The 55988-nt window shown below is 49.9% G+C and carries 63 protein-coding genes (1 of these 63 running past the window's edge); 41 read left to right on the top strand and 22 right to left on the bottom strand.

The annotated features are described in order from the left end of the window. A protein-coding gene (locus tag Q7J08_RS03140) for an ADP-ribosylglycohydrolase family protein (protein ID WP_304910237.1) crosses the window boundary here: on the bottom strand, positions 1-390 show its 5' portion. 540 nt of this gene lie to the left of the window's left edge; the window shows 390 of its 930 coding nt (coding positions 1-390); it begins with the start codon at positions 388-390; its stop codon lies off the left edge, out of view. A gap of 101 nt (positions 391-491) precedes the next feature. Between Q7J08_RS03140 and Q7J08_RS03135 the strand changes: the two genes are divergently transcribed. Both Q7J08_RS03135 and Q7J08_RS03130 read left to right on the top strand, forming a co-directional pair. Continuing rightward, positions 492-1325 (top strand): RNA-processing protein, encoded by an 834-nt coding sequence (locus tag Q7J08_RS03135; protein WP_304910236.1) that lies wholly within the window; start codon positions 492-494, stop codon positions 1323-1325. After that, entirely contained in the window at positions 1322-1924 is a 603-nt protein-coding gene (locus tag Q7J08_RS03130; RefSeq protein ID WP_304910235.1) for a fibrillarin-like rRNA/tRNA 2'-O-methyltransferase, read from the top strand. The genes Q7J08_RS03135 and Q7J08_RS03130 overlap by 4 nt, the downstream gene beginning before the upstream one ends. Positions 1925-2324: 400 nt before the next feature. Here the strand turns inward: Q7J08_RS03130 and Q7J08_RS03125 are convergent, their stop codons facing one another. Then, positions 2325-3296 carry a DUF475 domain-containing protein gene (locus tag Q7J08_RS03125; RefSeq protein WP_304910234.1) on the bottom strand — a complete coding sequence of 324 codons (972 nt, stop codon included), beginning with the start codon at positions 3294-3296 and terminating at the stop codon, positions 2325-2327. A gap of 100 nt (positions 3297-3396) precedes the next feature. On the opposite strand from Q7J08_RS03125, the gene Q7J08_RS03120 reads away from it, so the two are divergent. Both Q7J08_RS03120 and Q7J08_RS03115 read left to right on the top strand, forming a co-directional pair. Then, positions 3397-3996: a DUF2115 domain-containing protein gene (locus Q7J08_RS03120; RefSeq protein ID WP_304910233.1), complete on the top strand. Its 600-nt coding sequence runs from the start codon at positions 3397-3399 to the stop codon at positions 3994-3996. A 58-nt stretch (positions 3997-4054) separates the two neighbouring features. After that, complete coding sequence (locus Q7J08_RS03115; protein ID WP_304910232.1) at positions 4055-5320, top strand: cation:proton antiporter; 1266 nt, start codon at positions 4055-4057, stop codon at positions 5318-5320. Here Q7J08_RS03115 and Q7J08_RS03110 read toward each other — a convergent pair. Beyond that, positions 5317-7155 (bottom strand): YgiQ family radical SAM protein, encoded by a 1839-nt coding sequence (locus tag Q7J08_RS03110; RefSeq protein WP_304910231.1) that lies wholly within the window; start codon positions 7153-7155, stop codon positions 5317-5319. The two genes, Q7J08_RS03115 and Q7J08_RS03110, sit on opposite strands and share 4 nt — an antisense overlap. 487 nt (positions 7156-7642) lie before the next feature. Here Q7J08_RS03110 and Q7J08_RS03105 point away from each other — a divergent pair, with 487 nt between their 5' ends. Next, positions 7643-8155, top strand: coding sequence for a DUF2178 domain-containing protein (locus tag Q7J08_RS03105; protein ID WP_304910230.1), 513 nt, complete (start codon positions 7643-7645; stop codon positions 8153-8155). Further along, on the top strand, positions 8145-8336 hold the full coding sequence (locus Q7J08_RS03100; protein WP_304910229.1) for a helix-turn-helix transcriptional regulator: 192 nt from the start codon (positions 8145-8147) through the stop codon (positions 8334-8336). The genes Q7J08_RS03105 and Q7J08_RS03100 overlap by 11 nt, the downstream gene beginning before the upstream one ends. Positions 8337-8410: 74 nt before the next feature. On the opposite strand, the gene Q7J08_RS03095 is transcribed toward Q7J08_RS03100, so the two are convergent. Next, on the bottom strand, positions 8411-9079 hold the full coding sequence (locus Q7J08_RS03095) for a DUF120 domain-containing protein (RefSeq protein WP_304910228.1): 669 nt from the start codon (positions 9077-9079) through the stop codon (positions 8411-8413). 107 nt (positions 9080-9186) lie between these two features. On the opposite strand from Q7J08_RS03095, the gene Q7J08_RS03090 reads away from it, so the two are divergent. The 10 genes from Q7J08_RS03090 to Q7J08_RS03045 all read left to right on the top strand — a co-directional run bounded on the left by Q7J08_RS03090 (position 9187) and on the right by Q7J08_RS03045 (position 17935). Beyond that, positions 9187-9897 carry a helix-turn-helix domain-containing protein gene (locus Q7J08_RS03090; protein ID WP_304910227.1) on the top strand — a complete coding sequence of 237 codons (711 nt, stop codon included), beginning with the start codon at positions 9187-9189 and terminating at the stop codon, positions 9895-9897. After that, a complete protein-coding gene (locus Q7J08_RS03085; protein WP_304910226.1) occupies positions 9891-10934 on the top strand; it encodes a hydroxymethylglutaryl-CoA synthase in 1044 nt (347 codons plus the stop codon). Before Q7J08_RS03090 ends, Q7J08_RS03085 begins: the two co-directional genes overlap by 7 nt. A 9-nt stretch (positions 10935-10943) precedes the next feature. Beyond that, positions 10944-12107, top strand: coding sequence for a thiolase domain-containing protein (locus Q7J08_RS03080; RefSeq protein WP_304910225.1), 1164 nt, complete (start codon positions 10944-10946; stop codon positions 12105-12107). A gap of 1 nt (position 12108) precedes the next feature. Next, the gene (locus tag Q7J08_RS03075) at positions 12109-12501 is read left to right on the top strand and encodes a Zn-ribbon domain-containing OB-fold protein (protein WP_304910224.1); all 393 of its coding nucleotides are present in this window, start codon (positions 12109-12111) and stop codon (positions 12499-12501) included. Positions 12502-12857: 356 nt separating this feature from the next. Further along, on the top strand, positions 12858-14804 hold the full coding sequence (locus Q7J08_RS03070; RefSeq protein WP_304910223.1) for an NADH-quinone oxidoreductase subunit L: 1947 nt from the start codon (positions 12858-12860) through the stop codon (positions 14802-14804). Beyond that, positions 14795-15664, top strand: coding sequence for an NADH-quinone oxidoreductase subunit H (locus Q7J08_RS03065; RefSeq protein WP_304910222.1), 870 nt, complete (start codon positions 14795-14797; stop codon positions 15662-15664). Before Q7J08_RS03070 ends, Q7J08_RS03065 begins: the two co-directional genes overlap by 10 nt. Beyond that, positions 15661-16095 (top strand): NADH-quinone oxidoreductase subunit B family protein, encoded by a 435-nt coding sequence (locus Q7J08_RS03060; protein ID WP_011833986.1) that lies wholly within the window; start codon positions 15661-15663, stop codon positions 16093-16095. Before Q7J08_RS03065 ends, Q7J08_RS03060 begins: the two co-directional genes overlap by 4 nt. Before the next feature lie 2 nt (positions 16096-16097). Next, complete coding sequence (locus Q7J08_RS03055) at positions 16098-16475, top strand: NADH-quinone oxidoreductase subunit C (protein WP_304910221.1); 378 nt, start codon at positions 16098-16100, stop codon at positions 16473-16475. After that, positions 16472-17554, top strand: coding sequence for a nickel-dependent hydrogenase large subunit (locus Q7J08_RS03050; protein ID WP_304910220.1), 1083 nt, complete (start codon positions 16472-16474; stop codon positions 17552-17554). The genes Q7J08_RS03055 and Q7J08_RS03050 overlap by 4 nt, the downstream gene beginning before the upstream one ends. Positions 17555-17560: 6 nt before the next feature. Then, a complete protein-coding gene (locus Q7J08_RS03045) occupies positions 17561-17935 on the top strand; it encodes a 4Fe-4S dicluster domain-containing protein (protein WP_304910219.1) in 375 nt (124 codons plus the stop codon). A 64-nt stretch (positions 17936-17999) separates the two neighbouring features. Here the strand turns inward: Q7J08_RS03045 and queC are convergent, their stop codons facing one another. Genes queC through Q7J08_RS03030 form a run of 3 tightly spaced genes read right to left on the bottom strand, consistent with a single transcriptional unit; the run spans position 18000 to position 19677 of the window. After that, positions 18000-18668, bottom strand: a complete 669-nt coding sequence (gene queC / locus Q7J08_RS03040) for a 7-cyano-7-deazaguanine synthase QueC (RefSeq protein WP_304910218.1) — start codon at positions 18666-18668, stop codon at positions 18000-18002. Continuing rightward, a complete protein-coding gene (locus Q7J08_RS03035; RefSeq protein WP_304910217.1) occupies positions 18665-19273 on the bottom strand; it encodes a radical SAM protein in 609 nt (202 codons plus the stop codon). Before Q7J08_RS03035 ends, queC begins: the two co-directional genes overlap by 4 nt. After that, the gene (locus tag Q7J08_RS03030; RefSeq protein ID WP_304910216.1) at positions 19270-19677 is read right to left on the bottom strand and encodes a 6-carboxytetrahydropterin synthase; all 408 of its coding nucleotides are present in this window, start codon (positions 19675-19677) and stop codon (positions 19270-19272) included. Before Q7J08_RS03030 ends, Q7J08_RS03035 begins: the two co-directional genes overlap by 4 nt. A gap of 418 nt (positions 19678-20095) precedes the next feature. On the opposite strand from Q7J08_RS03030, the gene Q7J08_RS03025 reads away from it, so the two are divergent. The 5 genes from Q7J08_RS03025 to Q7J08_RS03005 all read left to right on the top strand — a co-directional run bounded on the left by Q7J08_RS03025 (position 20096) and on the right by Q7J08_RS03005 (position 24929). After that, entirely contained in the window at positions 20096-20524 is a 429-nt protein-coding gene (locus Q7J08_RS03025) for a 30S ribosomal protein S12 (RefSeq protein ID WP_011833980.1), read from the top strand. A gap of 5 nt (positions 20525-20529) precedes the next feature. Continuing rightward, positions 20530-21114 (top strand): 30S ribosomal protein S7, encoded by a 585-nt coding sequence (locus Q7J08_RS03020; protein ID WP_304910215.1) that lies wholly within the window; start codon positions 20530-20532, stop codon positions 21112-21114. Positions 21115-21149: 35 nt separating this feature from the next. After that, positions 21150-23348, top strand: coding sequence for an elongation factor EF-2 (locus Q7J08_RS03015; protein ID WP_304910214.1), 2199 nt, complete (start codon positions 21150-21152; stop codon positions 23346-23348). 511 nt (positions 23349-23859) lie between these two features. Beyond that, entirely contained in the window at positions 23860-24045 is a 186-nt protein-coding gene (locus Q7J08_RS03010; protein WP_304910213.1) for a hypothetical protein, read from the top strand. A gap of 371 nt (positions 24046-24416) precedes the next feature. Beyond that, on the top strand, positions 24417-24929 hold the full coding sequence (locus Q7J08_RS03005; RefSeq protein ID WP_304910212.1) for a GrpB family protein: 513 nt from the start codon (positions 24417-24419) through the stop codon (positions 24927-24929). A gap of 548 nt (positions 24930-25477) precedes the next feature. Here Q7J08_RS03005 and Q7J08_RS03000 read toward each other — a convergent pair. From Q7J08_RS03000 to Q7J08_RS02990, 3 genes are read right to left on the bottom strand one after another with little or no spacing between them, the layout of a single operon-like run. Beyond that, positions 25478-27100 carry a CotH kinase family protein gene (locus tag Q7J08_RS03000; RefSeq protein WP_304910211.1) on the bottom strand — a complete coding sequence of 541 codons (1623 nt, stop codon included), beginning with the start codon at positions 27098-27100 and terminating at the stop codon, positions 25478-25480. Between the two features lies 1 nt (position 27101). Then, a complete protein-coding gene (locus tag Q7J08_RS02995; protein WP_304910210.1) occupies positions 27102-27779 on the bottom strand; it encodes a DUF4956 domain-containing protein in 678 nt (225 codons plus the stop codon). A gap of 4 nt (positions 27780-27783) precedes the next feature. After that, a complete protein-coding gene (locus tag Q7J08_RS02990) occupies positions 27784-28470 on the bottom strand; it encodes a polyphosphate polymerase domain-containing protein (RefSeq protein ID WP_304910209.1) in 687 nt (228 codons plus the stop codon). Positions 28471-28667: 197 nt separating this feature from the next. Here Q7J08_RS02990 and Q7J08_RS02985 point away from each other — a divergent pair, with 197 nt between their 5' ends. Beyond that, complete coding sequence (locus Q7J08_RS02985) at positions 28668-29429, top strand: PHP-associated domain-containing protein (protein WP_304910208.1); 762 nt, start codon at positions 28668-28670, stop codon at positions 29427-29429. A 30-nt stretch (positions 29430-29459) separates the two neighbouring features. Here the strand turns inward: Q7J08_RS02985 and Q7J08_RS02980 are convergent, their stop codons facing one another. Beyond that, on the bottom strand, positions 29460-30023 hold the full coding sequence (locus Q7J08_RS02980; protein WP_304910207.1) for a hypothetical protein: 564 nt from the start codon (positions 30021-30023) through the stop codon (positions 29460-29462). Between the two features lie 46 nt (positions 30024-30069). Next, positions 30070-31560: a cardiolipin synthase gene (cls, locus tag Q7J08_RS02975; RefSeq protein WP_304910206.1), complete on the bottom strand. Its 1491-nt coding sequence runs from the start codon at positions 31558-31560 to the stop codon at positions 30070-30072. Positions 31561-31633: 73 nt separating this feature from the next. Here cls and Q7J08_RS02970 point away from each other — a divergent pair, with 73 nt between their 5' ends. From Q7J08_RS02970 to rpl12p, 13 genes are all read left to right on the top strand, one after another. Next, positions 31634-31816 (top strand): hypothetical protein, encoded by a 183-nt coding sequence (locus Q7J08_RS02970; protein WP_304910205.1) that lies wholly within the window; start codon positions 31634-31636, stop codon positions 31814-31816. Position 31817: 1 nt separating this feature from the next. Beyond that, positions 31818-32783 (top strand): 7,8-didemethyl-8-hydroxy-5-deazariboflavin synthase subunit CofG, encoded by a 966-nt coding sequence (gene cofG / locus Q7J08_RS02965; protein WP_304910204.1) that lies wholly within the window; start codon positions 31818-31820, stop codon positions 32781-32783. A 76-nt stretch (positions 32784-32859) separates the two neighbouring features. Beyond that, entirely contained in the window at positions 32860-33648 is a 789-nt protein-coding gene (locus Q7J08_RS02960) for a heparan-alpha-glucosaminide N-acetyltransferase (protein ID WP_304910203.1), read from the top strand. Between the two features lie 39 nt (positions 33649-33687). Next, a complete protein-coding gene (locus tag Q7J08_RS02955) occupies positions 33688-34518 on the top strand; it encodes a heparan-alpha-glucosaminide N-acetyltransferase (RefSeq protein ID WP_304910202.1) in 831 nt (276 codons plus the stop codon). Between the two features lie 34 nt (positions 34519-34552). Beyond that, positions 34553-35395, top strand: coding sequence for a heparan-alpha-glucosaminide N-acetyltransferase (locus Q7J08_RS02950; protein WP_304910201.1), 843 nt, complete (start codon positions 34553-34555; stop codon positions 35393-35395). Position 35396: 1 nt separating this feature from the next. Next, positions 35397-36728, top strand: coding sequence for a D-aminoacyl-tRNA deacylase (locus Q7J08_RS02945; protein WP_304910200.1), 1332 nt, complete (start codon positions 35397-35399; stop codon positions 36726-36728). Continuing rightward, the gene (gene ftsZ, locus Q7J08_RS02940) at positions 36725-38041 is read left to right on the top strand and encodes a cell division protein FtsZ (RefSeq protein ID WP_304910199.1); all 1317 of its coding nucleotides are present in this window, start codon (positions 36725-36727) and stop codon (positions 38039-38041) included. Before Q7J08_RS02945 ends, ftsZ begins: the two co-directional genes overlap by 4 nt. Before the next feature lie 4 nt (positions 38042-38045). Continuing rightward, positions 38046-38291, top strand: coding sequence for a protein translocase SEC61 complex subunit gamma (locus tag Q7J08_RS02935; protein ID WP_304910198.1), 246 nt, complete (start codon positions 38046-38048; stop codon positions 38289-38291). 2 nt (positions 38292-38293) lie between these two features. Beyond that, positions 38294-38770 (top strand): transcription elongation factor Spt5, encoded by a 477-nt coding sequence (locus tag Q7J08_RS02930; protein ID WP_304910197.1) that lies wholly within the window; start codon positions 38294-38296, stop codon positions 38768-38770. 157 nt (positions 38771-38927) lie between these two features. Beyond that, the gene (locus tag Q7J08_RS02925) at positions 38928-39401 is read left to right on the top strand and encodes a 50S ribosomal protein L11 (protein WP_304910196.1); all 474 of its coding nucleotides are present in this window, start codon (positions 38928-38930) and stop codon (positions 39399-39401) included. Positions 39402-39531: 130 nt separating this feature from the next. Continuing rightward, complete coding sequence (locus Q7J08_RS02920) at positions 39532-40173, top strand: 50S ribosomal protein L1 (protein ID WP_304910195.1); 642 nt, start codon at positions 39532-39534, stop codon at positions 40171-40173. 2 nt (positions 40174-40175) lie between these two features. Continuing rightward, positions 40176-41024 (top strand): 50S ribosomal protein L10, encoded by an 849-nt coding sequence (locus Q7J08_RS02915; RefSeq protein ID WP_304910194.1) that lies wholly within the window; start codon positions 40176-40178, stop codon positions 41022-41024. A 23-nt stretch (positions 41025-41047) separates the two neighbouring features. Beyond that, positions 41048-41359 carry a 50S ribosomal protein P1 gene (gene rpl12p, locus Q7J08_RS02910; RefSeq protein WP_304910193.1) on the top strand — a complete coding sequence of 104 codons (312 nt, stop codon included), beginning with the start codon at positions 41048-41050 and terminating at the stop codon, positions 41357-41359. 110 nt (positions 41360-41469) lie between these two features. On the opposite strand, the gene Q7J08_RS02905 is transcribed toward rpl12p, so the two are convergent. Both Q7J08_RS02905 and hypF read right to left on the bottom strand, forming a co-directional pair. Continuing rightward, entirely contained in the window at positions 41470-42066 is a 597-nt protein-coding gene (locus Q7J08_RS02905) for a hypothetical protein (protein ID WP_304910192.1), read from the bottom strand. After that, the gene (hypF, locus tag Q7J08_RS02900) at positions 42063-44291 is read right to left on the bottom strand and encodes a carbamoyltransferase HypF (protein ID WP_304910191.1); all 2229 of its coding nucleotides are present in this window, start codon (positions 44289-44291) and stop codon (positions 42063-42065) included. The genes Q7J08_RS02905 and hypF overlap by 4 nt, the downstream gene beginning before the upstream one ends. Before the next feature lie 108 nt (positions 44292-44399). On the opposite strand from hypF, the gene Q7J08_RS02895 reads away from it, so the two are divergent. Continuing rightward, positions 44400-45200, top strand: a complete 801-nt coding sequence (locus tag Q7J08_RS02895) for a winged helix-turn-helix transcriptional regulator (RefSeq protein ID WP_304910190.1) — start codon at positions 44400-44402, stop codon at positions 45198-45200. Between the two features lies 1 nt (position 45201). Beyond that, on the top strand, positions 45202-47910 hold the full coding sequence (locus tag Q7J08_RS02890) for a DEAD/DEAH box helicase (RefSeq protein ID WP_304910189.1): 2709 nt from the start codon (positions 45202-45204) through the stop codon (positions 47908-47910). Positions 47911-48006: 96 nt separating this feature from the next. On the opposite strand, the gene Q7J08_RS02885 is transcribed toward Q7J08_RS02890, so the two are convergent. The 8 genes from Q7J08_RS02885 to trmY are packed head-to-tail and all read right to left on the bottom strand — an operon-like array spanning position 48007 to position 52895. Continuing rightward, on the bottom strand, positions 48007-48351 hold the full coding sequence (locus tag Q7J08_RS02885) for a hypothetical protein (RefSeq protein ID WP_304910188.1): 345 nt from the start codon (positions 48349-48351) through the stop codon (positions 48007-48009). A 29-nt stretch (positions 48352-48380) separates the two neighbouring features. Continuing rightward, on the bottom strand, positions 48381-48962 hold the full coding sequence (locus Q7J08_RS02880) for a HemK2/MTQ2 family protein methyltransferase (RefSeq protein ID WP_304910187.1): 582 nt from the start codon (positions 48960-48962) through the stop codon (positions 48381-48383). Continuing rightward, positions 48962-49738 (bottom strand): 16S rRNA (adenine(1518)-N(6)/adenine(1519)-N(6))-dimethyltransferase RsmA, encoded by a 777-nt coding sequence (gene rsmA, locus Q7J08_RS02875; protein ID WP_304910186.1) that lies wholly within the window; start codon positions 49736-49738, stop codon positions 48962-48964. The genes Q7J08_RS02880 and rsmA overlap by 1 nt, the downstream gene beginning before the upstream one ends. A 9-nt stretch (positions 49739-49747) precedes the next feature. Beyond that, a complete protein-coding gene (locus tag Q7J08_RS02870; RefSeq protein ID WP_304910185.1) occupies positions 49748-50326 on the bottom strand; it encodes a DUF655 domain-containing protein in 579 nt (192 codons plus the stop codon). Positions 50327-50335: 9 nt separating this feature from the next. Then, entirely contained in the window at positions 50336-50704 is a 369-nt protein-coding gene (locus tag Q7J08_RS02865; RefSeq protein WP_304910184.1) for an RNA polymerase Rpb4 family protein, read from the bottom strand. A 38-nt stretch (positions 50705-50742) separates the two neighbouring features. Continuing rightward, positions 50743-51039 (bottom strand): 50S ribosomal protein L21e, encoded by a 297-nt coding sequence (locus Q7J08_RS02860; RefSeq protein ID WP_304910183.1) that lies wholly within the window; start codon positions 51037-51039, stop codon positions 50743-50745. Positions 51040-51041: 2 nt separating this feature from the next. After that, positions 51042-52277 (bottom strand): tRNA pseudouridine(54/55) synthase Pus10, encoded by a 1236-nt coding sequence (locus Q7J08_RS02855; protein ID WP_304910182.1) that lies wholly within the window; start codon positions 52275-52277, stop codon positions 51042-51044. A 30-nt stretch (positions 52278-52307) separates the two neighbouring features. Then, positions 52308-52895 carry a tRNA (pseudouridine(54)-N(1))-methyltransferase TrmY gene (trmY, locus tag Q7J08_RS02850; protein WP_304910181.1) on the bottom strand — a complete coding sequence of 196 codons (588 nt, stop codon included), beginning with the start codon at positions 52893-52895 and terminating at the stop codon, positions 52308-52310. A 488-nt stretch (positions 52896-53383) separates the two neighbouring features. On the opposite strand from trmY, the gene mcrB reads away from it, so the two are divergent. The 4 genes from mcrB to mcrG all read left to right on the top strand — a co-directional run. Further along, positions 53384-54697, top strand: a complete 1314-nt coding sequence (gene mcrB / locus Q7J08_RS02845; RefSeq protein ID WP_304910180.1) for a coenzyme-B sulfoethylthiotransferase subunit beta — start codon at positions 53384-53386, stop codon at positions 54695-54697. Positions 54698-54735: 38 nt separating this feature from the next. Then, entirely contained in the window at positions 54736-55209 is a 474-nt protein-coding gene (mcrD, locus tag Q7J08_RS02840; protein ID WP_304910179.1) for a methyl-coenzyme M reductase operon protein D, read from the top strand. Between the two features lie 2 nt (positions 55210-55211). Next, positions 55212-55835, top strand: a complete 624-nt coding sequence (gene mcrC, locus Q7J08_RS02835; RefSeq protein WP_304910178.1) for a methyl-coenzyme M reductase I operon protein C — start codon at positions 55212-55214, stop codon at positions 55833-55835. A gap of 12 nt (positions 55836-55847) precedes the next feature. Next, the coding region (gene mcrG / locus Q7J08_RS02830; protein ID WP_304910175.1) for a coenzyme-B sulfoethylthiotransferase subunit gamma at positions 55848-55988 on the top strand (141 nt) is incomplete at its 3' end.

Here is a 55988-nt window from a genome sequence, read left to right as displayed (position 1 = left end):
GAGAGCAAAGGGAATCGCGAGGCCTATACACCCCGCACTGTCTGAGTATATTCCCGATCCGGTGAGGTTTTCGGTTTTTTCCATCTTTTTGCATGCGGCAAAAATGGTCCCGTCCGGGTATCTGAATTTCTGTAAGGTATAGGTTTTGAGAAGTTCTTTTGCGTAATCGGTGTTGTTCCAGGCACCTTCTGCGAGGATCCGTGAGGCTATGAGGATCAGCTGTCCGTCGTCGGTGTACTGGCCCGGGAGGAGATTATGATTCGGATGACCTTTGTGTGCCTTTCCAAAGGTCGGTTCTGTTGAAAAATGTGCGGTGGTCGTCTCGTGCGGCATCCCGAGAGCGTCACCAAGGATAGCTCCGATAAGACATCCTTTGTATCTATTGAGCATGATGTATTATTGAGAGGGGTTAATGTTAACTGTTATGGTTGGTTTCCGGTAGTTTCGATCCCTCAGCTATCTATATCCCCGCAAACCTCCCACATTAGTATATGCACTGGTATGGGGAGGCCGGAGAAATATCGATAGATCCGGCGGAATGCGAAGAACGGATACTGAATACTGCCACAATACCGTCCGTCCTTTGTAACTGGGAAGATCTTCGAGATGCCAGACTGATCTCAACCAGGGAAGAATACATCCGGGCAGTCAGGGAGGTATCCATTTTCCTCGCAATGAAAGGGATCGCCGCGGATCTTGATAAAAAAGACGCCGCTCTTCTCCAGATGGTCCGGACCCTCGACGAGATGGATGATGTGATCAACCTCCTCACGGAACGGGTGACCGACTGGCATGCGGCGATAACGCCCGGAACGTCCCATAAATATACTCGGGCAAATGGTCCCCGCCTTGTTCAGAAAATTGCAAAGTCCGGCAGTCCCTCTTTAAAGCGTGTGGCACGGGAGATCCTCTCTCTTTCCGGAGTCAGGACCGATCTGATGAAGGAGGTTTCCCGGGAGGCAATGACCGTTATCCCGAACATGAGTGCTCTTGTCGGCGGCCTTGTTGCCGCACGGCTTATCTCCCGTGCAGGCGGTCTTGAGTCAACAGCAAAAATGCCGGGTTCATCCATACAGGTGATCGGTGCCGAGTCGGCCCTCTTCTCTCACATCAGGACGGGTTCGTCTTCGCCAAAACACGGCATCATCTTTCAGCATCGTCGGGTCCACAATGCACAAAAGGAAGTTCGCGGAAAGGTTGCCCGTCAGCTTGCGGCGAAACTTGCCATCGCCGCCCGTCTGGATCTGTATCGGGGCGAACTGGATGCTGAATTTGTTGATCAGGCGAATGCAAAGATCGACAAAATTTTTGGAGGAGAGTTATGATCGACATAAAAGGCACACTCGTATCTGAAGGCTCAGGAGGAGTGTATAATGAGCGCATGCTTGGGAACTTCCGCGTTTGGGACCCGTACCGGAGTAAACTTGCCGCCCTCTGGTATCTGGACAAAACGACCTCCCTTGGCAAGGATGAGGTCGTCCTTTATCTAGGAGCCGCGAACGGCACGACCGTTTCCCATGTCGCGGATTATGTGGAGTCAGTTTACGCAGTAGAGTTTGCCCCCCGCCCGATGGAGGATCTCCTCGCGGTCGCAAAGAAACGTAAGAATATCGTTCCGATCTACGCGGATGCGACCCGTCCTGTTCGATACGCCGCTCTCCTCGAACCAGCGGATATGCTCTATCAGGATGTTGCCCAGCCGAATCAGGCGGGCATCGCGGTGAAGCATCTGCCGTTTATAAAATCCGGCGGCCGTCTCGTTCTCATGCTGAAAACGCGGAGTGTGGATATCAGAAAGTCTGCCGATGAGGTGTTTGCCGACACGTGTGCGGAGCTGAAGGAAGGCGGATACGTGGTGGAGAAAAGCGTATGGCTCGATCCCTATCACAAAGATCACGCGGCTATCCTCTGCAGAAAGCTCTGAGCTGCCGTGAGGGGAGGGGTGGTTACGGGCTGGGCGTGAACAATTCCCGGTCTTCTTTTTTGATTTGGAGGGAGATATGAGGCTGGATTTTTGATGTTTACGTGTTTACGCGATTTTGGGAAATGCAGAGGGTTTTGGGGTTCAGAAAGTCTGCTGGGCGTTTTCCTCTCTTACGTAAATTTCGTTTTAATTATATTTGTATTTTTATTATATTGGGTATTTTTTGAAAAAGAGGGAGATCCACAGGTTTTTAATGTTTACGCGGTCTGCGTAAACTTCACGTAAAGTATGTGAAGTATGAGTATATAATATTCAAAATGGGACTTACTCGGTGTAGTGTCAATCTCCCTTCCGAATTGGATTGAGGATAACACCGCGGAAATCCTCTCTAAAAAAATAGTTACTCTTTTCTCGGCGCCGGACAGGTTCCGTAATCATGCTTCTTGATTTTTCTCAGAGAGAGTCCGAAGAAGACTGCAACGATGGACACTGTAAGGATGGGAGCGATCCAGATCGGCAACTCCAGACCGAATCCTTCCGAGCACATGATGATACCCAGACAGAATATAGAGTACATCGCTCCGTTTTTGAGATAGGCATATTTCCGGATACTGTCAATGTTTCGAATCGTCAGTTCACGGACCACTAATGCCCCGAGGCCGTTACCAATCAGGATCAGAGGGACCGACATGGTGAATGCAAATGCGCCGACGACTCCATCTATGGAAAATGTCGCGTCGATCACTTCGAGAAGCATCAGTTTACTGATCTGGGATTTGTGTCCCGCTTCATCCGGATTTTCCGTCCCCTTCTCAAGCTCCAGAGTTTTGGCATCAGCAAACAGACGGAATCCCTGCATGATGAAAAAGATCGCCGAACCCGCGACTGCTGCGACGGCGAGGAACGGGTTTATCTGGACAGTAAAGTAAACTATTGCCAGAAGAATGATCGCGGCCGCCGCATAAAACCAGGGTCCGGTTTTCGAGAAAGCGAGTTCTCCAGGAACTATGCAGTTCTTCTGCTCTGCCATGAACCAGTGCAGAAACAGAAAAACCATAAACACTCCTCCTGCGAGAAGGAGAAACGGAGCGCTCTGCTCGATCGCGAGAGCCGCCGTCTCGTCGCCGGAGAAGGTCGCGGTAAGCGCTCCGATCGGACCTAGCGAGGGGGCTGACGCCCAAATAATTGCCCAGGGCAGAAGACCGCGGACGCCGAACACCGCGATGATAAGACCCCATGTAAGGAACCAGCGGCGGGCCCAGGCCTTCATCGTCGATAAAATATCCGCATTGATTATGGCATTATCTATGCTGGCAACGGTCTCGAAGGCAACAAGACCGATGATGACGACTACAGCGTAGAGAATGTCCATGAAAACTACACTGTATTCGACCTGTCGGAATATAAACATGTACTGTTTTCCGGGACACAGATATTATAGGCTCCGGGTCCAATGGTATAATCATCAATCAATGGACATCTTTTCACGTTCCGCTTCATCCTCCCGCAAATTCATTGATGAGACGGTGACGGCTCTTCTTTCTGCAGAGTCGAATCAGGCGGCGGCAGAAATTATCGGCAGGGCATTGTCCGCCTACACGGTTTTTGATCTGCAGTACATCGGCGGGCATCTAAAGTGTGAGGTTGACCGACTCCCGAATCCGTACCGCCGGATGTACAAACCGTTCTGTATGGATTTGCTCGATCAGTACCATGAGTTCATGCAGGATTACCGACCCGGTATCGTTTGTTCCGGTCCGCTCTCCGATCTTGATCTTTGGAAAAAATACTGGGTCGATGTTCCAGAATATTGTTTTCAGAATGTCGGTCCTTCGGAGAACTCCCTCCCTACCCAGAATCATCCCTTGTCAAAATTTTTCTACCGTCTGGTGTTTGCCTATGTCATGTTCGTGAAGGGGGGCTGCGGTCATCCTGTCGGCATGCCGTTTCCGGGAGGACTTCGGATCCGGCAGGTGGGAGACATTGTTTACTGCCCGATCCGTGACCGGGAAAAGGATCTACCTCAGGCGTTATGTAATTTCTGCCCGGCAAAACAGGATCCGGATTACTAGAATTCAAAGTGTTTAAGAGAAATTCTTTTTACTAGCACAACCTAAATTCAAGATACTTATGTTGGAAGAACTCATATCCACCATCGAATTCCAGATGAGTCTTCTGTTATTCGTGGCATTGGGAGGTTATCTTCTCGCGACACGGATCCACCAGTCCGCGGTTATCGGCGAGATCCTGGTAGGTCTTATCGTTGGTCCGAGTGTCCTCGGACTTATTACCTATACGGACTTCGTTCAGAGTCTCGCCGGACTTGGCGCAATTATTCTGCTGTTTGTGATAGGATTCGAGTTTGAACTGCGTGATATCACCAACTGGCGATATATCTTAATTGCTTTCATAGGAGTTGTTGTTCCATGGGTCGGCGGGTATATCACCGCGGTCTTTTTCGGCATGGACTTTTACAGTGCCATTTTCATTGGTACCGCGTTGACCGCCACCAGTATCGCGATCACGGCAAATGTTCTGCGGGAGATGGGCAAACTCCATCAGCCGTTCGCGAAAGCGATCATCGGGGCTGCGGTCATCGATGATATCTTAAGTTTGATCGTGCTTTCGATTTGTACTGATCTTGCCTCGACCGGTGAACTTGTTCCCCTCGGAATCGGTCTCACCGTTATCAAAGCATTCGGTTTCGTAATCATTGCGGCAGGAGTGGGTGTCAAAGTTATTCCTCTCCTGATCACCAAGATGGATGAAACAAAGATCGCCCGACAGTTCCCGGAATTTGTGTTCATCTTTGCGATGATGATCGCATTTTTCTATGCAATGATGGCTGAAATGGTGGGGATATCCGCTATCGTCGGGGCATTCCTTGCAGGTGTCTGTGTGAACAGAGTCAGTCTGAAGCATAGTATGGATATCAAACTCGGCGCCGAGTATCTGTATATCATCTTCGCGGCGATATTCTTCGTGTCACTCGGTATCATCGCAGATTTACGATATCTGACTCAGGATATGATATTGTTCATCGCGATCCTGACGATCGTTGCTGTTATCACGAAAGTTTTCGGCTGCGGTATCCCGGCCAAATTAACAGGGATGAGTTGGCGAGACTCGGCGCTCATCGGGTTTGGGATGACCCCTCGCGGGGAGGTGGCCATGATCGTTGGCCTTATTGCACTGAATCGGTTTGAGGAGATGGCGGCCGCAGCTATAGACCCCCTAGAGGCGGAGCATCTTCTCCAGTTAGGAAACGAGCTGTTTATCGCGATCGTGGTGGTCTCCCTTGTGACGACGGTGATCGTCCCGATGATTTACAGAGGATTCTTCTTCAAGGGAGAAAAGCCCAAAGCTCTCGCCTGTGAGCAGGATTCAAAGACTTAAACTCTTCTTTTTTTCGAGCTGCCTGATTTTTTTACCGGGGGCAGACCTTTGTTAGGCACCAGGTCCCCGATCAGGTCACTTCTTCCTGCCTTCAAAAGTCCGGAGATGACATAATCATACTGTTTCGGATCTTTCCACTGAAGAAGGGCTCTCTGGATCCTTTTCTCATCTCCGAGGGGGACATGGACTTTTTTCCCGGTCATAGGGTCGAGTCCGGTGTAATACATCGCCGTTGAAAGGGTCATCGGAACCGGAGTAAAGTCCTGGACCTGTTCGGTGTACATCCCCTTTTCTCTGAGATAGAGGGCAAGGGTGACCATGTCATCTATCCGGCATCCGGGATGAGATGACATCAGATACGGCACGAGATACTGTTTCTTCGTTTTGTCCTTTTGGAGGGCATCGAACCTTTTGCAGAAGGCATCAAAGACCGCTTTTCCCGGTTTGTTCATCAGCTGCGTTACCCGGTCGCTGATATGTTCGGGTGCAACTTTCAGGTGGCCGGAGATGTGGCGTTCGGTCAGCTCTTTCAGGTATTTGTCCCCGTCTTCTGTTTCGGGAATGAGATCGTATCTGATTCCCGAGCTGATGAAAACATGTTTGACTTTTCTGATCGCCGATACGTGTCTGAGCAGGGAAATCTGTTCGGTTGTGCCCAGCTTCAGCGAAGGGCATGCCGCACAGTTTTTGTCGAGACAGGCCCCGTTTTCCTCCCAGTTTGCACAGCTGCAGGCATACATATTCGCGGACGGTCCGCCGAGATCCGAGATCGTTCCCCGAAACTCCGGCATTTTCGCGATCCGCTCAGCCTCTTTCAGAACGGATTCCTCACTTCGTGAGACGATCTCTTTTCCCTGATGATGGGTGATGGCGCAAAATGAACAGGCGCCAAAACACCCGCGGTGGGTGGTGATGGAAAATTGGATCGGGGTGAGTGCCGGGATCGGTTCTTTGTATGCCGGGTGCTGTTTTCTTGTGTACGGCAGTTCGTAGATGATATCGAGTTCCTCGCTTGTAAGGGGACGTGCCGGAGGATTCTGGACGACGACGGTCTTCGGGTGGGGCTGGATCAGCGTATCTTTAGAAAGATGCTGGATCTTAAACGCTTCCGCATAGGTTTCCTTGTTTACTACTGCCGGGTATGCGGGAAGTATGGTCCCGGCCGGAGGATTTTCCCGGAACGCTGCTATGCTCATCGTGTAGCAGGTGCCTCTGATATCCGTGAGGTCTTTGACGCTTTCGCCGGTTTTCAGGCGTTCGGCGATCTCGATCATCTGGAGCTCACCCATTCCGTAGACGAGAAGCGAGGCGGGAGCATCCGCAAGGATCCCCTGTTTGACCGAGTCGCTCCAGTAATCGTAATGAGCGAGGCGTCTGAGACTTGCTTCGATCCCTCCAATGATTATCGGGGTGTCTTTGAACAGACGATGAAGTATATTTGTGTAAACAAGGGTCGTTTTTTCCGGGCGGGTGGGTTTTCCACCGGGTGAGTATGCATCGTCATGCCGGCGCCGGAGTGCAGGGGTATAGGCACTTACCATCGGATCGACGGCTCCGGGAAGTACGGCGAAGAAGAGGTTTGGTTTTCCAAACTGTGTGAAGTCTGTTCCTTCTCTGTCTTTCCAGTCGGGCTGGCTTATAATGGCAACGGAGAATCCTGCGTTTATCAGTGTTCGTCCAAGGAGTGCGGCGGCAAATGACGGATGATCAACATAGGCATCGGCCGATACAAGGATGATGTCAGGTTTAGTCCTGCCGGTATTTTTCAGCTCTTCTGCGGTTATTGGGAGATAGCGCGGCTGGTCGGTGAGGTTTCCGGTGGTGATTGAAGGCATTCTTATCCGTATGATGTGTGCTGTACGGTGATTAAGGTTCACGAAAAAAAGGTCCCCGTTCAGAATGTATATATGGTTAAATGAATTATATACGTGTTAATGAAGAGTCGGTTTTATTGATTCTTCAGGACACAGACAACACAGATTTTCCCATATAGAACCATACACACACCAGCGAACCCCGAATCAGGTCCACACCACCATAAATGATCCGGGGATTTTTTTCTTCCTGTCCGGCACCAGGTAGATTTTGCTCAAAAACGGAAACTATATATTACATTATGTAAAATACATTATACGCTGAAGTATGGGCTGGACGGGGATCGCCCTCTCATACTTCAGTACACACAACAGGAAAAGCAGAATCAGATTTTTTCTCATACCACCATACAAAAAAAACGCCCGCCCCATCCCACACACAACGGGGCGGGTTTTTATATTTTGCAAATCCTTATAGTGTTCAATTAACATAAAGTAGGACTAACTGATGAAGAAAAATACGTTCTATATTATATACGGTCTTATTGCCGTCTCTCTGCTTCTTTTATTCTGGCTGTCGATAGAACTTTCGAGTCCGCTGATCATTGCGGCTTCTGTTATTCTCGCAGCGGTGCTTTTCTTCGTTCTGAAAAAACGTGTTACCGACATCGTTCAGGATGAACGGACCATTTTGATCGATATGAAAACCGCGTCTGCGACGATAAGAGCCTCGGTCGTTCTTTTCCTGACCGTGAATCTTGCTACGATCGTGTATGTTTTCAGCGGTCCCCTGGGTTTTCAATCATTTACCTATCACCGTTCAAATGATTCGATGCTCCCCGTCGGGGGGTTTGAATCCGTATCGTATTTTCCCGTCCCGCCTGAGACGATCCCGATTTCACAACTCGGATTATTTGCCGTACTGCAGCTTGTGATGATCATTGCGGCACTCTTCATCTATGTCGGATTCAGGTTCTATTACGCCCGTAAGTTCGGGGTATGGGGCGAAGATGAAGAATAAGATCAAGGTTTACCGGGCTATGCATGATCTGACGCAGGATGCTCTCGCAAAAGAGCTGGGTGTGACCCGCCAGACGATTCTTGCCATAGAAAAGGGTAAGTATGATCCGTCCCTTGAACTGGCGTTTAGGATCTCCAGATATTTTCACACAACAGTCGAAGATGTATTCTCCTTTGACTGATACCTGATTTGGTTCAGGTGCCGATTTTCTTTTCCCGTATGTGAACACGGAATTGTGCTAAAAAAAGTTATGGTTTATCCAACGACCACAACGACTTCACTGTTTTCTTTCAGGTCCAGGGCGTCACGGAGATGTGTTCCGGAAATTACCTCAATAATCTCTTCCGGGTGATGGGTCCGACCGGGCACGACTATTGCGCACGAAATACCGGATATCGTGCATTTGATACAGCGTGCCTCACCAAACATGCGGTGTTCATCTTTGAACCCGGGAACAATCGTCCATTCCAAGGAGTCCATCCGTTTTCTGACCAGAACACTTTGCGGGTTGAGTTTTATATTGAGCGTCCCCGGATACGGAGTAAATCCGCAGAGTTTTTCGAACTGTTCCTGATAGTGGGGGATGGACATATAGTACCTTCCTTCGCCGACGCCTAATATGACGGTACCAGTAAGGATATACTGCTCATCTTTTACATCGAATATTTTACTGTACTCGGAGAATTCCCGCCGGAGATGCTCCTCTCCGGATCGTGTCACGAGAACGAACTGACCGGTCGACTCTGCGGTCCGTGAAATCATCTGTGCTTTTTCGAGTGACTGAAGTCTGCGTGATGCGGTCTGCTGGCTGATCCCGAGCTGGTCTCCCAGAGCCTGTGTGGAAAGGCGTACTGGTCCTTTACACCCTCCAAGCAGGGCAATTCGCCGCAGACAGGCCGCATCTTCAGCATCTATCGTATACATAACCCAGTGTTGGAGTGGTTACTATTTATGAGTTAGTATCGGTTGTATTCGTGTATTGACGAATTCGACAACCAGCTTTTTATGTAAGTAACGAAATACAGATAGGTATGAAGCCGGTACTTCGCCAGCAGCTTGCCGAAAAGATGGCAGGCGAGATCACCCTCTCCGATTCACCCGGAAAAGCCCTGAAAAAATGGCGTACAAGTTTTCAGATAGCTCCGGGAGTACTCGCAGATCATCTTGGAGTTTCTCCATCCGTTATCAGTGATTATGAGAGCGGCAGGAGAAAAAGTCCAGGAACTGGTGTCGTTGGAAAAATCGTAGACTCGCTTCTGAATGTTGACGAAGAAAATGGTGGGACATACATCAAAAAGTATGGCAAACTCCTGTTCTCGGATTATGATGACGAGGTCATTTATGATATTCATGACTTCGCGACCTCTATCCCGATCAGGGAATTATCGGAACAGATTGAATGTACCCTCATCTGCGGCGATCTTGATTCTCAGATTTTTGGCTACACTGTTATTAACAGTACGAATGCCATTCTGAATCTCTCTCCCAATGAGTTCAACCGCATTTATGGATGGAGTACCGAACGCGCTCTGATTTTCACGGATATTTCGACCGGAAAATCTCCAATGATCGCGATCCGTGTCACTCCGTTCAAACCCCCGTATGTAATCCTTCAGGGGATAGATGAGGCACATGTCAGCCCGCTCGTCAAAAAGCTTGCAGAAAAAGATCACATTACCGTTCTCTGTACGCCCCTGGGAGTTCAAGATCTCGTTACACGTTTAAGGAAAACACAATGGTAGGCATAATCACCTACGGGGCATACATCCCCCGTTTCAGAATAAAAGTCGAAGAGATTGCCCGTGTATGGGGAGCGAACGCCGCGGAGATCACCGGCGGTCTTGGCGTTTTAGAAAAAGCCGTACCCGATTACGATGAGAACACAGCCACATTTTCTGTTGAGGCTGCCCGCTCGGCTCTGCGCCGACGTCCAGTGGACCCTGCCGATATCAAGGCAGTCTATGTAGGATCCGAGTCACATCCGTATGCTGTTAAACCGACCGCAGTCACGGTCGGAGAGGCAATCGGTGCAACACCCGTTATGACGGCAGCAGATTACGAGTTCGCCTGTAAGGCAGGAACTGCCGCCATTCAGACCGCGATGGGCCTGGTATCATCAGGAATGATGAAGTATGCCGTCGCGATCGGAGCGGACACTGCTCAGGGAGCACCCGGCGATGCACTAGAATATACGGCTGCTGCCGGAGGAGCGGCATACGTTATCGGTAATGATGATCCGATAGCGGTTATCCATGACACCTGCTCATACTCCTCGGACACGCCGGATTTCTGGCGGCGCGAAGGAGAGGATTATCCCAGACACGGAGGAAGATTCTCCGGGGACCCCGGGTACTTCAAACACACCCTTGGGGCTGCAAAAATGATGATGGAACTTCGCGGAACGAAGCCTTCCGATTATACGCATGCAGTCTTCCACCAGCCGAATGCCAAATTCCCGCAGAAAGCTTCACAAATGCTTGGATTCACGAAGGAACAGATCAAGGCCGGTCTTCTGGCCCCCACACTTGGAAACACCTACAGTGGTGCCGTTCCCCTTGGCCTCGCAGCAATTCTTGATGTGGCAAAACCCGGTGACCGGATCTTTGTTACAAGTTACGGCAGCGGCGCAGGATCCGATGCCTTTGACATTACCGTGACCGACGCGATTTTGAATAAGATCGACCGGTCCCAGGGTCCGACCGTTGAGAAGATGCTTTCCACAAAGAAGTATCTTGACTATGCAGTGTATGCCCGGCATAAGGGCAAGATCCGGATGTGAGGTTGAATCATGAGAGATGTAGCAGTAATAGGTGCAGGAATCACGAAATTCGGAGAAAGATGGGACACATCTTTCCGTGATCTGTGTACAGAAGCAGGAATCGCCGCACTTGAAGATGCAAATGTGGCGGGAGAACAGATCGATGCATTATTCGTCGGTTCGATGTCCGCGGGCAGATTCGTCGGTCAGGAACACGTTGGGGCACTCGTTGCCGATTACGTGGGACTCGGCGGCGAGCTCCACACTCCGGCTACCCGAGTCGAGGCAGCCTGTGCATCCGGAGGTCTTGCATTCCGTCAGGCTGTAGCCGCAGTATCTTCCGGAATGTCCGACGTCGTCATTGCGGCAGGTGTCGAGAAGATGACCGATGTCGGAGATTCGACGGATGTTCTCGCCGGCGCCGCTGACCGTGAATGGGAGAGCTTCGCAGGAGCGACATTCCCAGGTCTCTACGCAATGATCGCATGTGACTACATGCACAAGTATGGACTGACCCGCGAGCAGCTTGCCCAGGTTGCGGTGAAAAACCATTACCACGGAGCAAGAAACCCGTTCGCTCAGTTCCAGAATGAGATCACCCAGTCGACCGTAATGAACTCGACCCTCGTTGCCTCCCCGCTTCGACTCTTCGACTGCTCGCCCGTTTCCGACGGTGCCGCAGTGGTGGTCGTCTGCCCGCTTGAAAAAGCACGGGAGTTCACCGACACGCCGATCAGGGTCCTTGCCTCAGCACAGGCCGGCGACACGATCGCATTACACGACCGTCCAGACTTTTCCACGATGGGTGCCACCGTAGCCGCAGGAAACTCGGCGTTCCGGCAGGCAAAACTCGAACGAAAGGATATCGACTTCGTTGAAGTTCACGACTGTTTCACGATCGCTGAACTTTGTGCGATCGAGGATCTCGGCTTTGTTCCGAAGGGAACTGCCGGAAAGTTCACCGAGCAGGGCGAGACCCAGCTTGGCGGCAAGCTTCCGGTAAATACGTCCGGAGGTCTCAAGGCATGCGGCCATCCGGTTGGTGCCACAGGTATCAAACAGATCTGGGAAGTCGTCCAGCAGCTTCGCGGCGAAGGCGGCAAACGTCAGGTCGAAGGAGCAGAAATAGGTATGACACAGAATGTCGGAGGAACCGGCGCAACCGTTGTATCACACATCTTCAGGAGGGCCTGAAATGACAGTAGCACGATTCTGGAGAGAGATCCCCCAGAGATATAACATGGTGGGAACGAAATGCGATGTCTGCGGCGATGTGTTTTTCCCGCCAAGGGCGATCTGTCCTCACTGCCGCCGGGATGGAAAAATTGTTCCCTGCCAGTTCTCCGGGAAAGGAAAGGTCCTGACCTACTCGGTCCTCTCTGCCGCAAGTGAGCAGTTCTCTGCCCTGAAACCGTATGTTCTCGCGATCATAGAACTCGAAGAAGGAACAAGGGTCACCTCCCATCTCATCTGTGAGCCGGATGAGGTCCATATCGGTATGCCGGTAACATCCGTCTTCCGCGTTCTGGACCGCGAAGGTTCGGACGGTATCATCCATTACGGAACGAAATTCGTTCCCGACCAATAACCTTTTAAAAAAAAAAAACTTAAGCTTTCATTACCGGGCGCGTCTTTTCAGTAGAATGAGGAGTATTTCCTGGTATTTCTCCTGTCTTCATTCATCATTCACCCCATGTGTTCAGGAATAATCCGCTCTAATTTGCAGACCGCAGGATCCTATTCCAGCTCGTATTACTAAGGAAAAGATGTGCGTTCGTTGAAATAATAACAATATATCTAATTATTTTTTGGTTTTTTTTTCTATTTTTCATGAGGTTTTTCTGCAGCATCTTATCTCATAGACTCTGAAAATACAGAATTATCCTGAGTATGATTAGAATGATTAATAATGATGAATGTCCATACTTTCAACAAGTGATATCTATGTACCCGCCGGAACTCATTGCCATACTGATATTGCTGCTTGTTCCTGTTTGTGCCGCTGTTCTTTTAGCGGTCTTCAAACCCGACCTTGTCCGCAATATCCTCGTAGGCATAACCTCGGTCATAATCATCGGGACATCCATCTTTCTTGCATGGAAAGCTTTGCTCGCTCCCGTATCTGTGACTATCGAGAATGCTGAATGGATCGGCATTCTTTTATTTATCGTTGACCTCGCCATAGCCCTCGTGATATTGGGCCTTTCCATAAAATACCGGAAAATCCTACCTCTTATTCTCTCGGTTATTCAGCTGATCCTTATCGTGAGGCTCGAATTGTTTGGCATTGACAACCATGAGGTGATCCAGACATTCATGGTTACCAATCTCTCGGTTGTCATGGTCCTTATCATAGGTATAATCGGGACGCTCATCTGTGTCTATGCTCTTGGTTACATGAAGGATTATCATGAACACCAGATCGGTGTTCCGGTGCGGAAACGCTACTTCTTCGCTGTGATGTTTCTCTTCCTCTCGGCAATGTTCGGGCTCGTCCTCTCAAATAATCTGATGTGGATCCTGTGTGCCTGGGAAATAACAACGCTGTGTTCCTTCCTCCTGATTGGGTATTCCCGGACCCCCGAAGCAGTGAACAATGCGTTTCGTGCAGTGTGGATGAACCTGATCGGCGGGATCTGCTTCACCCTTGCAATAACCTTCCTGATTCGGATAAATTCACCGGTAAGTCTGCTCTCCGTAAATAATCTGCTCCACTTCCCGAATGTATCTGTACTGACGATACCCCTTGCGTTTATCGCCGTCGCCGGTCTAACTAAGGCTGCCCAGATGCCGTTCTCAACCTGGCTCACGGGAGCCATGGTTGCCCCGACCCCGGTATCAGCTTTGCTGCATTCCAGCACTATGGTCAAAGCAGGTGTGTATCTTCTGGTACTCTTCGCTCCCCTCTTCTCGCAGACCTGGGTGGGGATCTTCCTCGCTCTGATCGGTGCCTTCACCTTCCTGGTCACTTCGGCCATGGCGATTTCCCAGAGTAACGCAAAGAAAGTTCTTGCCTACTCCACGATCGCGAATCTCGGTCTGATCACCGCATGTGCCGGTATCGGCACGGCCGAATCAATTATGGCGGCGATTCTCCTGATCATCTTCCACGCTGTCGCCAAGGCGCTTCTCTTCCTCTGTGTCGGCGCAGTCGAGCATAAGATCGGGAGCCGGGACATTGAGGACATGGACGGACTTCTGGTCCGTCTCCCGCTCCTTGCCACGATGATGGTCATCGGTATCTGCGGGATGTATCTTGCGCCGTTTGGTATGCTCATTTCCAAGTGGGTAGCTCTGGAAGCATTCCTTACCGCCCCGCTTGGATTCGTATTCGTTTCAATTCTTGCCTTTGGAAGTGCCTTCACCATCTTCTTCTGGACCAAATGGCTCGGCAAACTGTTCATGAGAATGAACAGACCGCCTGCGGAAAAAATTGCCCTCCACATCTCCGAGAAGATCTCGGTGATCGTCATGGGTGTTCTTGTGGTTGGCTGCTGTCTCGGGTTCCCGGCGATCATAACGGGAGTGATCATACCGTACCTGAACACGATCCGTCCGTACTTCTATCAGAGCAATAACGGATTGTTCTTCAATGATACCCTGGTCATGCTCGGACTTATGGCCGTCATTCTCCTGTTCCTTGTTATTGGGGCATTCCTTGGTTCCAAAGAAGGCAGAACGATCCCGCCGTATCTGGGAGGCCGTGCGGTTGATACCGAAGGCAGGTTCCTTGGTTCTCTCGGCGTCTACAAAGAAGCGAAAACCTCGAACTACTATCTCGAAGAGTACTGCGGTGAGAAGGCCCTTCTCAAACCCTCATGGGTGATCTCGGGGATCCTGATCATCGTGATGCTTGTTCTTGGATTTATGGGGGTGATGATATGGATATAATGTTTATTGTAGGGCCGGTGTTATTTTTGGTCATCGCCCCGATCCTCGGCGGACTCCTTACCGGATGCGACCGGGTATTGACTGCCCGTTTCCAGTCCAGGGTCGGCCCCCCGTTCCTTCAGCCGTTCTATGATGTGGCCAAACTCTGGCATAAAGAGAAGGCGTTCTCGAATCCTGTCGAGATCATCTTCACTACTGCATACCTGGTCCTGATCGCATTTTCCGGAGCAATGCTCGCTACCGGAGGCAATCTCCTGTTTGTGGTCTTCTCTCTGACACTTGCCCACACCTTCCTTATCCTTGCAGCGTATGCGGCAAACGCGCCGTTCTCCCACATCGGTGCAGAACGTGAACTTCTCAGTCTCATGATCCTTGAACCGATCCTGATCCTGCTCGCCGCAGGATGCTACCTGGTCACCGGCAGTTTCGAGACCTATCATATGCTCATTATTAGTATGCCGGGTATCGTTTTCCTGCCTGGTGTGTTCATCGCATTCATCGCCGTTTTGACTCTCATACTCAGAAAGTCTCCGTTCGATATCTCGACCTCGCATCACGCACATCAGGAACTGGTGAAAGGTGTGACCTCCTCCCTTTCAGGCAGAAGTCTTGCCAAAGTCGAGATCGCTCACTGGTATGAGATGATAATCTTCCTCTCCATGTTATTCATCTTCTTTGCCGGGTATCCGGTCCTTTCCGCAGTTGCGATCGTTCTCGTGTTCCTTCTGGAAATTGTCATAGATAATGTCTTCCCGCGTGTGACCTGGAAGATGACGATCAAGAGTCTTTGGATCATCACCCTCGTCTTCGGGGTCGGAAACATTGTCATACTTGGCATCCTTGGAGGTATGTTATTATGAGTTCGGCATCAAAATCCCCCTGGCTCCTTCACTACAATGCGTCCAGCTGTAATGGATGCGATATAGAAATTCTCGCCGCCTTAACACCGGTCTACGATGTCGAGCGGTTTGGCATCATCAACACCGGAAACCCTGCACACGCCGATATTTTTGTGGTAACGGGCGGGGTGAACGAACAGAACAAAGTTGTCCTGAAAAATCTCTACGACCAGATCCCGGAACCGAAGGTAGTAGTCGCGGTGGGAATCTGCGCATCGAGCGGCGGTGTTTTCCGCGATTGCTACAATATTTCCGGCGGCGTCGACACGATCATTCCGGTGGATGTGTATGTCCCCGGATGTTCCGTCCGTCCCGAGGCACTTATTGAGGGAATTGTAAAGGCACTTGGCGTTCTGGAAGAGAAACGTGCAGCTCTGGAGGCAAAAAAATGAATATGAAAATCGATACCATTGAAGTTGCTGATGTACAGAGTATTGCCGGCAATATGAGAAACGGCGGATATCGTCTGGTTGTTGTGACCTGCACGCCCGCTGACGAAGGCTACTATATCACCTACTCATTCGAAAAAGAGACGGATCTCCGGCATTACCGCATTACCGTCTCTGAAGGGACGAAGATCCCGTCGATCGGGTCATCCTACGGCGGGGCATTTGTATATGAAAACGAGATCCATGACCTGTACGGGTTTACGTTTGAAGGCATGTCTCTTGATTTCGGCGGAACGTTCATCAAAACATCCGTTCCTTATCCGTTCAAAAAGAAGGAGCAGCCTGCTCCTACGGTGACTGTTGTCAAGGAGGCGAAAGAATGACCGGCAGACAGACGATCATCCCGTTCGGACCCCAGCATCCTGTGCTTCCCGAGCCGATCCATCTTGATCTGGTCGTGGAAGACGAGCATGTCGTTTCGGCGATTCCGTCGATCGGGTATGTCCACCGCGGTCTCGAGAGCCTGGTGGATCGCCGCGAGTATCAGGACTTTGTGTTTCTCGCCGAACGTATCTGCGGTATCTGCAGTTTCACGCACTCCTCGACATTCTGTCAGGGAATAGAAGGCATGATGGGCGTCCAGGTCCCTCCCAGGGCGACGTATCTTCGAACGATGTGGGGCGAGTACTCGCGTCTCCACAGTCACCTTCTGTGGCTTGGATTGTTTGCCGACTCGCTTGGATTCGAGAGCCTGTTCTATCAGGCATGGAAGATTCGCGAATCGATTCTGGATGAGATGGAGGCAACGACCGGCGGCCGTGTTATTCAGGGTGTCTGTAAAGTCGGCGGTGTCCGACGTGATGTCGCAAACTCCTTCCTTTCGGAGATGGATGACCGGCTCGATGAAATTGAGGATGAGATGAAGGACCTTACGAACGTGTTCCTGAATGATTATACCTTGACCAAACGTCTGATCGGCAAAGGTGTTCTCTCGAAGGAGGATGCCTATTATCTCGGAGCTGTCGGTCCGACGGCCCGCGGCAGCGGCCTTGATCAGGATACCCGGTCTACCGGCTATCTCGCCTACGGCGATATCGGGTTCAAACCGGTCGTTGAAAAAGGCGGCGATGGATATGCACGCTGTGCGGTCAGATGCAGGGAGTTGTTCCAGTCGGTGGAGATCATCCGCCGGGTCATTACTGATATGCCGGACGGCGAAGTTTTCACAGCCGTGAAGGGTAATCCCGACGGAGAATACTTCAGCCGCTCCGAGCAGCCGAGGGGCGAGGTCATCCATTACCTGAAAGGGAACGGAACCAAGAATCTTGCACAGTTCCGCGTGAGAACACCGACCCTGACGAATATCCCGCCTCTGGTATCGATCCTTGCAGGCTGTGAGCTTGCCGATGTCCCGCAGATCGTTTTAACGATCGATCCGTGTATCGGCTGTATGGAGAGGTGAGCTGTCATGAAGATGCTTAAAACGATTCTGAAACAGTTTTACCACGCTCCTGCGACGGTGATGTTCCCGGCTGTGCCTCTGGAAAATTTTGAGGGGACCCGTGGTCATCTGGTCTTCGATCCGTCGAAGTGCACGTCATGCATGATGTGTATGAAACGGTGTCCTTCGCAGGCGATCGTCGTTCAGCGGACCGAGAAGATCTGGACACTCGATCGATTCCGGTGTGTGATGTGCGGGAACTGTGTTGATGTGTGTAAGTTCGACGTTCTCTCGATGGAACGGGAGTACGCAAAGTCGGCGACTCCCTCCGAGCGGAGCGTCGAGATCTACGAGATCACGTATGTGAAACCCGAGCGGCCGAAAAAGGAAACCGCAGAGTAATCCTTTTTTTTTTCTTTTTTTGTCTGCCGGATTTTTGATACGAAAAAAGAGCGTATTTTAAAAATTATTTTTTATAGGGGATCGGATCTTCCATCCCGAGATCCGCAAATGCCTTCAGCCGTGCAAGACAGGACGAACATACCCCGCATGCCTCATCATTCTCTGAATAACAGGACCATGTATGTTCATACGGAACGCACAATTCCATCCCTTCCTTCAGAATGTCGGTCTTGGTCATCATAACAAAAGGAGTCAGCAGTTCAATCGACTTTTCCGTCTGGGTCCCCACATAAATGGCATGCTGCATCGCCTCGATGAACCGGGGAGTACAGTCCGGATATCCCGTGTGGTCGCCTGACTGGACACCGATGAAAATCGCCTCGCCGTCACGCGATTCGCAGTAAGACGTCGCGATCGCAATCAGATTTCCATTTCTGAACGGCACATATGTGTTCGGGTTGTCTGCTTTGCCAAGCACACCCTCCTCCACTTCGATGTTCATATCGGTCAGACTGCTCCCTCCAAATTTCTTGAAGTAATCGAGAGAGATCTCCAGAAATTCCACCACTCCGAGGGCGTCAGCTACCTTCTTCGCAGATTCAAGTTCTTTCTTTTCCGTTCTCTGACCGTAATTCACGTGAAGGGCCAGAATATCATACCCCATCTTCTTTGCGACAAAGGCAAGGGTTGTGGAGTCCATTCCTCCTGAAAGGAGGCATACAGCTTTTTTCATTGTACATTCACCACTTTATGCAGCTGAAGCTGGAATCTGACCGGCAGACGTTCAGCTATGATCGTTTCAACGAGCCAGCCCGTCTCCGTCCCGAAAACCGGGGTGATACAGACCGGGGCTTTCGGTTTATGGGCGGCAAGGACCTCGACCATATACAGATAATCCGCTTCGTCGCCGATCACAAATTTCAGACAATCCTTTTCGGTGAGGGTCGACAGGAGCGACAGATCGCTCATCTCCCCGGACGACGGGCACTTCACGTCCATACAAATGGACGCATATTCAGATACATCGCTGAATGGGATCGTGCCGTTTGTTTCGATATCCACATGAATGTCTGCGGCCGCAAGAATCTCCAGCAGGGGAATCAGTTCCTCCTTCTGGAGAAGGGGTTCTCCACCGGTCACGCAGACATAGGAAAGACCGGAATCCGCGATCTCTTTTACGAGTTCATCCACGCTTCTGTCGGTCCCTTTCTCGAATGAATATTCGGTGTCGCACCAGGCACATCTGAGATTACAGCCAGAAAGCCTGAGGAAAAAACAGGGCATACCCTGTCTTTCGCCCTCTCCCTGCAGACTCACAAACGTTTCCGTGACTCTCATTCTGCAAAGACCTCGGCATAGCAGCCTTCCGACTCCCATACCCGCAGTTTTGCGACCCTGGCGCTCAGGCCCTGTTCTGTGCAGAAGGTATTGAGCCGCTCACGGATGTCCTCTGCGAGAAGTTCGCTTGTCGGGTCGCCGTTTGTCAGAACTGGTGTCTGGAATCGGGAAAGGGCCTCTACCATCGGATCGTCTTTATTCAATACGACCTGATGGTCGTAAACATTGATGATGTTTTTGATGATATTGTAATCAAGCAGGATCCGTGACTTTTCGTCCGGCGTTCCGTCCATCCAGACCTCAACACTCCAGCGGTGACCATGCAGCCTGGAACATTTGCCTTCGTAATGCATCAGACGGTGGGATGCATCGAAATGAGTTTCTTTATAGATCCGGGTAACCATTAGTGTACTGTTTTGCCTTCAAGACCATAATACTCTTCTTCGGGGCTCATCAGTATTCCCGCGAGGATGATGTTTTTGACCTCATCTCCTCAGGTCGCTGGATTCTCATGAGGGGGTTTCTTTTCCGCATCCGCGAAACCGGTTCCTGAAATGTAATATATAAAGATACTTATTGAATCGTAGTCTTTCCCGAAATTATCTCTAAAACCGTCATTTTTTGATCTCTCTGTGGGCGTCCATTAGTATTATTATCACACCCCGCTCATAAGTATAGGAACACGCTGAGAAGACCGTATCTATTTCAGATACGACTGGTCAGCAGGCGTTCGTGGTCCTGCATGCAGGATCCCGCACCTTCCCGCCTGTAATCCGGGCGGGTTCATTCACAATATAGTATCCAAACCAATGAGGAAATTTCATGGGACAGGGAAAATTCGCAGCTAGAAATCTCGTTCGCACCGCAAAGAAATTCCGGTGGAGCGACTCAGTTTACTCACGCAGAGCGCTTAAACTGAAACTGAAAGCAGATCCCCTTGAGGGAGCACCAATCGGACGCGCAATCGTTCTTGAAAAGGTCGGTGTGGAAGCAAAACAGCCGAACTCGGCAATCAGAAAGTGTGTCCGTGTTCAGTTGATCAAAAACGGCCGTCAGGTCACCGCCTTCGCGGTCGGCGATGGTGCTATCAATTTCATTGATGAACACGACGAAGTCACCATTTGTGGTATCGGCGGTCGTGCAGGTCGTTCAATGGGAGATATTCCCGGTGTCCGTTTCGTTGTAAGCGGCGTCAACGGCGTCTCGCTCAATGAACTTGTTATCGGACGTGCCGAGAAAGCACGGAGGTAAATAGTATGACAGAAGAAGCAACCCCCAGCAAGATCCTTCTCTTTAACAAGTGGGATATGAGCGAAGTTGTCGTAAAGGATCCAGGAATGGTTCGTTACGTCACTGTCACCTCTACCGAAGTTCCGAGCAGCTGCGGCAGACTTACCCAGCAGCAGTTCACCAAAAGTGAAATGGCGATCGTCGAAAGACTGATCAACCGTCTCATGCAGCAGGAATACAACACCGGTAAGAAGATGATGTGTACCAAGATGGTCATGGACGCATTCGATGTCATCAACAAGAAAACCAAGCAGAACCCGCTTCAGGTCCTTGTTGACGCCGTAGCAAATGCAGGCCCCCGTGAGGAGACCGTCCGTCTGAAGTACGGTGGTATCAACGTTCCAAAGTCCGTTGACTCAGCCCCGATCCGCCGTGTCAACACGGCCCTCAGATACATTGCTCTTGCAACCTGGAGAGGTTCACACAAAACAAAGAAACCCGCATACCTTGTGCTCGCCGATGAGCTGATCATGGCAGCAAAGGGAGACGCAAAGTGTTTCTCTGTTGGAAAGAAGGAAGAAGTCGAACGGATTGCAAAATCCGCACGGTGATTTCCCCATATATTCTTTTTTAAAAAAGGTGTTTTATGTCACGCGGAAAAAAGATGGTAGAACGAATTACGGAGCTCATGAATGATCCCGAGCACATCCGTAATATCGGTATCGTAGCGCACATTGATCACGGTAAGACCACCCTTTCGGATAACCTTCTTGCCGGCGCAGGAATGATCAGTGAGGAACTCTCCGGCAAGGCATGCTGGATGGACTCGGATGAGGAAGAGCAGGCACGCGGAATCACCATTGATGCATCAAACGTATCCATGGTCCACATGGTCGGCGGTCACGAGTATCTTATCAACATGATTGATACTCCCGGCCACGTTGACTTCGGTGGAGATGTTACCCGCGCAATGCGTGCCGTCGACGGCGCCGTTGTCGTAGTTGACGCCGTTGAAGGTCCGATGCCCCAGACGGAGACCGTTCTTCGTCAGGCACTCAAAGAGGGTGTTCACCCGGTCCTGTTCATCAACAAGGTCGACAGACTTATCAACGAGCTGAAGGTTAACCCCCAGGAAATGATGATCCGTCTTGGAAAAGTCATTGACAAGGTCAACAAGCTCATCAAAGGCATGAACGAGGAGCTCTACACTAAAGGTGGATGGAAACTCGATCCGATGAAAGGAAACGTCGCTTTTGGTTCAGCTCTTTACAACTGGGCAATTTCGATCCCTTACATCAAGACGACCGGTGTTTCCCTGCAGACCGTTATCGACAAGTGTAACGAAGGCGATATGAAATACCTTGCAAAGGCTTCTCCGCTTCACGCAGTACTTCTCGATATGGTCGTTACCTTCCTCCCGAACCCGCTTCAGGCACAGGGTAAGAGATGTAACATTATCTGGCACGGCGATGTCCAGTCGGAAGTTGGTAAATCCATGTATGCATGCGATGCCAAAGGTCCGGTCGCAATGATGATCACCGATATCTCCTTTGATAAACATGCAGGAGAGATCGCCACCGGCAGACTGTTCTCTGGAACGCTCACCCGCGGTCAGGAAGTTTACATTTCCGGCACAGCAGGTAAGGCAAACAGACTTCAGCTTGTTGGTATCTTTATGGGCCCGACCCGTGTTGATGTGGACAAGGTCGTTGCAGGTAATATTGCAGCGGTATCCGGTCTCAGCGATGCGATCGTCGGTTCAACCGTTTCGAGCAACAAGGATATGACGCCGTTTGAGTCCCTTAAGCACTACTCAGAGCCTGTCATGACCGTCGCGGTCGAAGCAAAGAACATGAAGGATCTTCCAAAGCTTATCGAAGTTCTTCACCAGGTCGGAAAGGAAGACCCGACTGTCCGTATCAACATCAATGAAGAGACGGGCGAACACCTGATCGCCGGTATGGGCGAACTCCACCTTGAGGTCGTTACCGGCCGTATCAAGAGAGATAAGGGTGTAGAAATCGTTACTTCCCCGCCAATCGTTGTCTACCGTGAGACGGTCTCAAAGCCGCTTGATGGTACTGTTGAAGGTAAGTCTCCGAACAGACACAACAGATTCTTTATGTCTGTTGAGCCTATGCCGGAAGCAATCCTGAAAGCGATCCAGTCGAACGAGATCTCGATGAACATGGAAAACATCCCCCGCCGTGATGCTCTTGTAGCACTTGGTATGGACAAGGATGAAGCCAAGTCCGTGAAGGATATCTACGGCTCGAACATGTTCATTGACTGCACGAAAGGTATCCAGTACCTGAATGAAACGATGGAACTTGTTCTTGATGGTGTTCACGAGGCACTTGACGGTGGACCGCTTGCTGATGAGCAGGTCCAGAATGTTCTGATCAAACTCCACGATGTGAAGCTTCACGAGGATGCTATCCACCGTGGTCCGGGTCAGGTCATTCCTGCAGTTCGCGGCGGTATGAAGGCAGCTCTTCTTATGGCTGGCGACACACTTCTTGAACCGATGCAGAAGATCCAGATCACTGTTCCGCAGGATCAGATGGGTGCAGCAATTTCCCAGATCCAGGGACGCCGCGGTATTCTGTCTACGACTGAGTCCGAAGGTGACCAGATCGTGGTTAACGGTGAGGCACCGGTCGCAGAGCTCTTTGGTTTCGCCGGAGATATCCGTTCAGCAACCGAAGGCCGTGCAATGTGGTCTACCGAGTTCGCAGGTTTCTCCCCGGTTCCCCAGGGAATGCTTTCCGAAGTCGTTATGAGTATCAGAAAGAGAAAGGGTCTGAAAGAACAGATCCCGACTCCGAAAGATTACCTCGAATAATTTTTCACGTTCAAAGGGTCATCGGGCCGTTTCACATGGGCGATATGCCTGTGTGAAACCTGAATATTTTTTTCTGTTTTGCATTTTTTTTGTGGTGTCATTTTTAGACGGAACATATATGCCCACGTGACTCCAAATAAGGAAAATGTGGTAACAAGGGTGGAATGGGAATCAGTGAAAAACCGGTATCATAACAATTGTGCTATGGGTGCTGCATCTGATACCAGCGATAATCTTTTAGAAAAAGAGTATTTATAGACAAAATCTAAAGGCGGCACACAAATCATCCTTCTCTGTCCTCGTTGTCATAGTACGTATGGTCAGCTTCTCTGTAACGCGGCAGAGTTGAAAAAATCGGCGTGGATCCCAAAGATTAGAAAAAGTTCAACCCAAAGTATCTGGAAAGAAAACTGATAAGGGCCCATATCCCGGATTACTCACAAAGTTTTCTGAATTGGTATTCGTACCACGTAAGGATAGTGGAAAAATAATGTATTTTGAGGTAAAACACATGGCAACAAATACAGGAGAGGGACACAGAAAGGGTGCAGTTGGAAGTAAAGAACGTGGAGATCCTCGTTCTCAAGTGGAAACCCCCTCCGGCTACCGAAAACGAGATGGAGAAACAGGGAAGTTTATTGACGGTAAAAAGGACGGCACTCCCTTTAAAGGAGTGAGAAAAGAGAAATCCAAGTAAGGATATCCGTTCAGCAACCGAATGCCGCTCTATGGCGATTCCCCTTTATGTGAGTAGCGGAGCATATAGTTGATTTGCGGCTTAGTCTACTGAGTTTGCCGTTTTCTCTCCGGTTCCCCGGGAATGCTTTCCGAAGTCGTTATGCGTATCAGAAAGAGAAAGGGTCTGAAAGAACAGATCCCGACTCCGAAAGATTACCTCGAATAATTTTTCACGTTCAAAGGGTCATCGGGCCGTTTCGCATGGGAGAGCCTGGGTGAAACCTGAATATTTTTTCTGTTTTGCGGATTTTGTAGATGTTTTTTTCTGAGTGTTCTGGATACAGATATATGAGATTATAACGATATGTACGAATTTATCCGAGGGATACGATGAAAACAAAACATGTGGTTGTGGAGGAGTATAATCCTGCATGGGAGAATGAGTTCCGCAGAATAGAAGATGAGTCGCTCTCTGTCCTTGCGGGGAAGGTTCTTTCGATTGAGCATGTAGGGAGTACTTCCGTTTTGGGCCTGGCGGCCAAACCCATTATTGACATCGATATTGTGATTGATGATAATTTTGATGAAGTCAAATCACTGCTGGAGGAAATTGGTTATTGTCATGAGGGAGATCTGGGTATCCCGGGTCGGGATGCGTTTAAATACGAGGGCAAACCGCATTTGATGATGCACCATCTTTATGTCTGCAAAAGAGATAATGAGGAACTGCAGAGACATATCACGTTCCGCAATTATTTGCGGGAGCATCCGGATGTCAGGGATAGGTATGGTGCTGTGAAAAAAGAGCTGGCTTTGCGGTATGCCGATGATAGGGATTCGTATATTCTGGGGAAGAGTCCTATTATCGAAGAGATCTATCGGATGTGCGGTTTGATTCGATGAATCTGTGTTGTTGTGGATTTTCGGGGTGCGAGAGCGTACGTTGAATTCGTGTAAGGGATTCTTTGGAACTATAAGATATCCCACCGCGATTATTCGCGGTGGTATTTCTTCTGTTTCCGCACCCAACCTTACCCCTCCCGAATATTATACCCTTCCCCCGATTTTTTGCATCCCCAGCACCCATTCTCACTCACTGAGCACCCAGTTTCCACCAAAAGTCGAGGCATTATCGCACCGCGCGGTTAGGGGTTTATATCATTCAGAATCAAATCAGGATAGTGAGGGCAGAAGAGGTAGTGTTGACCTCTCTGTCCGATCGGTCTGCAGCGGTTTTTAGCGTTTTCCCGTTCAGATCGAAAATAATGTCGGGTTGTTTCAACTATCACCCGGACCGTGCCGCCCCTTCCCTATTATGGGGGGGAAGGGGCATCTTTTTTTTGGATCTTCACCGCGTCAAACGAGAGCTGCAGACAGGGAACGACATAATCCTGAAAGATCCTGAAAGGACGTCCTGCCTGAAAAAAGGGAATTGATCTTTTTTCAGAGAATCACGCGGGTATCTGTATATCCTCCGGCACAGTCATTCCTTCAGGAATCGTCATATTCTCGAAATCCATAGTGTTTCTATCACCTCCGCCCATGCCGCCGCCCTCGCCCCCGCTCATAGATCCCATCGCGGAAAAGTTCAGACCAGACACATCCACCAGGAGATCCGGATTCTCCGTCTGCCCCTCCTCGGTCGACGGGATCGTTCCATTCAGCTGACCAAGAATACTCTCTGCCCTCAGATCCCCGTACTCCGCCAGCGTCACGATCACCGTCTGATACTCATCATACGTATAGAACGCCGTCGGATCGGTCTCCACGTAATCACCGATCAGTGCATCGATTGCCGCGATCCGCTCATCGAACGAATCCCCGTAGAACTCGGTCGCGATCTTTTCCAGATACGCGTGATAGAGCTCCGTATACTCCTCGTTCTCCAGCAGAACGCCGATCAGCGGCCGATCCTCAAGAGAAACCCCGCTCGCCACCGGCGTATCGATCGGGAAATTCACCGCATCACTTGCGCCGCTGGTCCCGTAGGCGCCGAATGCCAGATTGAAATCCCACGGCAGGATCGAAATCTGACCGTCCTCCTCATACAGATAGTAATTGTGCTTCATCGAACTCACATAACTATCCAGATTCACCAGAGCCGTATTCGCCGCAAAGTACCTCAGCACCTCATCGACATCCACATACGTCTCCAGATCCGTACCTTCATTCAGATTCTTCAGCGCAGTTATTACCCGTTTTTCATCCGACTTCTTCGCATCAGTCACCGCATTATCAAAGATCTGACTATAACTGTCTATCTCATCATCCGTATAGACCAGATCCGCTCCTCCGCCGCTGCCGGACATGCCGCCAAACCCGCCTCCGCCCATCTGACCCATCATGTCCGTCATATTGACGTCGGGCATCGTACGGTTGCCGAAATCCATCTGGGTCATATTCCCTCCCGGCATTTGGTCTCCCTCTCCCTCTCCGTCGGTCGTCCGGTCCCCCATCTCGCCTGACGTCGATTCCGGCTTGTACAGTTCACCGTAATCCGCTCCGTACACTCTGTCAAGGAAATCCTCCTCCAGTGCCTCGACCATCAGATACAGACCGAAATACTCCCCGTTGATATAGACCGCCGCGTACGAATACAGCGGCGTATCGACGCCGATGTAATCCATCATCTCATACGAGAGATACTCCTTCATGTAGGTCGCATCCTGATAGATATTGTTCAGCACGAACTCATCCAGCCCGTCGAAACTCTGACCGCCTACATATTCATCGGCTTTTATTTTGAAACTGTATCGGTCCGAATCGCTGTTTGCAACGGACGACAGACTCGTCATGCCTTTTGTTCGGATCGCGATCGAATCGTACGTCTCGCCGTTGATCGTGATATCGCAGAGATGGAACTCCTCCTCAAGGGGATTTTCCAGCATGTCCGCCCAGTTCTCATCGCTGATCGTGATATTGACCGTCGTGATCCCGTTTTTATCGAAAAGGGTGCTCTCATAGAGGGTATCCTTTGTCGTTATCCCGAGAGCCGTTGGATTAAACATAAGCATGCAGGTGAAAAGTATCGCACCAACGATCAGAAAAATAGTGATGGTATTGATATGCTTCATCTTACGTCATGTATTCCCCGTTATAGCTCACTAAAACGGCATTCGAGACGCCTGCAAGATCCGAGATCTTGTTCACGAAACCGCTCTCCTGATCCGGGAGGCGGACCTCGATCGTGAGTTCCATCCCGGTCTTTGTAACGGTTTTTGATTTCAGGAGGGACTTTTTCACCGTTCTCTTCATAAGAGCGTTGACGCTTGCCTCCGCGTTTTCATCGGCACAGTCCACGATCAGGATGTAGGGTTTGTCCGTCGGCTTCTTTGCCGAGAAGATGTACAAAACCGCTCCGATAAACACCGAGCCGAAGATCGCGAGCGGGATCAACCCTGCACCGAGAACGATACCGGCCGAGATCGCCCAGAACAAATAGGCAATATCCATCGGATCTTTCACTGCCGATCTGAACCTCACGATCGACAAGGCGCCGACCATACCAAGAGACAGGATAACGTTCGATCCGATCGCAAGAATGATCATCGTCGTCACAAGCGACATGGCAACAAGCGATATCCCGAATCCGGATGAATACATCACGCCGTTGAACGTCTTTTTGTAGATAAAGAGGATAAACAGACCGAGCGCGAACGCGAGCACCATCGCGATAAGCATGTCCGTCAAGGAAAACTCAGTCACCGTCGAAAGAAAATCCGAGGATAATATATCGTCAAAGGTCAGTGCCATTTACTCACCCAAAGACGCGTGCGACTGCATATTTTGAGAAGGCAGTGACCCTTCTGTTCTGTACCTGTACCATACTTCTGATAATTTCGGGGAGATAATTGTCATATTTTACTTCCATTATAATGACCGGTTCCCCGTGGGTTTTGATCATGGGGGTCTTGGCGTTGAACATATCGGTCGAGTTCACGCCGGTTGAGATCTTCGTGTCGAAGGTTACCCGCACATTTCCGGGGCGGTAGACAAACGGCTCTCTCATATAGTCGACAAGCGTTTTCGGGCGGAGAAGTTCATACTTCATCTTTGCATACAGTTCGAGAAGGAGTCCGTTTTTCGACTCTCTCATCCATTCCGTATCGCCTGCTATGAGTTTTTCGCACTCGTCTTTTGTGACGCTTGCGGCAATTTTGTTCGTGAGGTTGTTTATTTTGGTCTTCTTCTCTAAGTGGATGAATGAGGTATCGTTATTGTAATACCTGATTCGAAACTTCTCCCGCTCATTTACTCCATAGAGTTTTTCAAGGAGTGCTTTGTCGTCCGGTGTTTCAAAATACAGACTCCGGATCCTGTATGATCCGTTTGCGTCAGTGTGTTCATCCGGTCCCGCAATGGCGGACAGACGGTTTTTGATGATCAAATAGTCTGCTGTATTCAGGTAATATTTTAATTCGTGCCTGAACTTTCGTGGTTTCACTTCTTCTTGTCACCTCGTTTATACTTGGTTGAATGTAAAACATTATTAACATATTGGTTTGTTTACATTACATTATGTCAAACCATTGCCGCAGCCAATTACTTTTTGACCTCCGCGCTCCAATAAATTATAGACAGATGCAAAACAGTGTTCAGTATACCCCTTTCGTAAAGGATAATGAGAATAAAGGATTCGATATGCATGTTCATTCGACCGCTTCAGACGGGAGGACAACACCAAAGACACTGGCTAAATATCTCAATAAAAACGGTTTATCCGCCGCGATAACGGATCATAATGTGATCTCCGGGGTGAAGGAGGCACGTGATTATTCGGAGAATATCATTCCGGGAATCGAGGTTTCGGCTCTCGAAGGTCCGCATGTTCTGGTATATTTCGATACGTACCGTGATCTTTCCGCGTATTATACCGCCTCGATCCAGGATCACCGGGGCAAGTGTCCGCATATGGCGGTGGATATTTCAACGGAGAAGATCATCACCGACGCAAAAAATGCGGGAGGTTTTGTGATCGCGGCCCATCCGTATGGATACGGGGTGAGTGTGAGAGGCGTGATGAAAGGGATCGATGCGGGCGTCATCGATTCCTCGGTCGCGGGAGAGCTTGACGGACTTGAAGTGATCTGCAGCGGGATGTCGATGCGGCTGAATATGCGGGCCGAGAGGTATGCGCAGAAAAATGCGGTGTGCATGACCGGGGGCTCGGATGCTCACGTTCTTTGGGAAGTGGGACGAGCCGTGACGCTTGGATATGAGAATCAGACGCCGCTTGAGTTTCTGGAGGATGTGAGACGCAGGAAAACGGGTGTGTGCGGGGTGAACCGCTCTTCGGGGCAGAATCTGCTGATGGGGGTATGCATGACGCCGGGCTATATTCCGTATGCAGCGCCCGCAATGATGATCCATGCACGGCAGAGCTTGATGCGGATGAGATCCTAAGTCACGTCTTAAAAAAAGAAATGTGGAAGATCAGTAATTTATTCTGATGAACCCGAGCGGTTCTTCTTTTACTTCGTAGGCAAGTTTTGCGTCGCCCTGCGGAATGATATAGGTAAGCCAGCCCTCGGCAGTTGCATATTTGAGGATGTTCGTGGTGGGGAACGTCGAATATCCTGCGGGCAGGACGGCAGATACGGCAGGATAGCCTATTCCGTTTACATAGATCTCGTAATGATACGGGGCAACGATTTTAGCTGTGCTGTCTCCACCGTCAAAGGTCTCTGCTATGTTCAGCATGATGGTATGCTGACCGGGAGCCGGTGTCGGATTTGCCGAGGATCCTTTTGCCAGCACATCGTCAGCCTCGCTGTCAAACTTTCTCTGAGCGATACGTATCGTGATCGTGTTTCCTGTATCGGTAATGGTCAGTTCCTGACCCTGCATGACTTCCGCAGGTGTCGGAACGGGTGTCGGCGTCGTGGTTGGGACCGTGGTCACGGGCGGGGTATCAGAGGGTGTTGAGATACACCCTGCCGACAGGGTTATGGCGCTCAGCACAAGGAGTGTACCAAGAACATACCAGATTTTTTTCATACATTCTCTACTGGTCCTCTTCGCTATAAATAGATTATTGAAAAAATTAGAGTATCGGCGAGAACAACCGTGAGATCCCCTCTTTTATCTTCACATTCAGCGACCGTTCCTTGTACTCTTCAAGCGTGATCTCCGTGCAGTTTGTTTCCAGTTCGGAGAGGAAGATCTGGTTCATCTTTTTCCCAAACTCGAGATCATAGATGAACGCGTTCGTTTCAAAGTTCAGTTTGAAACTCCTGATATCCCAGTTGGCTGTGCCTATGGTTGTAGCGACTCCGTCGAAGACACCTGCTTTACTGTGGATGAATCCGTCGTTGTAGGCGTATCCACGCACGCCGGCCGCCAGCAGATCTCCGAGATAGGAGTGGTTTGCCCAGTACACCAATGGGTGATCCGGTTTGCAGGGGATCATGATTCGGACATCCACCCCGGAACGTGCTGCAAGCAGAAGTCCGGTCAGCATGGGGTCATCCGGAATGAAGTACGGGGTCTGGATGTAGATCGACTCCTTTGCATGTCCGATCAGGCTCATATAGCCCGAATAGATGGCTTTTTCTGCGGAATCCGGTCCGGATGACGCGATCTGGATATATGAATGCCCGGTGACATCCCGGAATCCTTCTTTTGGATAATAGGGGCTTTCCCAGTCTTCCACGGAGATCTGGGCATCCTGTGCCGCATAATTCCAGTCCATGATGAATCTGGTCTGCAGTGCCGCGACGGCTTTTCCGTGAAGACGCACATGCGTGTCCCGCCAGTACCCCATCGGCCCTTTCCCCAGATACTCGTCTCCGATATTGAATCCGCCGATAAATCCGGTTGTCCCGTCAACCACCAGAATTTTTCGGTGGTTCCTGAAATTCAGTCTTGTATTGAGAAATGAAATCTTGAGCGGAAAAAAGATCCTCACATCGCCGCCAGCCTTTTTCAGCTGAGTAAAGAACTCTTTTTTCACGGAAAACGTTCCGGCTGCATCGAAGATCGCTCTGACTTCGATCCCTTCCGCCGCTTTCTGTGTAAGGAGATCAACGACCAGATTTCCGAGTTCATCATCCCGAATGATGAAATACTCCAGATGGATGTGATGTTTTGCCTCAAGAATTGCCTCTTTGAAGGCTTCAAACTTCATTTCTCCGTCGGTGTAGAGGGTTATCTCATTATTTCTTGTTAAGACCGCGTTGTCGAGACTGAGAAGGAGAGCGATCGTGCTGTCGAACCGTGAAAGGTTCGGAGTAAGTTCCAGAGCATTTTCCGTGATTTTCCGGAACTGTTCTTCCGCCTGACTGGCGAGCATCAGATCTGCCTTGGTCTTTTTGCTGAAGATATGGGAACCGTACAGGTGTCTGCCGAAGAACAGGTACAGTACTAATCCCAGAAACGGCAGGAAAAACATTACGAGAATCCAGGTCAACGCTGCCTGAGGACTGCGTCTTTCCAGGAAGATGACGGTAATACAGGCCCCGATATCCAGTAAGATGATTATCAGCTGCAAAAACCACATGAATTCATCATAAATGATGGATAGCAGGTCGATCATAAGATACATGAATATGCTCTCAGAGGATGATAAAAGTTGATGTATCTACACCTCGAATGATACTATTATTGTGGTGTCTTACAGAATACTTTTTGAATACTGGGGAAGAGGTTTATTAGTTGCGGCATTCATCTCCGCGATCGCGGGACTGCTTATCGGAAATATCTATGTTCTTTACCTGATCGCCGGCATCTGTCTGATCCTTTCGCTTTTGTGTCTCTTTATCGGCCGCTGTATTCTCAAAGAGGGGGTCTGATATGCCGGTCATTACGTTTTCCCGCAATGTGTTTCTTCCACTGACCAATGTCTGTGCAAATGCCTGTGGATACTGCTCGTTCAAATCCCCGGTGGCCGAAGGCTGCGTAATGCCAAAAGAGGAGGTCATCTCCACGCTCGACCGCGGGGCGGCATTTTCCTGCACTGAAGCACTGTTCACGTTCGGCGAACGTCCCGAACGCGAAGCCGGCTTTGCGGCATACATGACCCGTATGGGATACCCGGACATCCTTTCCTACTGTAAAGATATGAGCAGATATGCAATCTCGCTGGGGATTCTGCCGCACACGAATGCCGGGATCCTCACCTATGATGAGCTGGAGGAGCTCCGACCCGTGAACGCGAGTATGGGTCTGATGCTTGAAACGACCGCCGAGATCCCTGCCCATGCCCACAGTCCGGGGAAAGACCCGGTCGTCAGGATCGAAATGATGGAAAATGCCGGGAAACTGAAGATCCCGTTCACGACCGGACTTCTTCTCGGAATCGGCGAAACCCGGGATGACCGCATCGAGTCTCTCGAAGTCATCCGTGATCTCCATAAAAAATACGGGCACATCCAGGAGGTGATCGTCCAGAACTTCTGTCCGAAAGAAGGTACCGATATGGCGTCATTTCCGGGAGCGTCGACCGAGGTGATCGCGGATACCATCACGCTTGCAAAAGATATCCTGCCCTCAGACGTGTCGATCCAGATCCCGCCGAATCTTGCGGATGCTTCCCTTCTTCTCGATCTCGGGGTGACGGATCTTGGCGGGGTGTCGCCCGTTACGATCGATTACATCAATCCGGAACATCCCTGGCCGGCTCTGGATGCATTGAAGGATATTGCCCGCGGATATGAGGTAAAGGAACGGCTGTGCATTTATGAGAAATACTGCGATCCTGCCTGGGTGGCGCCTGAATTATTCGGGCTCGTGAGCGAACTCGCGAAGAAGATCTACTGATGTTCTTCTCTCTTCGCCGGCGTTCGTCCCGTGCCACAATGAACTTCTTTATCTTCCCCATCTAATAGTAATGCACATGGATGACGTCTGTCCCGCCCCGGTGAAGGAACGGTACTGGGAGATCGATGCAATACGCGGTTTCTCGCTTCTCGCGATGATACTTTTCCACACCGTTTTTCTTCTCGGCGTCTTTCACATCATCAATGTGGATGTCTGGCTGCGGCTTGGCATCTACCTGCCTCTCGGGACGAGCGTATTCGTCATCATATCGGGAACCTCCCTGATCCTTCGTCATGGCCGGATGCTCGACAAACCGCGTCGGACCTACTACCTGGCCATTCTAAAACGCGGGATAGAGATCATGCTGATCGGGCTTGGGGTATCCATCGTCGCATCTCTGTTGGTTCTCGTGTTCATCAACGACGGAAGATACGTGTACTTCAACTTCCTGCAGATGATGGGTCTATCCATGATACTGTGCATCCCGTTTTTACGGTTCGGGAAATGGAGTCTGATCCCCGCAGTATTGTTCTTCCTGCTCGGTCTCTTTCTCGAAACGATCAAAGGACCTGCCTGGCTGATGGTTTTCGGGATCCTGCCGCCGGATTATTATCCGCGTGACTTCTTCCCCGTCTTTCCCTGGGTCGGCGTTATGCTTTTTGGGGTCTTTCTCGGCGCTCTTCTGTATCCAAACGGGATCCGCAGATATCATCTCCGTTCCGCGGGAAAAATCAGTCAGGTTCTTGCACTTATCGGCAAGTATCCTCTCCAAATATATCTTATTCACATCCCGTTGATAGGCACGATCCTTTTTATCATCGTCGTACTTTCCGGATTATGCGGCTTTCCGATCGGTTATATCTGAAAACGATTCGGGTAAATTACTTCCCTGCCGAACGCATACATGCCTGAAACAATGAGCGGCGAAGAGCAGTGCGTAACTCCGGGATCTCCCCCGTTAGCAAAAAAAAGTGAGCGTTACTGGGAAATCGACGCAATCCGGGGTCTTGCTCTTTTCGGAATGCTGTATTTTCATTTTCTCGCCATTCTCGTGATGTTCCACATCCTGCAGGAGACTCGCGAGTTTCTGTTTTATTACAGTCCGATCGTGATCGTCTCGGCTGCCTTCATTTTCATTGCCGGCGTGGCACTCGTTCTCCGGTATAACCGTATGCTTGGAAAGCCTATGGGTTCGTACTACTGTGATATCGCGAAAAAAGCCATGTTTCTGTTTTGTATTGCCATGGGTATCACGGCACTGACCTGGCTTGCCTCCGTTGTTATCTATAGCGATGATGTCTTCATCAAGTTCGGGTTCCTCCACATGCTGAGTATTTCGATGCTCATCTCGATCCCGTTTCTCAGGTTTGGGAAATGGAACATCCTTTTTGGCATACTGATCATCCTTATCGGAGTGTTCATCATCCCGGGTCTCCAGGGTCCCGGCTGGCTCTATCCGCTCGGGATCCACGGTGCCGATTTCATGGACCATACGCCTGACTACTTCCCGCTCTTTCCGTGGTCCGGGTTCATTCTGCTGGGGATAGGTCTCGGCAACATCTTCTATCCGAAAGGCGTCAGATCATTCTCGGTGAAACAGCCAGGTTTTCTCGGCAAATTCTTTGCGAAGATGGGATACGGCAGGACCACGCTCATCATCTATCTTGTCCACATGCCGATCTTCTTTGTCATTTTGTGGGTGTTAAGCGTGACAACCGGGATCGGGTATGTTTAGCTGTGCAGAAATTACTTAGATATACACAACCAATATGACTGGAAGAATGGGTGGTGAAATGGAGGTAAACGGGACAACGGTCCGGGGAATTGGTGAGCCGGGTGCTCCGCAAAGCGAGCGGTACTGGGAAATCGACGCTGTCCGCGGACTTGCTATTCTCGGGATGCTGTTTTATCATTTTCTTGCATGTCTCGTCGCATTCCATATAATCGTGGAGGATGCCAAGTTCCTTTCCTATTATAATACCTATATGCTTGGTTCGGGAATTTTTGTTCTTATTGCCGGTATTGCGATGATCCTCCGTCACGAACGAATGCGGGGAAGAACTACGAAGGAATACTACGGAGCTCTGGTTATCAAGGCACTGTTTTTACTGGCGCTCGGTTTCTGTATTACGATCGGAAGCTGGATCGGTGCTTCGGTGTTCCTCGGCAGTGATGCATTTATTAAATTCGGCTTCCTGCATATGCTAGGGGTGTCCATGCTTCTTGCGATCCCTCTTCTGAGATATGGAAAATGGAATATTATTCTCGGGATGATCATCATCGCGATCGGAGCGTTTATTTTCCCGTACATCAATGATCCGTCCTGGCTCTATCCTCTGGGGATCCATGCCGAGGATTTCATGATGTATACGCAGGATTACTTCCCCTTGTTCCCCTGGTTTGGTGTGCTTCTTCTGGGTGTTGGTCTGGGGAATGTCTTTTATCCGGGAGGCAAACGGGGTTTTACCATCCGTGAGCCGGGAATGGTCGGGGAGGTTATTGCAAAGATCGGGAATGGTGCGGTAACGCTTTTCATTTATCTTGTCCACATCCCGGTGATATTCGTTATTCTGTGGATCTTCTCTTCCCTGACGGGAATTGGGTATTTGTGATATGATCATCGATATAGTAAATTCTGACTCGGACCCGGCCGGACGCAATATCCGGGCGGCTATCGACAGCCTTCTGAAAAATCCGCCGGAAGGGGGTTTCCCTCTTTTCGATGGAAACGAGGTGACATTTCAGACCGTTCCCGGCCGGATCATTCATACGGAAAAAACCTCGGTGAACCCTGACGCGGATCTCATCATTGTTGTTTCGCGTCATTCAAGTGTAAACCCGGTTCCGGTTCTGACGGTTCATCCGGCAGGAAACTTCGGTATCGCCGGACTTGGCGGCAGCGACCGGGAGCTCGGTCTGACGAGTCCAGCCTGGATGAAGTCGGTTCTGCAGAATCATGCCGAGTTCGCTCCGGAGGGATATCGGGTCTCCTACGAGATCACGCATCATGGCCCGACGGATTTTCCGGTCTCGTTCTTTTTTGTCGAGGTAGGGAGTACCGAGAAGGAGTGGAACGATGTTTCCGCGTGCATGGCTGCGGCAAAAAGCGTTCTTTATGCACATCCTTTGCCGGAGTCATTCTCGCTGATCGGGTTTGGGGGTACGCATTATGCGGTCAGACAGACGGCGATCGGTCTCGAGACGAAGGGGGCGTTTGGGCATATAATGCATACGCGGGATGTCGGTTCTGTGTCGAAGGAGATGGTTTCCCAGATGATCGCAAAATCCGGCGGGGTCTCTGCCGCGCATGTTGACCGGAAAGCCCTGTCAAAGCAGGAGTTGTCTCATCTCGAAGGAGTCCTTACCGACCTTGATCTGGAAGAGATCACCGAAGGTGACCTGCACAAAATCAATTCGATGTCATTCGAAACGTGGTGCGCATACAGAGATATGGCCGCAGCTACGGCTCGGGATCTGAAAATCTTCCCGCATGGGAGGATACTGGACGAGAAACCCTCGGTGATCACTCTCCCTTTGGATCTATTCTCTGCGGCATTTCTCGGGTCTGAGGAGATATTCCTTGCAGAGCTGGACAAAATAGGTAATATTTTTCATACAACAGGAAAAGGCGGCAGACTTATGCCAACTCTGTTAACCTCTGCCAAAAACCGACAAAAGGTATCAGGTGATTTAATAGTCTTATCCGTTCAACAAATAACACGTACACAGGATAGTTTGGTGGAAGGTGATCAAATCATGATAACCCGCCGGCAGTTCGACCCTGGACTCGCGCGCACGCTCGGGGTCCCGTCAGGTCCGTTGTATGGGCAACTTGTCGCCGGAACACCGGTGCCCCTTCCCGACGGCAGAACAATTACGCCGGAGATGGTCACAAAAGTGGTCAAGACATCCATCAAAATACCGGGATTGGAGAATTACTCATGAGATCAATTGTAGAAGAAGCATTATCACGCAAACGGTTCGAAGATGTTGCACGGGACGACACTCCAGTTTCCGCAATTTATGACGCGGAAACCGAAGCTGACCTCGGTGCAAAAACCTACGCAGTTCGTCCGCAGACACCGGAACCCGCCAAGGCAGCTGCTCCGGTTCAGGTCCAGCCCGTAATAAAAGAGCAGGCAAAGCCCGATGTTGACTACTCAAGTCAGTATAGTTTTTCTGTAGCCAAGACTACTCCGACGGACGAAGATGATGAATTCGATGAGATCCTGGATGCTCTCCGGACAAAGATCACGGTAATCGGCTGCGGTGGAGGGGGATCCAACACCGTTGCCCGTGTTTATGAGGAAGGAGTCGAGGGTGCCGAGATCTACGCACTGAACACCGATGCCCAGCACCTCTCCATGCTCCGGGGCAGAGTTGGCCGCCGTATCCTTATCGGACGCCAGACCACCAAAGGTCTCGGTGCAGGCGCAATACCCCAGCGTGGTGAAGAGGCTGCAATCGAAAGTGAGGATGTGATCCGTCAGGCACTTGCCGGCAGCAATATGGTATTCGTGACCGCCGGTCTTGGCGGAGGTACCGGTACCGGTTCAGCTCCGATCGTCGCAAAAATTGCAAAAGAGATCGGTGCTCTTACAATCGCTATAGTAACCCTGCCTTTTACGAGTGAAAGTGCTACCAGAATGGAAAACGCTGAGATCGGTCTTGAGCGTCTCCGGGAAGTTGCTGATACGGTTATCGTAATCCCCAACGACCGTATCCTTGAAGTTGTACCGCGCCTCCCGCTTGCCCAGGCCTTCAAAGTCTCTGACGAGGTTTTGATGCGTGCCGTCAAAGGCATCACCGAACTGATCACGCTCCCCGGTCTTGTCAACCTCGACTTTGCCGATGTCCGGACCGTTATGGAACAGGGCGGTATTGCTATGATTGGTGTCGGCGACTCCGACAGTGAGGACAAAGCAATCGATTCTATCAAGAAAGCTCTGCGTTCTCCTCTCCTTGATGTCGACATCACCGGTGCGACAGCCGCTCTTATCAACGTGATCGGCGGACCGGACATGACGATGGTTGAAGCAGAAGGTGTTGTACAGGAAGTTTATCAAAGAATTGATCCTTCAGCACGCATCATATGGGGTGTCCAGATCGACCCGAAGATGGAAGGCCGCATGCGAACCATGCTTATCGTTACCGGTGTCCAGTCACCACAGATTTATGGTAAGCAGGAACAAATATCTAGGGCATCACAATCAAGTCAGGTCCAGCGCTCAAAGTTTGAGATTGACTTCCTGAGGTGAATACATGGCTAAAAACGAGAAAAAAACCGATGAAAAAAAGACACTTCCTTCCATTCAGATAAAGAAACCGGTGATTACGAAAGCAAGTGTTTCAGAATTTTTCAGAAAATACCTTCGTGTTCTGAAACTTGCCCGCAGACCTACCAAAGATGAGTTCTGGAAAATCTCCGCAGTTGCCGCAGCAGGTATCGCACTCATCGGCGTTCTCGGTTTCCTGATATATCTGATATTTGAATATCTCCTTCCATAACTATGACTGAATCAAAGTTTGGCAATCACTACTACATCTTAAAGACGACATCCAAGCATGAGCGGACAGTTGCCGACAACATCCGTGAGGCGATCGAAAACAATATGACGGACGTCGTCGTCACTGCAGTAGTAGTGCCGGAAGATATCAAAGGCTATGTCTTCGTGGAAAGCCCCGAAGAGCACGCCAGGATCGAGGAGCTTGTCGAATCGATCGCTCATGCCAGGATCGTTTTAAAGAATGAAACATCACTGGAAGAAATAAAACATTTCCTCGTCCCGAAACCGGCAGTTGCAGGTATCGATGAGGGAACAATCGTGGAACTGATCGCAGGTCCGTTCAAGGGTGAGAAGGCAGTGGTCAAGCGCGTTGATCACTCCAAAGAAGAAATCACCGTTGAACTCTACGAATCGATCGTTCCGATTCCGATCACCATACGCGGCGACAACGTGCGTGTGATCGATCGTAATCAGGATTGAATCTGGTTTTTTCGCGTGAATGTGAAAAAACCCTGCTTCATTCTCCAATCTATCTTTTTTACTGGGGGTCTCTCCAGTAGGTTTATGTTCTCAGAGGTAGACCTTAGTGAACCAATGTTGGGCTACCCTCGGGTATGCGCCAACATACGGTGATACAATGGCAGAAACTGTCGAGGTACTGGTACCCGGCGGTAGAGCAACTGCAGGACCGCCACTCGGTCCGGCACTGGGTCCCCTTGGGATCAACGTGAAAGCAGTCGTTGATAACATCAACAAATTGACTGCTGAGTTCAATGGCATGTCTGTTCCGGTAACGGTAATGGTCGATGACAAAAAGAACGTCACGTTAACAGTCGGTATCCCTCCGACAACCGCTCTTGTAATGAAAGAAGCGGGCGTCGAAAAGGGTTCCGGCACTCCGAATACTCAGGCAGTTGGTAATCTGCCGCTTGAAGCTGTCATTCGCATTGCAAAGATGAAGATGGAATCCATGCTCTCTTACGACCTGAAAACGGCCGCAAAAGAAGTCATGGGCACCTGCGTTTCCGTTGGTGTAACCGTCGAAGGCAAAACTGCCAAACAGGCAATTGCCGCCGTCAATGCAGGCGAGTGGGACGAACAACTCGCGTAAGTGAGAATCGTTCGCACCGCTTCAAACGGGTACGTGGATTTTCCACGTAAAAAAATGTACAGTAGTAGAGAACAAAACCATAGGAGATTGGGGAACACTCCAGTCGAAAAACTATGGGAGGCTTCATCAAATGGTTGAAAGAACCCAAATTATAAAAGCTGTTACGGCAGCACTTAAGCAGGCCCCCGAGCGTAAGTTCCAGGAAAGTATTGATATTACTATCAACCTGAAACACGTTGACATGGCCCAGCCAAAAAACCGTATTGATGAGACGATTCTTCTGCCACAGGCAATAGGCGTAAAAAAGATCGCCGTCCTTGGTAAGGGAGATATTGTATCCCAGGCACGTAACGCTGGTGTCGATTTAATTATCGGCCCTGACGAGATCGAGCGTCTGGGCGGCGTTCCGCGTGAAGCACGCAAAATGGCCGGACAGTATGATTTCTTCCTTGCAGAGACTGCGGTTATGCCCCTTGTTGGTCGCTGGCTTGGTCAGAGACTCGGTCCACGCGGTAAAATGCCGCAGCCGATCCCGCCAACCCTGGACATCACTCCAATCGTCGAGCGTCTGAGAAACTCCGTGAAGATCCGGTCTAAAGACAGACTTAATATGTCTGTTAAGGTTGGAAACACCGGCATGTCCGTCGAGGAAGTTTCAGAAAATATTGACGCCGTCGTGAAGAGGGTTGTAGGAAGACTTGAAAGCGGAGAGTTAAACATCCGCTCCGTCTACGTCAAAACCACGATGGGTCCAGCAGTGAAGGTGATGTAAGTATGGCAATTTATACCCACCACCTCCCCGCATGGAAACGCGAAGAAGTTGAGCAGATCAAAGATCTCGCTGACAAGTATACACTCGTCGGCTTAGTTGATGTCTACGGTATTCCCGCAAGACAGTTCCAGCAGATCCGCAGAAATCTGCGCAGCAATGCAGTCGTGAAGGTTGCAAGAAACACTCTTGTCGAGCATTCCATGAATGAACTCGGCGGTCACTTTGTTGATCTCAACGAGAAAGTTTCTGAGCACTCCGCTCTCATCTTTGCAAACGGTAACCCGTTTAAGCTGTTCAAGTCTCTTGAGCAGACGAAAACAAAGCGTTCCGCAAAAGCAGGCGAGATCACTCCTGAAGACATTGTTGTTCCAGCAGGACCAACTACCTTTAAGCCCGGACCGATCGTAGGAGAACTCCAGCAGGCAGGTATCCCGGCAGCCATCGACGGCGGTAAGGTCAAAATTAAAGAGACCAAGACCGTTGTTAAGGCCGGTCAGGCTATCAACAAAAAACAGGCCGATGTACTTTCAAAGCTTGGTATCAAACCAATGCCAGTCGGTCTCTCCCTCCTCGCAGTATGTTACGAGGGAGATATGTATCTGCCGGACGTCCTCTCAGTGGATGACGAGGCATACAAGGCAAAGATCACTCTCGCAGCACAGCAGGCATTCAACCTCGCCGTCAACGCAGCAGTTCCAACGGCATGTGCCGGTGTTACTGAGGCTCAGATCGCGAAGGCCGTCCGTGAGGCAAGAAACCTCGGTGTAGAAGCATCCATCTATGAGAAGGGTGTCATCGAGTTGATCATCAGCAAGGCATACAGACAAGCAAACGCCCTGAAGGCAATTTAAACATATACAAAGGTGAAATAAAAATGGAGTATATTTACGCAGCTCTGTTAGTTCACTCCGCAGCTAAGACTGTGGATGAAGAATCGGTAAAGGCAGTTCTCTCTGCCGCAGGTATCGCAGTCGACGACTCTCGTGTCAAAGCATTAATTGCAGCACTTGACGGCGTTAACATTGAGGAAGCAATCTCCAAGGCAGCAGCAGCACCAGTAGCAGTTGCAGCAGCACCCGCAGCAGCAGGCGCAGCAGCAGCAGCAACAGAAGAGGCAGCACCCGAAGAGAGCAAAGAAGAAGAAGAAGAGAACGCCATGGCAGGCCTTGGCGCACTCTTCGGCTAAATCTTTTTTTTTATACGGCAGTATTTTGTCGGTTCGTTTCATTCAGCTTCGGTGTTTTCCGAGGAAAAGATTTGTTGATGAAAAAAGAGATGGATTATTCCGAATTGGATCTACATTAACATGAGTGTTCCATTTTCCAGATTCTTGTTCCATCTGCGTGTATCTATAGTAATTGTTTCCAATTGCCTGAGCATTTTTTTCTCGTCTAAGATGTCACGCCGATCGTAGAGATAGAACTCAACGGGTCTCCAGAGTGCGACCCAGCCGATTATCACAAAACTCTGTCCGATTGCATATATTATGTCATTCTGATTGTGAATGCTGGTTATCACGCTGCTCAGAATCAGACAGATCAAGAGAAATATCAGACCGCGAACGAGATCCCGTCTCCCTTTGTTCACGGCAAGTTTGTATTTTTGGTTTGCTGAACTGCGTCTCAGAGCAAAATGCGAATGGATTGCCTGTTCCATATCGGTCCGTATCTCTTCATCATCGTAGAGAGTTTGTTTCAGATACAGGACGATTCTTGCAGAACCGTGTTTATCATTCGGTATCTCTGCAAGCGAATCCATAATGTATGATTCGGTTGCTTGATTGATCTCTTTCTCATCATTCGGCATAGGGCCGAGAAGCTTATAGAACTGGGCCGGATGTGATATCCGAAGTTCTATATCATTCCATTTTTCGTGTAATTCGCATGCAGTCATATGAGTCCCTCTTTTGCGAGAGTTCCGGCGGTAACAACCTGTCCGCAGGAGATACATCCGTCGCCAAACGGATACCTCGGATTCGTGATGCACTCAACTCCAGCGTTTTTCAGCGTTTCAATGATCGTTTCCCGAATGGAACGGTTTATGGCAACCCCTCCGGAGAGTGCCGTCTTTTGTATGCCGGTTGTTTGCACCCTCATGAGTGCTATGTCTGCTATGCCTTTCGCAAGAGTTGTTTGAATCGACGCGGCGATGTCTTCGACGCATATGCCCTCAGACATCATCTCCATGCCCTCCCGGAGAATGGAGGATGTCAGCAAAACATCCCGCCCATCCTGGGATTCGATAGTGGTCTCCATCGGCTGGGCCACGCCCCGTGCAGCATATGCTTCGAGCATCATCGAAGGTTCGCCGTCATACGTTCTCTCCCGGCAGATCCCAAGTAATGCCGCTGCTGCGTCCAAAACTCGTCCCGTCGACGTTGTGACTGGTGTGTTGAACCGCTTTTCGGTTTGTTGGGCAAGGATCCGAAGAGCTGTGTCGTTCCATCCTCTGCTCTGGAGAAGTGACAAGGTCTCTTCGTTTGGAAGAATGCCGTAGAGCATTCGTTCTGGGAACTTTGTTGCAAGGTCCCCCCCGGGCATAAGGACCTGTTCGAGGTGCCCGGTTCGGATGTATCCATCTCCCGGCGATCCGGCGAGGATTTCCCCTCCCCAGATGGTTGCATCATCTCCGTATCCGACCCCGTCGATTGCGATACCGACGACCTCTTCAGTGGTCACCGAAGCAATGTGGGCGCGGTGATGCTGGACCGGGCAGAGAATCGCTCCGTATCGTTCGGCGAGTTCCTGAGCGACCCGTGTACTCAGAAACTGGGGGTGGAGATCATGAGCAATGATCTCCGGAACCGATCCTGTAAGGCCGGTCAGCTTTTTTATCGTCTCTTCTAAGTATGCCACGGTAGGGGGATTTCTGATGTTTCCTATATGCGGTGACGTTATCAGAAAACCGCCGGTATATACTGTCGTATTCGCGTTCAGTTCCGGCCCTACGCCGAGGATATTCCTGTTTCCAAGATCCATTCGGGTTCTGAGCGGGGCAAAACCCCGTGACATTCGAATCAGATACCCGTCTCTCACAACCGAATCATCACACCGGTTTACGATCTCGCGGTCGTGAGTAAGAATATAGTCCACAACCCGGCCCATCTTTTCGATGATGGTTTTTGTTTCCGTGATCATCGGCGTTCCCGGAGCATTTGCACTCGTCATTATCAGAAGAGGGGACCGGAGTTTTGCAAACAACAGGTGATGGAGTCCTGTATACGGAAGCATCACGCCGAGGTTGTGGAGCCGGGACAGGGATATGTGTGATTCCGGATCGATCTTATCAAGGATCATGATAGGATGTATCGGTCCCTTGAGCAGATCCCACTCTTCCTTCGTCGGTTCGGTGACAAAATCTCCGAGAGTTTCCGGCTTCATCATCACGGCAAGTGACTGGTTTGGCCGTCCGAGAGCACTCTTGAGTCTCTCTGCTGATTCTTCAGTGCAGCAGATATGAAATCCCCCGATACCTCTTATGGCAAGAATCTTTCCTGCATCCAGCAGCTCTGCCGCTGCAGAGATCGTATCATTCGCTGAAATGATCTCCCCCGATCCTTTCAGCAGAGAAAGCTTCGGTCCGCATTCTGTGCAGGCTATCGTCTGAGCATGATGCCGCCTGTTTCCCGGGTTTTTGTAATCGTCCCGACACTCCTGACATGCGGGAAACTCATCCATACTCGTTCGCTCCCTGTCATAGGGAACGGATTTTATTATGCTGTATCTCGGTCCGCAGTCGGTACATGAAGTTGCCCAGTATCCATAATACCGGCTTTTTGGATCCATGATGTCGTGGAGACAATGTTCGCAGGTCGCAATATCTGCCGGCACGAATCCCGTCCTTGCCCCGTCCTGACTTTTCAGAATGGAAAAATCTCCCGGAGGATTCCAGTTCGGTAATGGATTGACCGATATCGAGTCGATGACCGACATCTTCGGTCCTTTTGCTACCTCCCGGCAGAATGCATCGAATTCCTCTCCGGCGGCATCGATCTCCACTTCGCTTCCGTGATTGATGACCGTCCCATTTATTCCAAACCGTTTTGCCTGGGCATATACAAACGGGCGGAACCCTACTCCCTGCACGATCCCGCGTAGGATTATTTTACCAGACTTCATCAACCTTTCTCAAAAAGGATTATAGAATCACAGACAATATAAGTGTAGGGTTTTGTGCCCCACATATTTTCTTTGTGGAGCGCCCATAATACAGATAGGAGATATACCATGCCTGATGATCCATTAACCAACATCCTTCGCAGTAAACGTGAAACGACCAGATTCCAGGTCTTAGTTGAGGTTGCCGAGCACCAGCCGTCGATTCGCCAGCAGGAGATCGCAGAAAAGCTCGGCGTGACCCCCCAGGCAATATCGGAATATGTACGTGATCTCGCTGAAGAGGGCTATATCAGTGCAGAGGGGAGAGGACGGTACTATGTCACCCACAAAGGAATCGAATGGGTCCTGAACAATGCGGAGATCTTAGAGTCCTACGCCCGGCATGTCCGCAGGGATATCATTCATCAGGTCGTAACCTGGGCCGCTATTGCGGATTCTGACCTGAAAGCAGGTGACTCGGTCGGCGTGTACATGAAATCCGGCTGGCTGTATGCAGGCAAACGTCCCCAGACTGCGATGGGTATGGTCACGGCCGATGCATCGGAAGGGATGGATGTCGGCGTGGCACGGCTTGCAGGGATCATTGAACACACGGAAGGAAAGGTCGATGTTGCCAAAGTTCCGAGAATCGAACGCGGCGGTTCAAAGATGGTGTCGATACAAAAATTCCTCGCTCTTGCAAAGAATGCCGATGTCATCGCAGCGGTCGGACTGGAGGCGTATATGGCCTGTAAAAACTCCGGCATTAAACCCGACATGTTCTTCGGGGCACGGGAAGGGGCTGTTGAAGCGGCATTCCACGGAATGCGTTGTCTGATCCTGATCGTTGATGAGGAGTTTACTGATTTCCTGAAACGTCTTGAAACAGCAGGTCTTTCGTATACTATACATGAACTGGTGACAGAATAACGTGACGACCATCGTCCAACCCTGGAAAAAGGGGTATAAAGTCTATTTTTGTGATGACGCAAAGGCAGGCAGGATCAAACATGTAGGAACTGTTGAACTCGAAGAGACCTCTAAAGGGATGCGCCCGTCTGAGTTTTTTGTCAGAAGACCCGGGACATCTCACGCTGAGAAGACGCCGACAAAAGAGTTCACCACGGTCCTTCGTGGAAACGGTCCGATCAAACTTACCCAGACCATGCCGGAATTCCAGGATTTTCTGAGAGGTATGCAGTTGTCCTGGGAAACGACGACACTTTGCCGGACCTGTCTTTTTGACGATCGTCTAACCCCCCTTACTGAGGAGACCCGGATCAAATGCGGGCAGGAGTTTGTCTGTCTTGACTGTGCAAAGCGTGAGCTCCGCCGTGAACTCGGTCACATTAAGCATCTAGGTAAACGCACGCAGCTTCATATCGAAAATCTCCTGGAAGAGTATCGTGACTTGGATATGGTACTCGCGATTCTTCAACCTGAATCGCTCGATACCAAGAAGACGATGTTCGACCGTCTCGAGGCACATGATCAAACGCCGACCGAACGTATCGAAAATCTTCCTCTTCCACGGGAATTTATAGAGCGGTGCGGTGTTGAGACGCTCATGCCTGCCCAGCAGCGTGCGGTCGAGTCCGGTCTTTTATATGGAAAAGATCTTCTTGTCGTTGCCGCGACGGCGAGCGGGAAGACGTTCATCGGAGAGATGGCCGGGCTGAAAAATTATATCGAAAAGCGCGGAAGAATGCTTTTCCTTGTCCCTCTCGTAGCTCTTGCGAATCAGAAGTATGACAGATTTTCTGAAAAATACAAATCTATAACTCAGACCTCGATAATGACCGGTGTTTCCCGTGTGAATCTGCCGGAGACCCGTCCTATTGGAAACCGCGGTGCAGGCGGCGGGATCGTTGTTGGAACCTACGAAGGTATGGACAACCTTCTCAGAAAAGGTATGCCGGTCAGCAACATTGGAACAGTTGTGATCGATGAGGTCCAGATGCTCGAGGATCCTGAACGGGGTCACCGGCTCGACGGACTGATCGCGAGACTGAAATATATCGCTCCCAAGGCTCAGTTCCTTTATCTTTCGGCAACGATCGGTTCGCCGAATCTACTTGCAAAAAAGCTGAATGCATCCCTCGTTTCTTATGCAGACCGTCCGGTTGCTCTGGAACGTCATCTGATATTTACCGAAAAAGATTCGAAGATCCCTTTCATCAAAAAGTTAGTCTTTGAGGAGTTCAATAAGACCTCTTCCAAGGGATATAAAGGGCAGACGATCGTTTTCACGAATGCCCGGAGCCGGTGTCATACCGTAGCCGAGGCAATCGGAGGGACGGCTGCTCCCTATCACGCGGGGCTGACCTCTCAGGAACGCCGGGCCGTTGAACGGCAGTTCGAGGAAGGCAAACTTGCCTGTGTTGTCACTACTGCAGCACTGGCAGCTGGTGTGGATTTCCCTGCAAGTCAGGTGATTTTTGATGCTCTCGCAATGGGAATCGACTGGCTCTCTGTTCAGGAGTTCCACCAGATGATGGGTCGTGCCGGTCGGCCGGATTTCCACGATCTTGGCCGGGTCGTTGTTCTCGCCGAACCAGGGGTCTCATATTCGCGTGAAACAAAACTCACCGAGGAGGAGGTCGCTATCCAGCTCCTCAAAGGAGCTATGGAAGAGGTCTCACCGGTATATGATATTGAGGAGACGTCTGAGGAGTTTGCGGCAAATGCCATCGTATGCCGCGGCCGTGAAGCTGATATTATCGCCATTGGAAACAGCATGGTCGGCGTGGGGGACGATCCCCTTGCGGAACTTCTCAAACACAAACTTGTTAGAAAGTCTGGGGGTATCCTGGAGCTCTCTCCGCTTGGGAAGATCATGGCAGAGCATTTCATCGGCATGGAGCGGCTTTTGGAGATCGATAAACTGGTTCGTGTGATGGATGATCCTCTCGAAATGGTCGCCGAACTCTCGTGTATGGATGATGAGCGGGAGAAAGAGAAACGTCGGGTCGATCGTCGTTCTACTGACAAAAAGGAAGCCGCATGGATCGGGGACAAAAAATCTGCTGCGAAACCAACTGCTGAGCCTGCATGGGTTGCGAAGAAAAAAGAGATACATGCGGTGGAGAAGCATGCTCATGATGATGAACGGCGGAAAAAGGCCGGATCCCGTAAGCTCCGTCATGAAGAAGTCGAAGTTGAGGTGTCGAAACCTCCCCGCAGGGCGAATAAGGAGATGGAGGACAGGGTCGAGCGCAAGAAACGTGAGGCATCCCAGTACATTCCTCCGCCGAAAAGAAAACAGCGGGAGGGTGACCCTGGGGATAGTAATGCGTCCAGGCTTGGTTCTGCGTCCACTGATCCCCTCAATATAATAGAGTTAGCTGTGGATCAACGGCGTGCCGGAAATTATGATGATGCTTTGAAGATCCTCGGAAATTATGTTGCCGATAATCCAAAGGACAGTCGTGCTCTGGTTGAACTTGGGAAGGTGTATGATCTCCGTGGTGATCGTGATACGGCGTATTTATGTTACCAGAGAGCTGCCACAGCTAATACCCAAAACCGTGAGGCAATCGATAGGATGAACGCATTTCTCATCGGGATCACGGTCGCTATCGATAATGACACATCTGATTTCAAAAAGGAATCTGGTGTTGGCAAAAAGAAAAAAGAGTGAGGATATCTTCTCATTTTTCGTATATTTTATCATCAGCCCAGATGATACACGTCTTCGGACTGATATTAATTTTTATTGCAAGATAGCAAAAAAGGATTATTGGCACTGATTTCCAAGCTCATACAGTGCATAGAGCTCATTTGCTGCTTCTGCGTCGGCACGCCTCATCGCCTGTTCGATGAGAACTTCAGCACACTCGGTCGGCAGACATCCTATTCCTTCTTTTCCGATCCGGATGAGTTCGATGAGGGAAATAAACTCCTCCTCCGTGAGCCGGTTCAGCCGTGCTGCAAAATCATCGGCATCCTTTGCATAATGATTTGCCACCGGCGGCAGAATTGAGCGAAACGCTGTTTCTGATTTTCCGCATACAAGTGTATCACACTCTGGGGCGAGTTTTAAAAGAAGAACTATATCGTGTTCGGATAATATACGAGACATATTCTTAGTTTTGGACAGTCATGGATTAATTAGGTTCCGCAAAGAGAACACAGATCCCGCGAGATCCTAAGGACATAAAGCATCTCGCCGTCTTCCTGCCGTTCCTCTGCTACTACGAGAGCAATGAATGCTTCTGCATGACAAAGCTTCAGCACTTCATCAATGCCGGTAAGCGAGGAGATGAGAAGGAGTATCCTCCCGAATGTTGAAAGGTGAGGGGGTGCTTCATGCAAAAACCGTTCTACAACCTCCCGCCCGGAAGGTCCGCCGTCAAGAGCATACTCAAGCCAATCGTCACCTCGCTCTTCGGGAGTTGTCGGGAGATACGGTGCGTTGAATAAAATCAGATCGAACTCGCCGCAAACCGGTTTGAAGAGATCCCCTCTGATGACCTCGATACCGTTTACTTCGTGTGCATATTGTGCCGCGTGGGGATTTATTTCGACGGCGAGGACCTGCGGCGTTATCTCGGTTACGGATTTTGCCACAGCCCCCGAACCGGTCCCGATCTCCAGGACCCGGTCGTTCGGCTTTACTTCTGCGAGTGCAGCTTTTATCAGGAGATACGTATCTTCAGATGGAAAATAGATCTGGGTCGTGTCGATATCCATTATATCAGATCACTAAGCTGGTTGGCAAGCTCAATGAAATCTATGACTGAAAGTTTCTCAGGACGTTTACCGAGCAGATCTTTTGGGAGATTACTGATGAGGGCGGTCATTTTTTCCTCTCCATAGATGCTTTTCATTCCTTTGAGTCCGTTTTGAACGGTCTTTCTCCGGTGGGAGAACAGTTCGCGAACAACGATGGCATGCACGTTACGATCGAGAATTTGCACCGGCGGTTCGTGCGGGATGATCTTTACCACGGCCGAATCAACTTCCGGCGGGGGGCTGAATGCCCGCGGCGAAAGTTTCAGGATGAGTTCAACATCTGCATAGGTCTGAACCATCACGGAAAGTCTGCCGTATTCTCCGTCGCCCGGCGGGGATACCATGCGTTTCGCAAACTCCCACTGATACATCAGAACAGCTGTCTCGAAACCGGTTTCGAGCAGTCTGAACGTGATCTTCGAAGAGATGGAGTAGGGAAGGTTTGCGATGACCAGATCAAAATCTGGAAGATCCACTCTGGAAGCATCGCCCCGGGTTATAGTCAGCTGACCTGAAGCAAGTTCATCTTTGAACCGCTGTTCAAGGTTTGGTACAAGGGTCCCATCCAGTTCAACTGCTCTGACATTTGCTCCGCGTTCGAGAAGTGCTACAGTCAGTACTCCTCCGCCTGGTCCGACTTCAAGCACATTCCGTCCTTGGATCGGGACTGAATCGGCAATAAAATCAACGGCGTCTGTATCAATCAGAAAATGCTGATCCTTTGGCGCTTTCATAAAAAAAGATTATTTAGAGGTAAAGAGATGATATTTCTCTTCCGGATTCTCGAGTTCAAGCATGATCCTCTCACGGATAAACTTCTCCGGTTTCTGGAGTGTTTTCACCCGGTTACGGATATCCTCGAAGCTTTCAAACGGTTTTTTGTGTCTTTCTTCCAGGGTGTCGATCAGTGTTTTTTTGCCGAATCCCGGAAGGAGGTTTAACATGTGCATCTTGAGACTGATCGGAACCGCAGTGTTGTAAAACTCCACGAACCGTTGTTCAGACTTGGAAATAATTTTCTCAACTACCGGCTCAAGCTCGCCTTTTGCGGTCGGGGTCAGTTCGTCGTAGGACAAACGGCGTTTTACCCGCTCGACATGTTTCCTCTCATCTTCGCCGATGTAGACTTTATCGTGCAGATTGATCGCAACATCTTTCTTTGCGATAAGTTCGAGGAGTTTGAACTGGTCAGTGCCTACTGCGAGAATAATCGATTCCCGCTGATTCAAAGGACGTCTGTCGCTTGCATATCCCCATTGGAGATAATCCAGCACGATAGCTTCGACTTCCTTTTTATCGGTCCTCTCAGTCTTTGGCGGCATATCTACCACTCACTCGTATTTATGCAGAGTGTCAAGAATCTGATCTAAGTCTTCGGGGAGAAGAGTAAACCGCTCTTTAGCGTAGATTGCCCGGATCTCATCGCGGCTCTGCGGCATGATGTTTACTATCCTGCAGGCAATCTCCGGCTTTGTTTTCTCCATGGATACAAGGTCAGAAAGGATGGACTTTGCCGTTTCAACACTGGATTTACTGAGAATGTCTGCATGGTCAATACTCTTACGCAGTTCGTATGATATGCTTCGGGCGGGATCGTCACCCATTTCTCCACCGGAACGTTTTTCGCGGATCGCTATAAGCTCTTCGCGCAGCTCTGGAAGGGTCATCATATCTTCACTGATAACTTTCTTTACTTTCATGCGAGACTCCTGATAAATGTAAAATAAGTATTTGGGGGTTAATTATATTTCTGCGCCGTGAGGTGCTGTGGTCGTGCAATGACTGTCTTCGTTGCATTGCCGTCTTTGATCTCAAGGAGCCAGGCTCTGCCTCTCTTGCCGACGATTGTTCCGGTCTTACCGTGGAATCTCGGGTGGGGCTGTCCTTTCTGAACGCTTGAGTCTAAGACAAGGTGAACTTTCTGTCCTTCTTCGAAGTTCTGAATGACCTTGGTCACATTGGGCATACCGCGGGTACGCAGGGTTTTCTGTAACTTATATCTTGTTCGCTTTTTAATTCCATTGTGCTTTGCCATGTTTACTCATCTCCAATATTTGGTAATCCGTCGACCTGCACCACGTCTAATTCGACGACTTTGGCGGGTACGGCGAGGATTTCAGCAAGACTGGGAGTCGTTCTGCCCCCGTCTCCTGATACGAGCTCTTTGATGTAGAGGCCGCCTTCACCAAGCACTTCGAGCCGGTAAAGACCATCCTCCACACCAAGAACTCCTATGTCAATGACCTGTCTCTTTCGAATGAGATCTGCACGTCGGTGCGAGACCCGTTCAGGCGTGCGCTGGTCGATCCAGGCTCCTTTGAGCATGGATACAGCATTCTGAACAGTTTCCAGAGAGATACGGTCATCTATTGAGACTAGAATCCTGTATGTCTTATGCCCTTTGTTTGATTTAAGCATTTCCACGGTCTTTTTGTCAGACCAGCTTTCCAGGACAACCCCTACACGAGGGTTGGCAGATGCATTAATCGCTTTTTCAAGCTCTTTTAAATCATATGTCCGCTTTTTCGGGTTCTGCATCTCCATTACGAAGGGTCTTCCGGTCCCGATCATCACGGCATCAATATCTTCTCTTCCTGCTCCGTGAAGAACCCCGCAGTCACTAGCGAAAATCTGTTTTGGGACTTCTGCAATGAGTTCTTCCACTGATGTGGGGTATTGTTTGCCAGTAAAGTTGCAAATTTCACAGCCTCTTCCTTTGCATGCGCGGCAATCCCAGTGAGTTTGCGGGATCCCGCGTTCATATTTCAGATATCTGCCGTAGAAGTATATGGAGGCGATTTGGATTTCAACACAGTCATCTGCGATATTCAGGACGATGGTGACTTCGGGATTTTTTGGATTACCGTGTTTGCCGGTAAGAGCAGAAACTGCTTTTCCCACTTCACGGTTCATCTCGGATTTCAGGGGTTCAGGATTTTCGAGAGAAAGATCTGACCAGAGCATCTCTTCTGATTCTGCCATCATCGGGGGGACACGGGTGCCTATCACGAATGTTCCGTGTTCGATGCCTTGTATGGTAGCTGCTGCTTTTTCTGCCCAGTAGGGAATGGTATCGAATAAGTCGTTACAGACCCAGCAGGTTCCTTTTTCGTATGGTTTGTAGGGGATATTATATGCGAGAGCATGGGCTATTCTCAGTGAACGTCCCCGTTCTTCGTTGGTGAGTCCGAATGATTTTTTTGCGAACAACCGTCCAAGGCAGTGATCACAGATATCGCCGTACTCTAATATGGTGTTGACGAGTTCAAGCATTTGATGCATTATTATTGGATGGGAAACCATTTAGGCTTGCTCTCCTCGACGGTCGAACTCGTTTAGGATTACGGTGATCGTGTGATCTGCATGGAGGATGCGGGGGCCGACTGAGTATTTTGGCAGGTCTTTGATAAGTTCCATCTCTTCTTCAGTGAAGTTCTGGTGGTCGCTTAATATGAAATTTTCTGGCAGGATTTCTGCTGTTCGAATATCCTCTCCGTTTTCATCAAGAACTGCAAACCGGTGTTCCTCGAGCAGTTTGGAAAGGCCGTTTTTTCTGATGGATATTCCCGGAGCTGCTCTTTGGTATTCTTCCTCTGGTATAGTAACGAGTGCTTTTTTGATCAGTGCACCGGCACTTCGTTCGTCGGGGTTGAGGGATTTGATTTTATCTCCGGAGAACCGGAGTGTGATCGTATTCGCAGGATCTGCCTGTTCTCCTCCTTTCAGGATAAGAAAACATTCGGTGTTTCGCCGGAGGTCGTGACTCAGAAAAAATGAGGCGTTGATGCATCTGCATAAAACGTCCATTCGTCCTGCTCCTCCCGGCATATCATTTAGAGAGAAATCCGGCGTTGTAACCGCTTTGTGTCCAATTACTGCAAACCTTATCATTGTACTAGTATGATAGGATGCGGGGAATAAAAAAATCGTCTGGCGCTATCAGACGGAATGTTCATTTTTGAAAAATACAAGGGCGCATGCCAAAGTAACACGCAGCATATTTTATAAGCAAATAAAGTATTACAAATGTTATTTATAACGCATTCAAATTGTGGCAATCAGGGGAAATACCCAATTACTCTATCCAGAATGCCAAAAATCGTTTGAATAATGGTAATAGACAATATGGCTCTCCTTCTCTCTTCTAAAGATAATACTTATATCCCGACACAAAGATACAGTGTAAATGTCCCGAGAGGGGGCGGATGTGATAGCTATGCATATCTGCCTGGCCACTTGGTTTGCAAAAACCCGGCCGTGGACGTGAAAAAGTAACCGTCACTAACCATCAGTGATTCTATCAGCAACAAGCAGCAATTTTCAGGAAAAGTAACGGTAAAACAGCCAAACGAATCACCTTTAACAAACGAGGAAAAATTATGGCAAAATACAAAGATGTAATTGACCTTTACGATGACAACGGCAAACTCTTAAAGAGCAATGTCGCACTCGAAAGGATCAGCCCGCTGGTTAACCCGGCAATCAAGAAAATCATCGACGATACCAAGAGAACTGTTGCAGTCAACCTTGGCGGAATGCAGGATGCATTAAAAACCGGTAAGATCGGTAAGCACCAGCAGATCCTTGGTCGTGAACTTAACCTTGATATCGTTGGAAACATCGACGCTATCGAAGCAAAAATCAAAGAGTACGTTTCGGTTGAAGCAGGCGACGACACCGAGGTCAAACGTTACAACGGCGGAAAACTTTTATTAGTTAAGGTTCCGTCCTCACGTATTACAGCGGCAGCAACTTACGATGCAGCACTGACCTCTGTAGCAGCAGCAACGACCTATGCGGTTGTCGAGCAGTTCAACGTTGACATGTTCAACGCAAACACTGTCAAGGCAGCAGCATTTGGTACCTACCCAGTCACTATGGATATGACAGGCGGAGCTTGCTCCATGATCATGTCCATCCCGCAGAACAACGAATCCCTTGGATACGCACTTCGTAACATTCCGGCAAACCAGTCTGTTATGATCACGCACAAGAATGCAATGCAGGGTGCAGCACTCACTGCAGTATTTGAACAGGCAGGAGAGTTCGAAATGGGCAGTGCAATCGGTCCGTTCGAGCGTGCACAGCTTTTACTGCTCGCCTACCAGGGTCTGAACGCCAACAACCTTGTCTACGACCTTGTAAAAGCAAATGGTCAGACAGGTACCGTCGGTACTGTTGTTCAGTCCTTAGTCGAGCGTGCAATTGAAGACAAAGTCATCAAACAGGGCGCAGCCGCAAAGGGTGGATACTTCAAACCCTACGAGACCAAAGATCCGATGCTCTGGAACGCTTACACCTCTGCCGGAACTCTTGCAGCAACCATGGTCAACTGTGGTGCCGGACGTTTCGCTCAGGCAGTATCATCAACCTTACTGTACTTCAACGATCTTATTGAACACGAAACCGGACTTCCGGGATCTGACTTCGGAAGAACAATGGGTGTTGCAGTCGGTTTCTCCTTCTTCAGCCACTCCATCTACGGTGGTGGAGGACCTGGTATCTTCAACGGAAACCACGTCGTTACCCGTCACGCAGCAGGTGTTGGTATGCCTTGTATCGTTGCAGCATGTGCACTTGATGCAGGCACTCAGATGTTCTCTCCAGAAGGAACCGCAAAAGTTTACGGTGATACCTTCGGTCAGATTGACGAGTTCGCCCGCCCACTCCAGGCAATTGCAAAAACAGTTTAAGCCTGTACTGATTTCCGCTTAGGCGGAAAGGAAATAGAATGACAGAAACAACATACCCACAACTAAGAATCGTCCCCACAAGATTCCTGAATCCGGAGACCACTGAGATTCTTCTCGATAAAATCTACACAATAGATGGGATACGCCGACTTGTGCTGAATGGTCCAAACCTTCCGGCTATCGTACCTTACGGTCCTGCCAGAGGTGAGATCAATGATAACACACATCGGCGTATCATAAAGGTCTGCGGCGAAGATTATCTTCTCCACGTTCAGGTCGGTGCAATTCTTCTTGAATTGGACGATGCTTCTGTGATTCCGCTTGTCAAGGCGGCATGCGATGAGGTCTTCGCTGATAAATTCCCGTATGGGATTACCGAGGGTACCTACATGCGGTCGAATATGACGACCACCGACTATGCCAAATACGGCATTGTCGATGATAAACGAATTCTTGGAATGAGCGATCCAAAAAGCAAACAGCGCCCTATCATCCTTCAGGGAACTAAATAATAATGCCGCTTGGTCGTGTAACACAACTCGTCGACTGCAGACAGAGTATGGGTATGGGTAAGGGGGGATCTCTTGCCCAGAGGGGAACCATCTCTGAATGTAAAAATCCTGATGTCATAATCGTGGGCATGTCTCCCGGTCGGAGACATATTACTAAACCTGTCTGCGATATTACGTCAGCACTACGGCAGCAGGGGATCGAATACAGCGTAAGTACCTTGGTGCTGAACGCAGGCAGCGGTGTTCCACCTGATGCGGATATCGGCGGGGTATCACTCGGCTCAAATTTCGGAATTCTCGATCGCGAGATAGAACAGATAGAACGCCACAAAGTGGCGGTTCTTCACCACGGAAACATACGGTCTCACGTGGTCCACAAATCAAGAAAGATCCTGCAGGAATGCAACGTTAATGCAGTTATTGTCTGTCAGGCTCCTGTTGATTATGAGGATCTCGCAAAGGCCGGAGTAAAGACCGCGTACGTCATGCCAAAACCAGATGACGTTCGGACCAAAGGCACCGTAATGGGACTTGTTACCGGTATCACCCGGGGACAGACTCCAAGTCGTGTGGCAATGTCAGATGTCATTCATGAAGTACTCAGAATTATTAAATCTACAAACTAGGTGAACAAAACTATGGCATACAAACCACAGTATGGTCCGGGAACCTCCAAAGTTGCGGAAATTCGTCGCAACCAGATGAACCCGAACGTAAAGCTCGAAAAGATTCGCAGCGTCACTGATGAGGACATTGTCCTTATTATGGGACACCGTGCA

This window comes from Methanocorpusculum sp., from assembly GCF_030655665.1.
Classification (GTDB): Archaea; Halobacteriota; Methanomicrobia; order Methanomicrobiales; family Methanocorpusculaceae; genus Methanocorpusculum.
Note: the sequence above shows the minus strand (reverse complement) of the source record. Positions and strands in the feature narration are given on the sequence as shown.

Bases quoted from the DNA above. Each gene is read 5' to 3' on its own strand.
- Q7J08_RS03135 (WP_304910236.1), top strand. From the start codon at position 492: ATGCACTGGTATGGGGAGGCCGGAGAAATATCGATAGATCCGGCGGAA.
- Q7J08_RS03130 (WP_304910235.1), top strand. From the start codon at position 1,322: ATGATCGACATAAAAGGCACACTCGTATCTGAAGGCTCAGGAGGAGTG.
- Q7J08_RS03125 (WP_304910234.1), bottom strand. From the start codon at position 3,296: ATGGACATTCTCTACGCTGTAGTCGTCATCATCGGTCTTGTTGCCTTC.
- Q7J08_RS03120 (WP_304910233.1), top strand. From the start codon at position 3,397: ATGGACATCTTTTCACGTTCCGCTTCATCCTCCCGCAAATTCATTGAT.
- Q7J08_RS03115 (WP_304910232.1), top strand. From the start codon at position 4,055: ATGTTGGAAGAACTCATATCCACCATCGAATTCCAGATGAGTCTTCTG.
- Q7J08_RS03110 (WP_304910231.1), bottom strand. From the start codon at position 7,155: ATGCCTTCAATCACCACCGGAAACCTCACCGACCAGCCGCGCTATCTC.
- Q7J08_RS03105 (WP_304910230.1), top strand. From the start codon at position 7,643: ATGAAGAAAAATACGTTCTATATTATATACGGTCTTATTGCCGTCTCT.
- Q7J08_RS03100 (WP_304910229.1), top strand. From the start codon at position 8,145: ATGAAGAATAAGATCAAGGTTTACCGGGCTATGCATGATCTGACGCAG.
- Q7J08_RS03095 (WP_304910228.1), bottom strand. From the start codon at position 9,079: ATGTATACGATAGATGCTGAAGATGCGGCCTGTCTGCGGCGAATTGCC.
- Q7J08_RS03090 (WP_304910227.1), top strand. From the start codon at position 9,187: ATGAAGCCGGTACTTCGCCAGCAGCTTGCCGAAAAGATGGCAGGCGAG.
- Q7J08_RS03085 (WP_304910226.1), top strand. From the start codon at position 9,891: ATGGTAGGCATAATCACCTACGGGGCATACATCCCCCGTTTCAGAATA.
- Q7J08_RS03080 (WP_304910225.1), top strand. From the start codon at position 10,944: ATGAGAGATGTAGCAGTAATAGGTGCAGGAATCACGAAATTCGGAGAA.
- Q7J08_RS03075 (WP_304910224.1), top strand. From the start codon at position 12,109: ATGACAGTAGCACGATTCTGGAGAGAGATCCCCCAGAGATATAACATG.
- Q7J08_RS03070 (WP_304910223.1), top strand. From the start codon at position 12,858: ATGTACCCGCCGGAACTCATTGCCATACTGATATTGCTGCTTGTTCCT.
- Q7J08_RS03065 (WP_304910222.1), top strand. From the start codon at position 14,795: ATGGATATAATGTTTATTGTAGGGCCGGTGTTATTTTTGGTCATCGCC.
- Q7J08_RS03060 (WP_011833986.1), top strand. From the start codon at position 15,661: ATGAGTTCGGCATCAAAATCCCCCTGGCTCCTTCACTACAATGCGTCC.
- Q7J08_RS03055 (WP_304910221.1), top strand. From the start codon at position 16,098: ATGAAAATCGATACCATTGAAGTTGCTGATGTACAGAGTATTGCCGGC.
- Q7J08_RS03050 (WP_304910220.1), top strand. From the start codon at position 16,472: ATGACCGGCAGACAGACGATCATCCCGTTCGGACCCCAGCATCCTGTG.
- Q7J08_RS03045 (WP_304910219.1), top strand. From the start codon at position 17,561: ATGAAGATGCTTAAAACGATTCTGAAACAGTTTTACCACGCTCCTGCG.
- queC (WP_304910218.1), bottom strand. From the start codon at position 18,668: ATGAAAAAAGCTGTATGCCTCCTTTCAGGAGGAATGGACTCCACAACC.
- Q7J08_RS03035 (WP_304910217.1), bottom strand. From the start codon at position 19,273: ATGAGAGTCACGGAAACGTTTGTGAGTCTGCAGGGAGAGGGCGAAAGA.
- Q7J08_RS03030 (WP_304910216.1), bottom strand. From the start codon at position 19,677: ATGGTTACCCGGATCTATAAAGAAACTCATTTCGATGCATCCCACCGT.
- Q7J08_RS03025 (WP_011833980.1), top strand. From the start codon at position 20,096: ATGGGACAGGGAAAATTCGCAGCTAGAAATCTCGTTCGCACCGCAAAG.
- Q7J08_RS03020 (WP_304910215.1), top strand. From the start codon at position 20,530: ATGACAGAAGAAGCAACCCCCAGCAAGATCCTTCTCTTTAACAAGTGG.
- Q7J08_RS03015 (WP_304910214.1), top strand. From the start codon at position 21,150: ATGTCACGCGGAAAAAAGATGGTAGAACGAATTACGGAGCTCATGAAT.
- Q7J08_RS03010 (WP_304910213.1), top strand. From the start codon at position 23,860: ATGGCAACAAATACAGGAGAGGGACACAGAAAGGGTGCAGTTGGAAGT.
- Q7J08_RS03005 (WP_304910212.1), top strand. From the start codon at position 24,417: ATGAAAACAAAACATGTGGTTGTGGAGGAGTATAATCCTGCATGGGAG.
- Q7J08_RS03000 (WP_304910211.1), bottom strand. From the start codon at position 27,100: ATGAAGCATATCAATACCATCACTATTTTTCTGATCGTTGGTGCGATA.
- Q7J08_RS02995 (WP_304910210.1), bottom strand. From the start codon at position 27,779: ATGGCACTGACCTTTGACGATATATTATCCTCGGATTTTCTTTCGACG.
- Q7J08_RS02985 (WP_304910208.1), top strand. From the start codon at position 28,668: ATGCATGTTCATTCGACCGCTTCAGACGGGAGGACAACACCAAAGACA.
- Q7J08_RS02980 (WP_304910207.1), bottom strand. From the start codon at position 30,023: ATGAAAAAAATCTGGTATGTTCTTGGTACACTCCTTGTGCTGAGCGCC.
- cls (WP_304910206.1), bottom strand. From the start codon at position 31,560: ATGATCGACCTGCTATCCATCATTTATGATGAATTCATGTGGTTTTTG.
- cofG (WP_304910204.1), top strand. From the start codon at position 31,818: ATGCCGGTCATTACGTTTTCCCGCAATGTGTTTCTTCCACTGACCAAT.
- Q7J08_RS02960 (WP_304910203.1), top strand. From the start codon at position 32,860: ATGGATGACGTCTGTCCCGCCCCGGTGAAGGAACGGTACTGGGAGATC.
- Q7J08_RS02955 (WP_304910202.1), top strand. From the start codon at position 33,688: ATGCCTGAAACAATGAGCGGCGAAGAGCAGTGCGTAACTCCGGGATCT.
- Q7J08_RS02950 (WP_304910201.1), top strand. From the start codon at position 34,553: ATGACTGGAAGAATGGGTGGTGAAATGGAGGTAAACGGGACAACGGTC.
- Q7J08_RS02945 (WP_304910200.1), top strand. From the start codon at position 35,397: ATGATCATCGATATAGTAAATTCTGACTCGGACCCGGCCGGACGCAAT.
- ftsZ (WP_304910199.1), top strand. From the start codon at position 36,725: ATGAGATCAATTGTAGAAGAAGCATTATCACGCAAACGGTTCGAAGAT.
- Q7J08_RS02935 (WP_304910198.1), top strand. From the start codon at position 38,046: ATGGCTAAAAACGAGAAAAAAACCGATGAAAAAAAGACACTTCCTTCC.
- Q7J08_RS02930 (WP_304910197.1), top strand. From the start codon at position 38,294: ATGACTGAATCAAAGTTTGGCAATCACTACTACATCTTAAAGACGACA.
- Q7J08_RS02925 (WP_304910196.1), top strand. From the start codon at position 38,928: ATGGCAGAAACTGTCGAGGTACTGGTACCCGGCGGTAGAGCAACTGCA.
- Q7J08_RS02920 (WP_304910195.1), top strand. From the start codon at position 39,532: ATGGTTGAAAGAACCCAAATTATAAAAGCTGTTACGGCAGCACTTAAG.
- Q7J08_RS02915 (WP_304910194.1), top strand. From the start codon at position 40,176: ATGGCAATTTATACCCACCACCTCCCCGCATGGAAACGCGAAGAAGTT.
- rpl12p (WP_304910193.1), top strand. From the start codon at position 41,048: ATGGAGTATATTTACGCAGCTCTGTTAGTTCACTCCGCAGCTAAGACT.
- Q7J08_RS02905 (WP_304910192.1), bottom strand. From the start codon at position 42,066: ATGACTGCATGCGAATTACACGAAAAATGGAATGATATAGAACTTCGG.
- hypF (WP_304910191.1), bottom strand. From the start codon at position 44,291: ATGAAGTCTGGTAAAATAATCCTACGCGGGATCGTGCAGGGAGTAGGG.
- Q7J08_RS02895 (WP_304910190.1), top strand. From the start codon at position 44,400: ATGCCTGATGATCCATTAACCAACATCCTTCGCAGTAAACGTGAAACG.
- Q7J08_RS02885 (WP_304910188.1), bottom strand. From the start codon at position 48,351: ATGTCTCGTATATTATCCGAACACGATATAGTTCTTCTTTTAAAACTC.
- Q7J08_RS02880 (WP_304910187.1), bottom strand. From the start codon at position 48,962: ATGGATATCGACACGACCCAGATCTATTTTCCATCTGAAGATACGTAT.
- rsmA (WP_304910186.1), bottom strand. From the start codon at position 49,738: ATGAAAGCGCCAAAGGATCAGCATTTTCTGATTGATACAGACGCCGTT.
- Q7J08_RS02870 (WP_304910185.1), bottom strand. From the start codon at position 50,326: ATGCCGCCAAAGACTGAGAGGACCGATAAAAAGGAAGTCGAAGCTATC.
- Q7J08_RS02865 (WP_304910184.1), bottom strand. From the start codon at position 50,704: ATGAAAGTAAAGAAAGTTATCAGTGAAGATATGATGACCCTTCCAGAG.
- Q7J08_RS02860 (WP_304910183.1), bottom strand. From the start codon at position 51,039: ATGGCAAAGCACAATGGAATTAAAAAGCGAACAAGATATAAGTTACAG.
- Q7J08_RS02855 (WP_304910182.1), bottom strand. From the start codon at position 52,277: ATGCTTGAACTCGTCAACACCATATTAGAGTACGGCGATATCTGTGAT.
- trmY (WP_304910181.1), bottom strand. From the start codon at position 52,895: ATGATAAGGTTTGCAGTAATTGGACACAAAGCGGTTACAACGCCGGAT.
- mcrB (WP_304910180.1), top strand. From the start codon at position 53,384: ATGGCAAAATACAAAGATGTAATTGACCTTTACGATGACAACGGCAAA.
- mcrD (WP_304910179.1), top strand. From the start codon at position 54,736: ATGACAGAAACAACATACCCACAACTAAGAATCGTCCCCACAAGATTC.
- mcrC (WP_304910178.1), top strand. From the start codon at position 55,212: ATGCCGCTTGGTCGTGTAACACAACTCGTCGACTGCAGACAGAGTATG.